Annotated in this window: 53 protein-coding genes and 1 tRNA gene (2 of these 54 running past the window's edge); 38 read left to right on the forward strand and 16 right to left on the reverse strand. The window is 66.3% G+C overall.

Annotation, left to right across the window (positions count from 1 at the left end; genetic code table 11):
• The 4 genes from cobA to K7G82_RS12465 all read right to left on the reverse strand — a co-directional run.
• On the reverse strand, positions 1-187 hold the 5' portion of the coding sequence (cobA, locus tag K7G82_RS12450) for a uroporphyrinogen-III C-methyltransferase (protein ID WP_222990130.1). 602 nt of this gene lie to the left of the window's left edge; only the first 187 of its 789 coding nucleotides appear in the window; the start codon lies at positions 185-187; its stop codon lies off the left edge, out of view.
• A 57-nt stretch (positions 188-244) separates the two neighbouring features.
• Positions 245-736 carry a GlcG/HbpS family heme-binding protein gene (locus K7G82_RS12455; RefSeq protein ID WP_222990131.1) on the reverse strand — a complete coding sequence of 164 codons (492 nt, stop codon included), beginning with the start codon at positions 734-736 and terminating at the stop codon, positions 245-247.
• Positions 737-797: 61 nt separating this feature from the next.
• A complete protein-coding gene (gene astD / locus K7G82_RS12460; protein ID WP_222990132.1) occupies positions 798-2,225 on the reverse strand; it encodes a succinylglutamate-semialdehyde dehydrogenase in 1,428 nt (475 codons plus the stop codon).
• A gap of 51 nt (positions 2,226-2,276) precedes the next feature.
• Positions 2,277-3,680 carry a protein adenylyltransferase SelO family protein gene (locus tag K7G82_RS12465; RefSeq protein WP_222990133.1) on the reverse strand — a complete coding sequence of 468 codons (1,404 nt, stop codon included), beginning with the start codon at positions 3,678-3,680 and terminating at the stop codon, positions 2,277-2,279.
• Positions 3,681-3,717: 37 nt separating this feature from the next.
• Here K7G82_RS12465 and K7G82_RS12470 point away from each other — a divergent pair, with 37 nt between their 5' ends.
• The 3 genes from K7G82_RS12470 to K7G82_RS12480 all read left to right on the forward strand — a co-directional run bounded on the left by K7G82_RS12470 (position 3,718) and on the right by K7G82_RS12480 (position 7,176).
• Positions 3,718-4,578 (forward strand): alpha/beta fold hydrolase, encoded by an 861-nt coding sequence (locus K7G82_RS12470; protein WP_222990134.1) that lies wholly within the window; start codon positions 3,718-3,720, stop codon positions 4,576-4,578.
• A 5-nt stretch (positions 4,579-4,583) separates the two neighbouring features.
• Entirely contained in the window at positions 4,584-5,705 is a 1,122-nt protein-coding gene (locus tag K7G82_RS12475) for a glycosyltransferase family 4 protein (protein ID WP_222990135.1), read from the forward strand.
• Between the two features lie 67 nt (positions 5,706-5,772).
• Entirely contained in the window at positions 5,773-7,176 is a 1,404-nt protein-coding gene (locus K7G82_RS12480; protein ID WP_222990136.1) for an NAD(P)H-dependent flavin oxidoreductase, read from the forward strand.
• Positions 7,177-7,239: 63 nt separating this feature from the next.
• Here the strand turns inward: K7G82_RS12480 and K7G82_RS12485 are convergent, their stop codons facing one another.
• Both K7G82_RS12485 and K7G82_RS12490 read right to left on the reverse strand, forming a co-directional pair.
• Positions 7,240-8,499 carry an ammonium transporter gene (locus K7G82_RS12485; protein WP_222990137.1) on the reverse strand — a complete coding sequence of 420 codons (1,260 nt, stop codon included), beginning with the start codon at positions 8,497-8,499 and terminating at the stop codon, positions 7,240-7,242.
• Positions 8,500-8,577: 78 nt separating this feature from the next.
• On the reverse strand, positions 8,578-9,576 hold the full coding sequence (locus K7G82_RS12490; protein ID WP_222990138.1) for a 2-hydroxyacid dehydrogenase: 999 nt from the start codon (positions 9,574-9,576) through the stop codon (positions 8,578-8,580).
• Between the two features lie 137 nt (positions 9,577-9,713).
• Between K7G82_RS12490 and K7G82_RS12495 the strand changes: the two genes are divergently transcribed.
• The gene (locus K7G82_RS12495; RefSeq protein WP_343228568.1) at positions 9,714-10,169 is read left to right on the forward strand and encodes an SH3 domain-containing protein; all 456 of its coding nucleotides are present in this window, start codon (positions 9,714-9,716) and stop codon (positions 10,167-10,169) included.
• Positions 10,170-10,371: 202 nt separating this feature from the next.
• Here the strand turns inward: K7G82_RS12495 and K7G82_RS12500 are convergent, their stop codons facing one another.
• On the reverse strand, positions 10,372-11,559 hold the full coding sequence (locus tag K7G82_RS12500) for an acetyl-CoA C-acyltransferase (protein ID WP_222990140.1): 1,188 nt from the start codon (positions 11,557-11,559) through the stop codon (positions 10,372-10,374).
• Between the two features lie 34 nt (positions 11,560-11,593).
• Positions 11,594-12,490 carry a LysR family transcriptional regulator gene (locus K7G82_RS12505; protein WP_222990141.1) on the reverse strand — a complete coding sequence of 299 codons (897 nt, stop codon included), beginning with the start codon at positions 12,488-12,490 and terminating at the stop codon, positions 11,594-11,596.
• A gap of 110 nt (positions 12,491-12,600) precedes the next feature.
• Here K7G82_RS12505 and K7G82_RS12510 point away from each other — a divergent pair, with 110 nt between their 5' ends.
• From K7G82_RS12510 to K7G82_RS12555, 10 genes are all read left to right on the forward strand, one after another.
• Positions 12,601-13,758 (forward strand): acyl-CoA dehydrogenase family protein, encoded by a 1,158-nt coding sequence (locus tag K7G82_RS12510; RefSeq protein WP_222990142.1) that lies wholly within the window; start codon positions 12,601-12,603, stop codon positions 13,756-13,758.
• A complete protein-coding gene (locus K7G82_RS12515; RefSeq protein ID WP_222990143.1) occupies positions 13,755-14,027 on the forward strand; it encodes a hypothetical protein in 273 nt (90 codons plus the stop codon). Before K7G82_RS12510 ends, K7G82_RS12515 begins: the two co-directional genes overlap by 4 nt.
• Positions 14,024-15,625, forward strand: a complete 1,602-nt coding sequence (locus tag K7G82_RS12520; protein WP_222990144.1) for a carboxyl transferase domain-containing protein — start codon at positions 14,024-14,026, stop codon at positions 15,623-15,625. The genes K7G82_RS12515 and K7G82_RS12520 overlap by 4 nt, the downstream gene beginning before the upstream one ends.
• A 10-nt stretch (positions 15,626-15,635) precedes the next feature.
• A complete protein-coding gene (locus tag K7G82_RS12525; RefSeq protein ID WP_222990145.1) occupies positions 15,636-16,112 on the forward strand; it encodes a nuclear transport factor 2 family protein in 477 nt (158 codons plus the stop codon).
• Between the two features lies 1 nt (position 16,113).
• Positions 16,114-17,994: an acetyl/propionyl/methylcrotonyl-CoA carboxylase subunit alpha gene (locus K7G82_RS12530; RefSeq protein WP_222990146.1), complete on the forward strand. Its 1,881-nt coding sequence runs from the start codon at positions 16,114-16,116 to the stop codon at positions 17,992-17,994.
• A 2-nt stretch (positions 17,995-17,996) separates the two neighbouring features.
• A complete protein-coding gene (locus K7G82_RS12535) occupies positions 17,997-18,461 on the forward strand; it encodes a GNAT family N-acetyltransferase (protein ID WP_222990147.1) in 465 nt (154 codons plus the stop codon).
• Positions 18,462-18,522: 61 nt separating this feature from the next.
• Positions 18,523-18,975, forward strand: a complete 453-nt coding sequence (locus K7G82_RS12540) for a MaoC family dehydratase (protein WP_222990148.1) — start codon at positions 18,523-18,525, stop codon at positions 18,973-18,975.
• Positions 18,972-19,817 (forward strand): HpcH/HpaI aldolase/citrate lyase family protein, encoded by an 846-nt coding sequence (locus tag K7G82_RS12545; protein ID WP_222990149.1) that lies wholly within the window; start codon positions 18,972-18,974, stop codon positions 19,815-19,817. Before K7G82_RS12540 ends, K7G82_RS12545 begins: the two co-directional genes overlap by 4 nt.
• Before the next feature lie 109 nt (positions 19,818-19,926).
• Positions 19,927-20,682 (forward strand): prepilin peptidase, encoded by a 756-nt coding sequence (locus tag K7G82_RS12550; RefSeq protein WP_222990150.1) that lies wholly within the window; start codon positions 19,927-19,929, stop codon positions 20,680-20,682.
• Between the two features lie 88 nt (positions 20,683-20,770).
• On the forward strand, positions 20,771-22,180 hold the full coding sequence (locus tag K7G82_RS12555) for a coniferyl aldehyde dehydrogenase (RefSeq protein WP_222990151.1): 1,410 nt from the start codon (positions 20,771-20,773) through the stop codon (positions 22,178-22,180).
• A gap of 39 nt (positions 22,181-22,219) precedes the next feature.
• On the opposite strand, the gene K7G82_RS12560 is transcribed toward K7G82_RS12555, so the two are convergent.
• Positions 22,220-22,678, reverse strand: coding sequence for a hypothetical protein (locus K7G82_RS12560; protein ID WP_222990152.1), 459 nt, complete (start codon positions 22,676-22,678; stop codon positions 22,220-22,222).
• A 211-nt stretch (positions 22,679-22,889) separates the two neighbouring features.
• On the opposite strand from K7G82_RS12560, the gene K7G82_RS12565 reads away from it, so the two are divergent.
• The gene (locus K7G82_RS12565; RefSeq protein WP_222990153.1) at positions 22,890-24,077 is read left to right on the forward strand and encodes an AI-2E family transporter; all 1,188 of its coding nucleotides are present in this window, start codon (positions 22,890-22,892) and stop codon (positions 24,075-24,077) included.
• A 52-nt stretch (positions 24,078-24,129) separates the two neighbouring features.
• Positions 24,130-24,206 (forward strand) — tRNA-Asp (locus K7G82_RS12570).
• A 164-nt stretch (positions 24,207-24,370) separates the two neighbouring features.
• On the opposite strand, the gene K7G82_RS12575 is transcribed toward K7G82_RS12570, so the two are convergent.
• The 4 genes from K7G82_RS12575 to K7G82_RS12590 all read right to left on the reverse strand — a co-directional run bounded on the left by K7G82_RS12575 (position 24,371) and on the right by K7G82_RS12590 (position 26,077).
• Positions 24,371-24,583, reverse strand: coding sequence for a DUF2842 domain-containing protein (locus K7G82_RS12575; RefSeq protein ID WP_222990154.1), 213 nt, complete (start codon positions 24,581-24,583; stop codon positions 24,371-24,373).
• Positions 24,580-25,143, reverse strand: coding sequence for a 5-formyltetrahydrofolate cyclo-ligase (locus tag K7G82_RS12580; protein ID WP_222990155.1), 564 nt, complete (start codon positions 25,141-25,143; stop codon positions 24,580-24,582). Before K7G82_RS12580 ends, K7G82_RS12575 begins: the two co-directional genes overlap by 4 nt.
• Before the next feature lie 183 nt (positions 25,144-25,326).
• Positions 25,327-25,695, reverse strand: coding sequence for a cell division protein ZapA (locus tag K7G82_RS12585; protein WP_222990156.1), 369 nt, complete (start codon positions 25,693-25,695; stop codon positions 25,327-25,329).
• A 4-nt stretch (positions 25,696-25,699) separates the two neighbouring features.
• Positions 25,700-26,077: a hypothetical protein gene (locus K7G82_RS12590; protein ID WP_222990157.1), complete on the reverse strand. Its 378-nt coding sequence runs from the start codon at positions 26,075-26,077 to the stop codon at positions 25,700-25,702.
• Here K7G82_RS12590 and tkt point away from each other — a divergent pair.
• The 6 genes from tkt (at position 26,076) to K7G82_RS12620 (ending at position 32,210) form a co-directional block, all read left to right on the forward strand.
• Positions 26,076-28,049 (forward strand): transketolase, encoded by a 1,974-nt coding sequence (tkt, locus tag K7G82_RS12595; protein WP_222990158.1) that lies wholly within the window; start codon positions 26,076-26,078, stop codon positions 28,047-28,049. The genes K7G82_RS12590 and tkt overlap by 2 nt on opposite strands.
• 48 nt (positions 28,050-28,097) lie before the next feature.
• Positions 28,098-29,108 (forward strand): type I glyceraldehyde-3-phosphate dehydrogenase, encoded by a 1,011-nt coding sequence (gene gap, locus K7G82_RS12600; protein ID WP_222990159.1) that lies wholly within the window; start codon positions 28,098-28,100, stop codon positions 29,106-29,108.
• A 2-nt stretch (positions 29,109-29,110) separates the two neighbouring features.
• Positions 29,111-29,578 carry an MOSC domain-containing protein gene (locus K7G82_RS12605; RefSeq protein WP_222990160.1) on the forward strand — a complete coding sequence of 156 codons (468 nt, stop codon included), beginning with the start codon at positions 29,111-29,113 and terminating at the stop codon, positions 29,576-29,578.
• Positions 29,578-30,777 (forward strand): phosphoglycerate kinase, encoded by a 1,200-nt coding sequence (locus K7G82_RS12610; RefSeq protein WP_425517262.1) that lies wholly within the window; start codon positions 29,578-29,580, stop codon positions 30,775-30,777. Before K7G82_RS12605 ends, K7G82_RS12610 begins: the two co-directional genes overlap by 1 nt.
• Positions 30,778-30,909: 132 nt before the next feature.
• Positions 30,910-31,815 (forward strand): fructose bisphosphate aldolase, encoded by a 906-nt coding sequence (locus tag K7G82_RS12615; protein ID WP_222990162.1) that lies wholly within the window; start codon positions 30,910-30,912, stop codon positions 31,813-31,815.
• Between the two features lie 23 nt (positions 31,816-31,838).
• Positions 31,839-32,210, forward strand: a complete 372-nt coding sequence (locus K7G82_RS12620) for a putative quinol monooxygenase (protein WP_343228569.1) — start codon at positions 31,839-31,841, stop codon at positions 32,208-32,210.
• Positions 32,211-32,213: 3 nt separating this feature from the next.
• Here the strand turns inward: K7G82_RS12620 and K7G82_RS12625 are convergent, their stop codons facing one another.
• Positions 32,214-32,588: a hypothetical protein gene (locus K7G82_RS12625; protein WP_222990163.1), complete on the reverse strand. Its 375-nt coding sequence runs from the start codon at positions 32,586-32,588 to the stop codon at positions 32,214-32,216.
• A gap of 86 nt (positions 32,589-32,674) precedes the next feature.
• Between K7G82_RS12625 and thiE the strand changes: the two genes are divergently transcribed.
• On the forward strand, positions 32,675-33,370 hold the full coding sequence (gene thiE, locus K7G82_RS12630) for a thiamine phosphate synthase (protein WP_222990164.1): 696 nt from the start codon (positions 32,675-32,677) through the stop codon (positions 33,368-33,370).
• Positions 33,371-33,403: 33 nt separating this feature from the next.
• Here thiE and K7G82_RS12635 read toward each other — a convergent pair whose 3' ends face one another.
• Positions 33,404-33,664 carry a hypothetical protein gene (locus tag K7G82_RS12635; protein WP_222990165.1) on the reverse strand — a complete coding sequence of 87 codons (261 nt, stop codon included), beginning with the start codon at positions 33,662-33,664 and terminating at the stop codon, positions 33,404-33,406.
• A 105-nt stretch (positions 33,665-33,769) separates the two neighbouring features.
• A complete protein-coding gene (locus K7G82_RS12640) occupies positions 33,770-34,252 on the reverse strand; it encodes a peroxiredoxin (RefSeq protein ID WP_222990166.1) in 483 nt (160 codons plus the stop codon).
• A 94-nt stretch (positions 34,253-34,346) separates the two neighbouring features.
• Between K7G82_RS12640 and K7G82_RS12645 the strand changes: the two genes are divergently transcribed.
• From K7G82_RS12645 to K7G82_RS12715, 15 genes are all read left to right on the forward strand, one after another.
• A complete protein-coding gene (locus tag K7G82_RS12645; protein WP_222990167.1) occupies positions 34,347-34,907 on the forward strand; it encodes a YqgE/AlgH family protein in 561 nt (186 codons plus the stop codon).
• 108 nt (positions 34,908-35,015) lie between these two features.
• Positions 35,016-36,425: an adenosylhomocysteinase gene (gene ahcY, locus K7G82_RS12650; protein ID WP_222990168.1), complete on the forward strand. Its 1,410-nt coding sequence runs from the start codon at positions 35,016-35,018 to the stop codon at positions 36,423-36,425.
• Positions 36,426-36,624: 199 nt separating this feature from the next.
• Positions 36,625-39,747, forward strand: a complete 3,123-nt coding sequence (locus tag K7G82_RS12655; protein WP_246623431.1) for a TonB-dependent receptor domain-containing protein — start codon at positions 36,625-36,627, stop codon at positions 39,745-39,747.
• A 146-nt stretch (positions 39,748-39,893) separates the two neighbouring features.
• Complete coding sequence (locus tag K7G82_RS12660) at positions 39,894-41,711, forward strand: tetratricopeptide repeat-containing sulfotransferase family protein (RefSeq protein ID WP_222990170.1); 1,818 nt, start codon at positions 39,894-39,896, stop codon at positions 41,709-41,711.
• A 100-nt stretch (positions 41,712-41,811) separates the two neighbouring features.
• The gene (locus tag K7G82_RS12665) at positions 41,812-45,039 is read left to right on the forward strand and encodes an amidohydrolase family protein (RefSeq protein WP_222990171.1); all 3,228 of its coding nucleotides are present in this window, start codon (positions 41,812-41,814) and stop codon (positions 45,037-45,039) included.
• Positions 45,040-45,219: 180 nt separating this feature from the next.
• Positions 45,220-47,475, forward strand: a complete 2,256-nt coding sequence (locus K7G82_RS12670) for a PAS domain-containing sensor histidine kinase (RefSeq protein ID WP_222990295.1) — start codon at positions 45,220-45,222, stop codon at positions 47,473-47,475.
• Entirely contained in the window at positions 47,472-47,915 is a 444-nt protein-coding gene (gene tsaE, locus K7G82_RS12675; RefSeq protein ID WP_222990172.1) for a tRNA (adenosine(37)-N6)-threonylcarbamoyltransferase complex ATPase subunit type 1 TsaE, read from the forward strand. Before K7G82_RS12670 ends, tsaE begins: the two co-directional genes overlap by 4 nt.
• Positions 47,912-48,895, forward strand: coding sequence for an aminoglycoside phosphotransferase family protein (locus K7G82_RS12680; protein ID WP_222990296.1), 984 nt, complete (start codon positions 47,912-47,914; stop codon positions 48,893-48,895). Before tsaE ends, K7G82_RS12680 begins: the two co-directional genes overlap by 4 nt.
• Entirely contained in the window at positions 48,892-49,653 is a 762-nt protein-coding gene (locus K7G82_RS12685) for a nucleotidyltransferase family protein (protein ID WP_222990173.1), read from the forward strand. Before K7G82_RS12680 ends, K7G82_RS12685 begins: the two co-directional genes overlap by 4 nt.
• Positions 49,646-52,648 (forward strand): double-strand break repair protein AddB, encoded by a 3,003-nt coding sequence (addB, locus tag K7G82_RS12690; protein ID WP_222990174.1) that lies wholly within the window; start codon positions 49,646-49,648, stop codon positions 52,646-52,648. Before K7G82_RS12685 ends, addB begins: the two co-directional genes overlap by 8 nt.
• On the forward strand, positions 52,649-56,038 hold the full coding sequence (gene addA, locus K7G82_RS12695; protein WP_222990175.1) for a double-strand break repair helicase AddA: 3,390 nt from the start codon (positions 52,649-52,651) through the stop codon (positions 56,036-56,038).
• A 51-nt stretch (positions 56,039-56,089) separates the two neighbouring features.
• Complete coding sequence (trxA, locus tag K7G82_RS12700) at positions 56,090-56,437, forward strand: thioredoxin (protein ID WP_222990176.1); 348 nt, start codon at positions 56,090-56,092, stop codon at positions 56,435-56,437.
• A 38-nt stretch (positions 56,438-56,475) separates the two neighbouring features.
• The gene (locus tag K7G82_RS12705) at positions 56,476-57,018 is read left to right on the forward strand and encodes a GNAT family N-acetyltransferase (RefSeq protein WP_222990177.1); all 543 of its coding nucleotides are present in this window, start codon (positions 56,476-56,478) and stop codon (positions 57,016-57,018) included.
• Between the two features lie 90 nt (positions 57,019-57,108).
• Entirely contained in the window at positions 57,109-57,432 is a 324-nt protein-coding gene (locus tag K7G82_RS12710) for a TrbC/VirB2 family protein (protein ID WP_222990297.1), read from the forward strand.
• Between the two features lie 3 nt (positions 57,433-57,435).
• Positions 57,436-57,671, forward strand: the 5' portion of a protein-coding gene (locus tag K7G82_RS12715) for a VirB3 family type IV secretion system protein (RefSeq protein WP_222990178.1). Its footprint extends 49 nt past the window's final position; the window shows 236 of its 285 coding nt (coding positions 1-236); the start codon lies at positions 57,436-57,438; its stop codon lies off the right edge, out of view.

Raw genomic sequence — 57,671 nt, forward strand, 5'->3', positions numbered from 1 at the left:
CCGAGATCAGCCGCGCGGATGCCGGCGCGAGCGCCAGGATGCGGGGATCGACCAGCCCGTCATGCACGATCACATCGGCGCGCCCGATCGCGCCGGCGGCTTTCACCGTCAGCAATTCGGGGTCGCCGGGTCCGGCGCCGACAAGGATCACCGTCCCGGCGGTTAGGTCACGCACTTTACCGTCCATGGCGGACAGATGGGCGTTCGATGCCGTCGACGCAAAGCAGGGTTTTTTTGGGGGTGGCTAGTTGAGCTTTGCGCTCGCCAGCGCCGCGGCGGCGATCTCACCATCCTCGGCGGAGGTTCCGCCGCTGATGCCGAGCGCGCCGATCACCTGTCCGTTGGACAGGATCGGCACGCCGCCCTCGACGGCGACGACGCCGTCCAGGCTGAGCACGGCGGCGCCATTCTTCGCGACGGAATCGGCGAAGGCCTTGGTCGGGCGGCGGAATCGCGCGGAGGAGCGCGCCTTTTGCTGCGAAACCACGATCGAAGCGGACTGGGTGCCGTCCATCACTTCCAGCAGGATCGGTTCGCCCGAGGGCAGCACGACCGCGAAGGCCATGCGGAAATTGCGCGCCTTTGCTTCGCGATGCGCGGCATCGACGATGGTGCGCGCCTGCGCGAGCGTGACGGCGGGGCCATAGGGGCCGGGAATTTGCTGTGCGGATGCCGCCGGCGCCAGCAAGGCTGCCGCGAGCGCCGCGCCCGCCGCAAGATATCGCCGCTTCACCATCATCACCCCTCCTGATTTTCCGGCGGGATAGGCGCTGAGGTGGAGACAGGCAATGCCCGTGTCAGGACCCGCTGGAGGGATCGCGCAATCCGATGCCGATCGATGCGCGCGCCTGTTCGGTTTCAGACGAAACCACGGGATAGGCGCAATAATCGGCGGCATAATAGGCGCTCGGCCGGTGATTGCCAGACAGGCCGACGCCGCCGAACGGCGCGTTGGAGGGGGCGCCGTTGGTTGGCCGGTTCCAGTTGACCACGCCCGCGCGGATATTGGCCCAGAACCGATCGTAAAGCGCGGGTGCGCCGCCGATCAGCGAAGCGGACAGGCCGTAGCGTGTGTTGTTCGCCTCGATCAGCGCATCCTCGAAACTGGCGACGCGGATGACCTGGAGGATCGGGCCGAACAGCTCGACATCGGGCCGGTCGGAAACATCGGTGACGTCGATGATCGCCGGGGTCAGGAACGGACGGTCGTCGACCGGTCGGTCGAGCCGGCGGAAGGGGCGGCCGCCCTTCATCATCAGGCCGAGAAAGCTCTCCTGAAGCGAATCCGCGGCATGATTGTCGATCACCGGCCCCATGAAGGGCTGGGGCTCGTCATGCGGGCCGCCGACGATCATGCGATCGACCAGCTTGCCGAGTTCGGCGAGCACCGCATCCTGCTTGCCGTCCTCGACGATCAGGCGCCGCGCCGCCGTGCAGCGCTGCCCCGCGCTCAGAAAGGCGGATTGCGCGATCACCACTGCGGCGGCGTGGATGTCGGTGGGGTTCCACAGCACGATCGGATTGTTGCCGCCCAGCTCCAGCGCCAGGATCCGGTCGATCCGTTCGGCATAGAGGCGGCTGAGCGCCAGGCCGGTCGGCGCCGATCCGGTGAAATAGAGCCCGTCGATCCCGTCATGCGCGGCCAGCGCCTTGCCCTCGGCCGGTCCGCCGATCAGCAGGCGCACGGCGCCTTCGGGCACGCCCGCCGCGCGATAGCATTCGACGAGCAGTTCGGCGGTCGCCGGCGTTTTTTCGGATGGCTTGAACACCACTGCGTTGCCGGCGATCAGCGCGGGCACGATATGGCCGTTGGGCAGGTGTGCGGGAAAATTATAGGGGCCGAGCACCGCGACCACGCCATGCGGCTTGTGGCGCACCGCGTTGCGCACGCCCATCGCGCCGTCCAGCCGGCGCTGCGCCGTGCGTTCGTTATAGGCGGCGACGGAGATGTCGACCTTGGCGATCACCGCCTCGACTTCGGTTCGCGCCTCCCAGAGCGGCTTGCCCGTTTCGCGTGCGATCCGATCCGCGAATTCGCTGGCGCGCGACAGCATGACATTGCCGAAACGGCGCATCGTCTCGATCCGCACGGTCAGCGGGCGCGATGCCCATTCGGCCCATGCGCCGCGCGCGATCTCCACTTCGGTATCGACATCGCCGATCGCACCGCGCCACAGGATGGCGCCGGTGGCGGGTTCGAAAGAGACGATTTCCTGCGGATTCATGGGTTACTCTGGCCAGTCAATGCCCTCTCCAGCACCTTTGGACAAGGTAGGTCAAGGCATGGCGCCCATCGCGTCACCCATCCGCCGCACCGCCGCCACCTTGTCGTGCAGCGCGGACCAGTCGTCGGCGTCGGCGATGCGCGACCAGATCGCCTCGACTTCGTCGATATGCATCGAACAGGGCGCGGGATCGGACCAATAGGGGTGATCGAGCACGCGGGCCGGCGCATAGGCGGTGATGCGGTCCCTGAAATCGTCGAAAACCGGATCGGCGTATAAGGTATCGGCGGGAGACGGAGCACGACAGTCGCCTCCAGCCCAGTCGAAGAAGAAACGATCGATTTCGACGGTGCCCGCCATCAGCGCCTGTTCCATCGCGCCGATCAGGGCCTTGTCCTCCGCTTCACCACGCGGCGCCACGCCCAGGCGCCACAGCAGCTGGCGCATCAGCGCGGCCTCGTAATGGCCGGCATAGGGCTCGATCGCGGATACCAGCGCCTCCTGATCGGCGACCAGGCGCAACGCCACGGCAAGCTGGATCACGTCCCAATGGATCGCTTCGGCCTGGCGCCCAAAGGCGTAGAGCCCATGGTGATCGAAATAGGCGGAGATGAAGGCGGGATCGTAGAAGGGCGTGAAACGCCACGGGCCATAGTCGAAGCTTTCGCCGGTGACGTTGATATTGTCGGTGTTGAGCACGCCATGGACGAAACCGGCGGCGATATAGCTGGGCGCCAGCGGCGCCACGGCGCGGACGACATGGCCGAGCAGTCGCGCGGCGCCGTCCTCGCCGGGCGCATCGTTGAAATAGCGATCGAGCGTGTAGTCGATCAGCCGGCGCATCGTTTCGGCATCGCGCAGATGCGCGAGCCGCTGGAAGCTGCCGATCCGGATATGGCCATGGCTCAGCCGCACCATCACCGCCGATCGGGTGGGGGAGGGTTCGTCGCCGCGCTGGAGCGCTTCGCCGGTCTCGATCAGCGAAAAGGTCCGCGACGTCCTGACGCCCAGGGCTTCGAGCATCTCGGTGGCCAGGATCTCGCGCACCCCGCCTTTCAGCGTCAGCCGCCCGTCGCCGAAGCGGCTCCATGGCGTTCGCCCCGATCCCTTGGTGCCCAGGTCCATGAGGCGTCCGTCCGATCCGCGCATCTGCGCGAACAGGAAGCCGCGCCCATCGCCCAGATCGGGATTGTACACGCGGAACTGATGGCCGTGATAGCGCAGCGCGAGCGGTTCGGTCAGGTTGCCCGGCAGCGGTTCGAAGCGGCCGAAATGCGCGATCCAGGCGGCATCGTCCAGGTTGTCCATCCCGATTTCAGCCGCCGCACGGTCGTTGCGATAGCGCAGGATCGTCTTCGGGAAATCGGCCGCCGCCACGGGATCGTACATGGTGTCGCCCAGCGCGAGGATCGCGGGTTCGGGCGTGTAAGGAGTTGCTTGCCGGATACTGTCCATATCGCGATATGGGGGCGAAGACGGGAAGGGCGCAACCATGGCCGCGTATAGTGACGGATATTGGTGGTCGAACGACAATCTGCGCCTGCATTATCGCGATTATGCGGGGGATGCAGAACGCCCGCCGATCCTGTGCGTTCCGGGACTCACGCGCAATGCGCGCGATTTCGAGGGCGTGGCGGAGCGATTGGCGGGGCGCTACCGGGTCATCTGCGTCGAACTGCGCGGGCGCGGCGAGAGCGCCTATGCCAAGGATCCGATGAGCTATGTTCCGCTCACCTATGCCCAGGATCTCGATCGGCTGATCGGCGAACTCGCGCTCGATCGTCTGATCGTCTTCGGCACATCGCTTGGCGGGATCGTCGCGATGCTGCTCGCCGCCACGCACCGCGAACGGCTGGCGGGCGTATTGCTCAACGATGTCGGGCCGGTGATCGAACAGGCGGGGCTCGACCGGATCCGTTCCTATGTCGGGCGCAATTCGGCCTGGCCGACCTGGGTTCATGCCGCGCGCGCGGTGGGTGAACTCAATCGCGACGTCTATCCCGACTATGCGCTGGAACAGTGGCTGCGCATGGCCAAGCAGCTTTATCGCCTCAACCAGCAGGGGCGCATCGTCCCGGATTATGACGCGAAGATCGCCGAGCCGTTCCGCGCACCGGGCGGAGAGGCCGGGGTGGATCTGTGGCCCGCGCTCGACGCGATGGCCGAGATTCCGATGCTGATCGTTCGCGGCGAGCGATCGGACGTGCTGGGCGTTGAGACGCTGGCCCGGATGAAGAAGCGGCTGGCCAACGCCAAGAGCATCATCGTGCCGGGCGTCGGCCATACGCCGACGCTGGAGGAGCCCGTGGCGGTTCGCGCGATCGACCGGTTTCTTGCCGCCATCACCGGTTGACGGCAATGGCGCTCAATATCCTCCACCTCCATTCGAGTTTCGATCTCGGCGGCAAGGAGGCGCGCGCCGTCCGCCTGATGAACGCGTTCGGCAAGCGGGCGCGGCACACGATCCTGAGCGGGGTTCCCGGCGCGCTGGGCGCGCGGGCCGCGATCGATCCGGGCATACGCGCCGATTTCCCGCAGGATGCGCCGTCGCTGACGGGGCGTCCGTCCGTCGCCCGCTATCAGGCGATCGCCCGCTATATGCGCCGCTTCGATCTGGTGTTGAGCTATAATTGGGGAGCGATGGACGGCGTGATGGCGCGCCGCCTGTTCGGGCGCGGCCTGCCGCCGCTGATCCACCATGAGGATGGCTTCAACGAGGATGAGGCGGTGCGGCTTAGGACCGATCGCACGATCTTCCGCCGGATCGCATTGCCCGCCGCGCAGGCGCTGGTGGTGCCGTCGGCGAAGCTGGAGACCATCGCGTTCCGGACATGGAAACAGCCCGACTGGCGCGTGCGGCGGATCTCCAACGGCATCGATGTGCGGCGTTATGCCGGCCAGCGCGATCCCCGCGCCATTCCGGGTTTCGTGCGCCGTCGCGGCGAGGTGATCGTGGGATCGGTCGCCGGGTTGCGCGCGGTCAAGGATCTGCCGCGTCTGGTGAAGGCGGTCGCCGCCCTGCCGGAAACCGTGCGCCTGGTGATCGTGGGAGAGGGGCCGGAACGCGAAGCCATATCGGCCGCCGCCGGTGCCGCCGGAATTTCCGATCGCGTCCACCTGCCGGGATTTCTCGATCGGCCGTGGCGCTATGTGGGATTGTTCGACATTTTCGCGCTTTCGTCGAAGAGCGAGCAATTCCCGATCTCGGCGGTCGAGGCGATGGCCGCCGGCCTGCCTGTGGCCTCCCCGGATGTCGGCGACGTGTTTTCGATGGTTTCGGATGAAAATCGGGCGGTGCTCGCCGAAACCGCGTTCGAAACGGCGCTGCGCCGTTTCGCACTGGACGAAAGCCTCAGGAAACGCGTAGGGGCCGCCAACCGCGCGCGCGCGGTGGGGGAGTATGACGAGCAAGAAATGATCGCGCGCTATGCGGCGCTTTACGGCGGCGCTGTCGGCCGATCGGGCATCCTGACCGGTTAAACCGATTTTTACCGCGCATTCGGCGCGTCTTTCGCTTATATCTGGGACAAATCAAGGGAGTGACGTGTTGTTCAAGGGTCTGAAGCCCATCAGCTACCGCGGGCGCGAGGTCTGGCCGATCATCGAGGGCGGGAAGGGCATTTCGGCGAGCAACCATATGAGCTCCGGCGCCTGGGCCGCGGCCGGCGGCATCGGCACCATCTCGGCGGTCAATGCCGACAGCTACGATCCGACGGGCAAGATCGTGCCGCAGGTCTATCGCAGCCGCACGCGGCGCGAACGCCACGAGGAACTGATCGAATATGCGATCGAGGGCGCTGTAGAGCAGGTGAAGCGCGCATTCGAACTGTCTTCGGGTAAGGGCGCGATCAATATCAACGTGCTGTGGGAAATGGGCGGCGCCCAGCGCATCCTGCACGGCGTGCTCGAACGGACGCGCGGCATGGTGGCCGGCGTCACCTGCGGCGCCGGCATGCCTTACAAATTGTCGGAGATCGCGGCCTCTTACGAGACCAGCTATCTGCCGATCGTCAGCTCCGGCCGCGCTTTCCGCGCGCTGTGGAAGCGCGCCTATCACAAGGCGGCGGAATGGCTGTCGGCGGTGGTCTATGAGGACCCTTGGCTGGCGGGCGGGCATAACGGCCTGTCCAATGCCGAGGATCCGCTGAAGCCGGAGGATCCCTATCCGCGCGTCAAGGCGCTGCGCGACACGATGCGCGAAGGCGGTATTTCGGACGATGTACCGATCGTGATGGCGGGCGGCGTCTGGCATCTGCGCGACTGGAACCACTGGATCGACAATCCCGAGCTTGGGTCGATCGCCTTCCAGTTCGGCACGCGTCCGCTGCTCACGCAGGAAAGCCCGATTCCGGAAGCCTGGAAATCGAAGCTGATGACGCTCGATCCCGGCGATGTGCTGCTCCATCGCTTCTCGCCGACCGGTTTCTATTCCTCGGCGGTGATGACGCCCTTCCTCAGGAATCTGGTGGCGCGTTCGGAACGCCAGATCGCCTTTTCCACCGAAGCGGCGGGCGATCATCAGTTCCAGCTCGATGTCGGCGTCAAGGGCAAGCATATGTGGGTGACGCGCAACGATCTGCTGCGCGCCCGCGAATGGTTCGGGCAGGGCTATCTGGAAGCGCTGAAGACGCCGGACAATACACTCGTCTTCGTGACGCCGGAGGAGCGCGCGATCATCCGCAAGGATCAGGCGGATTGCATGGGCTGCCTAAGCCAATGCTCCTTCTCGTCCTGGATGGACAGTGAGACCAATTCGACCGGCCGGCTGGCCGATCCGCGCAGCTTCTGCATCCAGAAGACGTTGCAGGATATCGCGCATGGCGGCGATCCCAACGACAATCTGATGTTCGCCGGGCATGCCGCCTACAAGTTCAAGCAGGATCCCTTCTATTCGAACGGTTTCGTGCCGACGGTGAAGCAGCTCGTCGATCGTATCCTGACGGGCGACTGAATTTAGCGACCGAATTTCCGGATCATGTCGGGGCCGAGCTTTCGAAGTTCGGCCCCGTTTTTTTTAAGGCTGCGTGTCCGCTTCGGCGCTCGCAGGCTCGGTATCCTCTTGATCGCGCATCGGCACCAGCATCGCGGCCATATAGCCGGTGATCAGCGTGCCGAGCACCGACCAGAGCAGCACGGTGACGATCGCGACGAGCTGCGCCACCAATTGTTGCAGGAAGGGCGCGGCATCTTCGAACACCGGCGCGCCAAGCGCGGGCAGCATCGCGAGCGGCAGCAGCAGCGCGCCGACAAGGCCGCCGACGCCGAAGGTCGCCGCGACCTGGGCGGGGTCGTCGATCCGGAGTTTCGTGATCAGAGGGGCGATGGCGCGGCCAAGCAGGGATGCGGCCAGACCGACCAGGATCGCGCCGATCGGCCCGGTGTAACCCGCGACCGCGGCCGCGCCGGCGAGACCCGCCAGTGCCCCATTGGCGAAACCCGGTGCGTCGAGCTTGCGACGCAGGATCGCGTCCGTGCCGATCCAGACGAGCGCGCCCGCGCCGGCCGCCAGATGTGCATTGACGATGGCGCGCGCGGTGTCGTCGGTCGCGGCGAGCGCCGATCCGCCGGCCAGCGCCAGCAGCGCGACCCAGATCGCCGCGCTGCCCGCCAGCACGAGCACCGGCGACTGCGCGGGCAGGGGAATGCTCCTGCGGAATCCCGGGCGGGTTCCGACCATCCAGGCAGCGGTCAGGGCGGAGACGCCCGCCGACAGATGCAGCGTCAGCCCACCGGCGAAATCGAGCGTGCCGAGCCCGGCCAGCCAGCCGGCACCGACCCAGCGGGAAACGGGCACATAGACGAGCAGCGACCAGGCAAGCGAGAAGCCGAGTATCCAGCCGAAACGGGCGCGCCCGATCAGTGCGCCAGCGATGATGGTGGGTGCGGCGATCGCGAACACCGTCTGGAGCAGCGCGAACGCCGCATCCGAGATGGTCGTGCCTTCGCGGATATCCGCCAGATTGCCGAGAAACAGATTGCCGACGCCGCCGATCCAGGCGGAACCGGGTCCGAAGGCGAGGCTGTAGCCCAGCGCGACCCAGAGCAGCGGTATGGCGGCGGCGATGGCGAGCGGCGACAAGGCGGCATTGGGCGCAGCGCGCTGCTGGGCAAGCCCGGCATGGCGCAAGGCGAAGCCGACGACGATGCCGAGCAGTGCGATCGGTGCGACCGCGAGCACCCAGCCGGTATCGCCGCTGTCCGGCGCGACGGTAAGTTGCGCCGCCGCTGGGGATGCCGTCAGCCCCACCAGGCCGAGTCCGAATATTGCCTTCAAGCCGTTACGCATCGTTCACCCCGATTCCTGCTGGAGGACTGCTAGGCGAAACAGCGTTAAAAAGTCCCGAACTCGCTGTTACGCCCAGCCTTCGAGCACCTGATCGGGTGGGCGATGCCCGTCCGCCCACATCCGGATATTCGCGATCACCTTCTCGCCCGTGGCTTCGCGCGCCTCGATCGTGGCCGACGCCATATGAGGCAGCAGCACGACATTGGCGAGCGCGAGCAGTCGTGGATCGACCGCCGGTTCATGGGCATAAACGTCGAGCCCGGCGCCCGCGATCCGGCCCCATTCGAGCGCGGAGATCAGCGCCTTCTCGTCGACGATCTCGCCGCGCGCGACGTTGATCAGGCAGGCGCTCGGCTTCATCAGCGCGATCCGGTGCGCGTCGATCAGATTGTGGGTTTCGGCATTGTGCGGGCAGTTGATCGAGACGAAGTCCGATGCGGCCAGCAGATCGTCGAGCGATTCGTCGAACGTCGCATCGACTGCGCGTTCGACAACATCGGGCAGGCGGTGCCGGTTGTGATAGCGGATCGACAGGCCGAAGCCGCGCGCGCGCAGCGCGATCGCCTGGCCGATCCGGCCCATGCCGACGATGCCGAGCGTCTTGCCGTGGATGCGGTGCCCGAGCATCGCGGTGGGCGCCCAGCCGGCCCATTGGCCCGAACGAACGGTGCGTTCGCCTTCGACCAGCCGGCGCGGCACCGACAGCAGCAGCGCCATCGCCATGTCCGCCGCGTCCTGCGTGAGCACGCCCGGCGTATTGGTGACGATGATGCCCTTGGCGCGCGCGGCCTTCAGATCGATATGATCGACGCCATTGCCGAAATTGGCGATCAGTTTCAGCCTTGGGCCGGCGGCCGCGATCAGTTCGGCGTCGATCTGATCGGTCAGCGTCGGCACCAGCACATCCGCTTCGGCCATCGCTGCCGCCAGCGCGCCGCGATCCATCGGTTCATCGTTCTGGTTGAGCGTCGTCAGGAACAATTCGGTCATCCGCGCCTCGATCGGCGCGGGAAGGCGGCGGGTAACGGCGACCTTGGGGTGCTCGATGCGCTCGGACGGGGTCATGTGAACCGGCTAGGCGCGCCGGCCGGCTTCCGTCAAGCGCTCCGTCCCATCCTGTGGCGGTAATGCTTGATGGCGCGCGGCGCTTTTGCAAAAAGGGCGATATGAGAATTTCCGGGGGAAAAGCTGGATTGCGCGGCGTGGCAGCGCTTGTCGTGCCGGCGCTGTTCGTGCTTGCGGCGGATGATGCCGCTGCGCAGAAGAAACCGCCTTACTGGGCATCGATCACCGCCGCGAAAGCGCGGATGCGCACCGGACCGGGGCGCAATTTCCCGGCGAGCTGGCTCTATCAGCGCGCGGGGCTGCCGGTGAAGGTGGTCGAGACCTATCCCAACTGGCGCAAGGTCGAGGATCCGGACGGTGTGCAGGGCTGGATGCAGGCCAATCTGCTGAGCGAGGATCGCACGGCAATGGTCACGGGCGAGATCCGCACCCTGCGCGCATCGCCGGACGCCGCCGGCAAGGTGAACTGGCGCGCCGAGCCGGGCGTGATCGGCAAGCTTTCCGAATGTGCGCAGGGCTGGTGCCGGATCGATGTCAACGGCCGCGCGGGCTTTGTCGAGGCGCGCTATCTATGGGGCGCGGACGGGCGCTAAGGAGCGTCTCGTAAAAGCTGACCGCGATACCGTACCCTCACGGTGTCATCCCCGCGCATGCGGGGATCCAGCTTCTTCTTCTTTTTCCTGACGCTTCACGGAATAGCTGGATCCCCGCGTGCGCGGGGATGACAGGTGAAAAGCGTGATTTGTGCCGGGCATTGCATATGGCCCCAGCCTGGCTGGGGCCATATGGACAGGATCAATCGATCAGCTCGACCGCGACAGCGGTGGCTTCGCCGCCGCCGATGCACAAAGCTGCTACACCCTTCTTGCCGCCACGATTCTGAAGGGCGGCGACCAGCGTCGCGATGATGCGCGCGCCCGACGCGCCGATCGGGTGGCCCAGCGCCGTCGCGCCGCCGTTCACATTCACCTTGTCATGCGGGATGCCGAGGTCGCGCATCGCGATCATCGAGACGCAGGCAAAGGCTTCGTTGACTTCGAACAGGTCGACGTCGGCGACGCTCCAGCCTGCCTTGTCGAGCGCCTTGGTGATCGCGCCGACCGGGGCGGTGGTGAACTTGGCTGGCTCATGCGCATGAGCGGCATGGGCGACGATGCGCGCGACGGGCTTGGCGCCCAGCTTGTCGGCGACGCTCTGGCGCGTCATCACCAGCGCGGCGGCGCCGTCGGAGATCGACGAGGCGTTGGCGGCGGTGATCGTGCCGTCCTTGGCGAAGGCGGGCTTGAGCGTCGGGATCTTGGCGGCGTCGCCCTTCAGCGGCTGCTCGTCCTTGTCGATGGTCTCGACGCCCTTGCGGCCCTTGATCTCGACGGCGACGATCTCGCGATCGAACGCGCCGGAGGTCTGCGCCGCCTGGGCGCGGGTGAGCGAGGCGATCGCATAATCGTCCTGCGCCTCGCGCGTGAACTGATATTCGCCCGCCGTCTCCTCGGCGAAGCTGCCCATCGCGCGGCCGGGTTCATAGGCGTCTTCCAGGCCGTCGAGGAACATATGGTCCATCACGCGGTCATGGCCGATCCGCGCGCCGCCGCGATGCTTGGTGAGCAGATAGGGCGCGTTGGTCATGCTCTCCATGCCGCCGGCGATCAGCAGGTCGACCGATCCGGCCGCGAGCGCGTCTGCCGCCATGATCGCGGCCTGCATGCCCGATCCGCACATCTTGTTGACCGTCGTCGCCTCGACCGAATTGGGCAGGCCAGCCTTGAGCGCCGCCTGGCGCGCGGGGGCCTGGCCAAGGCCGGCGGGCAGCACGCAGCCCATATAGATGCGCTCGACCTGATCGCCTGCCACGCCGGCGCGCTCGACCGCCGCTTTCACCGCCGTCGCGCCGAGATCGGTCGCGCTCGCACCGGCAAGGCTACCCTGAAAGCTGCCCATCGGGGTACGCGCATAGGACAGGATGACGACGGGATCGGTGCTCATGTTCAGCTTCCTCGGTTGATATCTTGCAGGCGATCTAGGACGTCGCCTTCGCAACTGCAACATCGTCGACCGTCCGAATATTTTGCCCAAGCGTCCCAAGCGTTTCGGTCAGCGGATGATCCCCGAGCGGGCGGAGCGAGCCGAACAACAGGCCGATCTGCCGCACTGCATCGAAGCCCGCGAGTCGCGGCATCGCGATCCCTTCGCCGCCCAGTGAGGCCGGCGCCACGGTGATGCCGACGCCCGCGCGCACCATCGCCATCGCGCGGTCGTCATTGGCGGAGCGCAGGCTGAAGGGCGGGCGGACGCCGCGTTCGGTGAAATAGCGGCTGGTCTCCGCCAGCATCTCGCACGATCGGCGCGCGATCATCGCTTCGCCGGCAACTTCCTCGGGCGAGACGCTGGCGCGAGTGGCAAGCGGATGGCGGGCGGGCAGGGCGAGGCGGTAATCCTCGGCGAATAGCGGCAGCGCTTCGAACCGGATGTCGCCCGCGCGCACCAGGGTCAGCGCCAGATCGATGCGGCCATCGCCGAGTGCCGCGATCAGGCTGCGTTCGTCGCCTTCGGTGATCTCGATCGGATCGGCGCCGCGATAGCACGACAGGGCGGCCTCGAGCGCGGTTGTAGCTATGCTCAGCAGCACGCCGAGCCGGACGGGCTGGAGCGGCGCGGCGACGCCGGTCACGCTCTGCTCCGCCGCGCGGAATTCGCGCTCGATCGCCCGGGCATGGGTGAGCAGCCGGTTGCCCGCCTCGGTCAACTGCACGCGGCGATTGCTGCGCGCGAACAGCCGGATGCCGAGCCGTTTCTCCAGTTCGGAAATGCCCGCCGACAATGTCGGCTGGGTCACGTTGATCTGGGTCGCGGCGCGGGTGAAGCTGCCGGCATCGACGACGGCGAGGAACTGGCGCAGATGGGTGCGGCTGATCATAGGGTTTTCCTATGCTGGTTGCGCCTCAATTTCAATTTTTACGATAATGCGCATCGGGCTATGAAAGCGTCACCGCCATGGGATAGCCTGCCCGCCAGGAGAGAGACGCGATGACCGCCACCCCCGATTTCGATTTCGCGCTCGGCGAGAATGCCGAGATGATCCGTGAGACCACGCGCCGCTTCGCCGACGACCGCATCGCCCCGCTGGCGGCGGAGATCGACGCCAAGGACTGGTTCCCCAAGGAGCTGTGGCCCGAAATGGGCGCGCTCGGCCTGCACGGCATCACCGTCGAGGAAGAAGAAGGCGGGCTTGGCCTCGGCTATCTCGAACACGTCATCGCGTGCGAGGAGGTCAGCCGCGCATCGGCGTCGATCGGGCTCAGCTATGGCGCGCATTCCAATCTGTGCGTCAACCAGATCCGCCGCTGGGCCAATCCCGAGCAGAAGGCGAAATATCTGCCCAAGCTGATCTCGGGCGAGCATGTCGGCAGCCTGGCGATGTCCGAAGCCGGCGCCGGTTCGGACGTGGTCGGCATGAAGCTGCGTGCCACCCAGTGCGATGGCGGACATATGCTCAACGGCACCAAATTCTGGATCACCAACGCGGCCTATGCGGACACTCTGGTCGTCTATGCCAAGACGGGCGAGGGATCGCGCGGCATCACCGCTTTCCTGATCGAGAAGGACATGCCCGGTTTCTCGATCGGGCAGAAGCTCGACAAGATGGGCATGCGCGGTTCGCCGACGGCCGAGCTGGTCTTCAACGACTGTTTCGTGCCCGACGAGAATATCATGGGGCCGCTCAATGGCGGCGTCGGCGTGTTGATGTCGGGCCTGGATTACGAGCGCGCCGTGCTTTCGGGCATCCAGCTCGGCATCATGCAGGCCTGTCTCGACACCGTCATCCCCTATGTCCGCGAGCGTAAGCAGTTCGGCAAGCCGATCGGCGCGTTCCAGCTCATGCAGGCGAAGGTCGCCGACATGTATGTCGCGCTGCAATCGGCGCGCGCCTATGTCTATGCGGTGGCCCGTTCCTGCGACGAAGGGCGCACGACGCGCTTCGACGCGGCGGGCGCGATCCTGCTGGCCTCGGAAAACGCGGTGAAGGTCAGCCTGGAAGCGATCCAGGCGCTGGGCGGCGCCGGCTATACCAAGGACTGGCCGGTCGAGCGTTACATGAGGGACGCCAAGCTGCTCGATATCGGCGCGGGCACCAACGAGATCCGGCGCATGCTGATCGGTCGTGAGCTGATCGGCGCCGCATGAACGAAACCGTCCTGACCGCGCTGCAATGGTATGGCGCGGCGGCCGGCGTGGTGGCGGCGCTGATCGTGTCGCTCAACATCGGGCGGCGGCCGACGGGATGGGCATTCGTGATTTTCGTGACTTCGTCGCTGGCGCTGATCGGCTGGGGTTTCCTGAATGAGGAAAGCGAGGGGATCGGCGTGCAGAACATCGTCCTGCTCGTCATCAACCTGATCGGCGTCTGGCGGTATCTGATCATGGGCAAGGACCCCAAGGAGGAAAAGGCGTGAGCGCGCCCGTACTGGACAGCAAACTCTCCCCCGACAGCGAGGGATTCCGCGCCAATGCCGCGCATAATCGCGGCCTGGCTGACCAGCTTTATGCCGATGTCGCCAAGGCGGCGCTCGGCGGCAGCGCTTCGTCGCGCGAGCGGCATGTGTCGCGCGGCAAGCTGCTCCCGCGCGATCGGGTGGAGCGACTGCTCGATCCCGGCTCGCCCTTCCTGGAAATCGGCCAGCTCGCCGCGTGCGACATGTATGAAGGCGAGGTGCCGGGCGCCGGCATGATCGCCGGCATCGGCCGCGTGTCCGGCCGCCAGTGCATGATCGTCGCCAATGACGCGACGGTGAAGGGCGGCACCTATTATCCGATGACGGTGAAGAAGCATCTTCGCGCGCAGGAGATCGCGGAGGCCAACCGGCTGCCCTGCATCTATCTGGTCGACAGCGGCGGCGCCAACCTGCCGCACCAGGCCGAGGTGTTCCCCGATCGCGAGCATTTCGGCCGCATCTTCTTCAACCAGGCGAACATGTCCGCGCTGGGCATCCCGCAGATCGCCTGCGTGATGGGAAGCTGCACCGCCGGCGGCGCCTATGTGCCCGCCATGTCCGACGAGACCGTGATCGTCCGCAATCAGGGCACGATCTTCCTCGCCGGCCCGCCGCTGGTTAAGGCGGCGACGGGCGAGGTGATCAGCGCCGAGGATCTGGGCGGTGGCGATCTGCATGGCCGCAAGTCCGGCGTGGTCGATCATGTCGCCGAGAATGACGAACATGCGCTGACGATCGTGCGCGACATCGTCTCGACACTCAATGATCCGCATGATCCCGGCGTGAAGCGGGTCGAGCCGCGTGCGCCCAAATTCGCGCCCGAGGAATTGTACGGCGTCATCCCGCAGGACGTGCGCGCGCCATATGACGTTCACGAGGTGATCGCACGCATCGTCGACGGCAGCGAATTCCACGAATTCAAGGCGCTGTACGGCACCTCGCTGGTCTGCGGCTTCGCGCATATCTGGGGCATTCCGGTCGCGATCCTGGCGAACAACGGCGTGCTGTTCAGCGAATCCGCGGTGAAGGGCGCGCATTTCATCGAACTCGCCTGCCAGCGCCGCATCCCCTTGCTGTTCCTTCAGAACATCTCGGGCTTCATGGTCGGCGGCAAGTACGAGGCCGAAGGCATCGCCAAGCATGGCGCCAAGCTGGTGACGGCGGTGGCGACCGCGACCGTGCCCAAGATCACGGTGCTGATCGGCGGCAGCTTCGGCGCCGGCAATTACGGCATGTGCGGCCGCGCCTATAGCCCGCGTTTCCTGTTCACCTGGCCCAACAGCCGCATCTCCGTGATGGGCGGCGAACAGGCGGCCTCGGTGCTCGCGACCGTGCACCGCGATGCCGATAAATGGACACCGGAAGAGGCGGAAGCGTTCAAGGCGCCGGTGCGCCAGCGCTATGAGGACGAGGGCAATCCCTGGCACGCGACCGCGCGGCTGTGGGACGATGGCATCATCGATCCGGCACAGACCCGCGATGTGCTGGGCCTGGCGTTCTCCGCGACGCTCGAGGCGCCGATCGCCGATCGCCCGGCCTTTGGCGTGTTCCGGATGTGAGGATCCAGACATGACCCCAATCCTTCCGCTTCTGCTGCTCGCCGCCGCCCAGTCCGAGAAACTGCCGCCCGCCAATCCGATTCCGCTCGACCGCAGCGACGAGGTTGCGGTGATGGTGCCGGTCAACGGCATCTTCGCCGGGCTGACGGCGCATGACGGGCAGGCGATCCTGACGCATGTCCGTCCTGAGGGGATGGCGACCGTCGCGATCGAAAAGCCTGATGGCGGCCGCGCCATCCGCCGGATGAGCTGGGCCGATTTCGCCGGCGGCATCAAGCCGGGGCCACAGCATCTGGAAGAGCGCATGACCAATCCCGCGATCGACATCGACGGCGATATCGCGATGGTCTGGGGCCGCTATGTCCTGCTGGTCGACGGCAAGCCGCACCATTGCGGTGTCAATCATTTCGATATGCTTCGCGAAAACGGCCAGTGGAAGGTGCTGAACGTCACCTGGTCGCAGCGCACAACCGGTTGCGAGGACTGACGTGATCCAATCCCTGCTCATCGCCAATCGCGGCGAGATCGCATGCCGCATCATGCGCACCGCGCGCCGCCTCGGCATCCGCACCGTCGCGGTCTATTCGGACGCCGATGCGAAGGCGCTCCATGTCCGCGAGGCGGACGAGGCCGTGCATATCGGCCCGCCGCCGGCGCGTGAATCCTATCTGGTCGGCGAGAAGATCATCGCGGCGGCCAAGGCGACCGGCGCCGAGGCGATCCATCCCGGCTATGGCTTCCTCTCCGAGAATGCCGAATTCGCGCAGGCGGTGATCGATGCCGGGCTGGTCTGGGTCGGCCCAAGGCCGTCGAGCATCGTCGCGATGGGGCTGAAGGATGCCGCGAAGGAACGGATGATCGCGGCCGGCGTGCCCGTCACGCCCGGTTATCTCGGCGAGGATCAGGATCCCGATCGCCTGAAGGCGGAGGCCGATGCGATCGGCTATCCCGTGCTGATCAAGGCGGTCGCCGGCGGCGGTGGCAAGGGTATGCGGCGCGTGGACGCGGCGGCCGACTTCGCCGACGCGCTGCTGTCGTGCAAGCGCGAGGCGGCATCGTCCTTCGGCGACGATCGCGTGCTGATCGAGAAATATATCCTGAGCCCGCGCCATATCGAGGTGCAGGTGTTCGGCGACACGCATGGCGACGTCGTCCATCTGTTCGAGCGCGACTGCTCGTTGCAGCGCCGGCACCAGAAGGTGATCGAGGAAGCGCCGGCGCCCGGCATGGACGAAGCCACCCGCGAGGCGATCTGCGCCGCGGCGGTCAGGGCCGCAAAGGCGGTCGATTATGTCGGCGCGGGCACGATCGAGTTCATCGCCGACGCCAGCGAAGGCCTGCGCGCCGACCGCATCTGGTTCATGGAGATGAACACGCGGCTCCAGGTCGAGCATCCGGTGACCGAGGAGATCACCGGTCAGGATCTGGTCGAATGGCAGCTCCGCGTCGCCAGCGGCGAGCCGTTGCCAAAACGCCAGGACGAACTGTCGATCGACGGCTGGGCGATGGAAGCGCGGCTTTATGCGGAAGATCCGACGACCGGATTCCTTCCGTCGACGGGCCCGCTGACGCGCTTCTCGCTCGATGCCTTTCATTCGGGCGCACGCATCGACACCGGCGTGATCGAGGGGGACGAGATCAGTCCCTTCTATGATCCGATGATCGCGAAGATCATCTTCCATGGACAGACGCGCGATGAGGCTGCGGAGGGCGTTGCCGACGAACTGCTCAATCTTTCGGTCTGGCCCGTCCGCACCAATGCGGCGTTTCTGGTCAAGCTGCTGCGCGACGACGCGTTTCTCTCCGGAAATGTGCAGACCGGTTATATCGGTGACAATCTCGAGCGGTTGACGGCGATCGATCCGCCGAACGACGGCGTTTTGAACAGCGCGGCCGAAGCCCTTTTTCCGGCTGAAGGCACGTCCGTCTGGATGCGGCGCTCCGGTTTCAGGTTGAACCGCGCGGCCGATACGCGGCTGCGGCTGGCCGATGAATCGGGTGCACTGGTCGAATTCGAGGCGGGCCCCGGTTACGATCGCGTGTTCACCGATGTGATCGGCGGTGTCGCGATCCATCCGATGCAGGGCAAGACCTATCTTTTCCGTCGCTACGAGCCGCGCGGTTCCGCGGGCGGGGCAGGGGCATCGGACGGCGCGATCCTTTCGCCGATGCCCGGTCGGATCATCGCCGTCGATGTCGCGGCCGGCGATGCGGTGACCAAGGGCCAGAAGCTCGTCACGCTCGAAGCGATGAAGATGGAGCATTCGCTGACCGCGCCGTTCGACGGCACCGTCGCCGAGCTCAATGCCGAGACGGGCGGACAGGTGTCGGAAGGCGCGTTGCTTGTCCGGATCGACAAGGCGGAATAGCCATGGCCGGGGCGCTTCTGATCCGGGAAGCGGTCCGGGACGATCTGCCAGAGATCGTGGCCCTGCTGGCCGACGATCAGAACGGTGCCTTGCGTGAAGATGCGCGGCTGCCACTTGATCCCGGCTATCTCTCCGCCTTCGATGCGATCGTGGCACTGCCCAATCAGGAGCTGATCGTCGCCGAGCGCGACGGGCAGATCATCGGCACGATGCAGCTCAGCTATCTGCCCGGTCTCTCCTATCGCGGGCGCTGGCGCGGCCAGATCGAGGCGGTTCGCATCGCCACCATTTTGCGTGGACAGGGGCTGGGCAGCGTGATGATCGCTTGGGCGGTCGAACGCTGCCGGACGCGCGGTTGCGGCATGGTCCAGCTCACATCGATGCGGAACAGGCCCGATGCGCACCGCTTCTACGAGCGGCTGGGCTGGGAGCGGAGCCATTATGGCTTCAAGCTGGTGCTCGACTAAGGATTGAACGAGGCGCGCCTGAAATCTACGGACGCGCCGGACAGACTGAGGACTGACAGCAATGGCCGGACGATATTTCGACGAATGGATGGTGGGCGATCGGATCGAGCACGAGATCCGCCGCACCGTCACCGAGACCGACAATCTGCTCTTCTCGACGATGACGCACAATCCGCAGCCGCTGCACCTGGACGTGGAGGCCGCCAAGGCCAGCCCGTTCGGCCAGATCCTCGTCAATGGCACCTTCACCTTCGCGCTGATGGTCGGCCTGTCGGTGGGCGACACCACGCTCGGCACGCTCGTCGCCAATCTCGGCTATGACAAGGTGACGATGCCCAAGCCGGTCTTCATCGGCGACACGATGCGCGCGACCTCGCTGGTCGAGGAAGTCCGTGGCAGCCGTTCGCACGCCGATGCCGGCATCGTCACCTTCCTGCACGAACTCATCAACCAGCGTGATGAAGTCGTCTGCCGCTGCCTGCGTGCCGCGCTGCTGCGGAAGAAGCCGGCATGAGGCTGCGTTCGCTGTTGTTCGTGCCCGGCGACCGGCCGGAGCGCATGGAGAAGGCGCTTGGCCTGGGCGCCGACGCATTGATCCTCGATCTGGAAGATGCGGTGGCGGCAACGCGCAAGGACGAAGCGCGCGCGGCCATTCGCGCCTTTCTCGGCCGAGACCGGACCGTGCCTTTGTTCGTGCGGATCAATCCGCTCGATTCGGGGATGGCCGATGACGATCTCGCCGCCGTGCTGCCCGGCAAGCCGGACGGCATCATGCTGCCCAAGGCGGAAGGGGCGGCATCGCTCAAGGAACTGGATTCGAAGCTCGACTGGGCGGGCGCGGAAGGATGCGGCATTCTGCCGATCGCCAGCGAGACGGCGGCCGCCATCTTCCAGATGGGCACCTATGGCGGCGTCACGACGCGGCTGGCGGGCCTGACCTGGGGTGCGGAGGATCTGCCCGCCGCGATCGGCGCGTCGACCTCGCGTGAGGAGGATGGCAGCTATACGCCGCCCTATCAGCTTGCGCGCTCGCTTACCCTGTTCGGCGCGGCTGCGGCCGGCGTCGCCCCGATCGAGACCGTCTATCCCGCTTTCCGCGATCTGGAAGGGCTGGCGGCCTATGCGGCGCGCGCGCGGCGCGATGGCTTCACCGGCATGATGGCGATCCACCCGACGCAGATTCCGGTGATCAACGCCGCGTTCACCCCCAGCGAGGCGGAAGTGGCGCATGCCCGTGCCGTGATCGCGGCCTTCGCCGAGAATCCCGATGCCGGCGCCCTGTCGCTCGACGGCAAGATGATCGACCGGCCGCATCTGAAGCAGGCGGAGCGGATCGTCGCGCAGGCGGGCGGGTAGCCGATGCAAATACGATGTCGCTCCAGCGAAAGCTGGAGCCCATGCGATAGCGAGGGTGTGAAGATCGTATGGATTCCAGCTTTCGCTGGAATGACGGAAAGGGCCTAAGATGCCCGCCGAATGGCTGCCGCTCGCCGGCTTCGCGCTCGGCGCGATCTTCGGCAGCTTCATCGCGGTGCTCGTCACCCGCTGGCCGCGCGGCGAGACCACGGGTGGCCGCTCCGCCTGCGATAGCTGCGGGCGTGTGCTTGGTCCCGCGGAGCTGGTGCCGCTGCTCAGCTTCCTCGTCCAGCGCGGGCGCTGCCGGGGCTGTGGCGCGCGGATCGACGGGCGGCTGGTCGCGATCGAGATCGCAGCGGCATTGATCGGCGCCAGCGCGCTGTTCGTCTCGCCCGATCTTGTCGGCCTTTCGGGCGCGATCTTCGGCTGGATCCTGCTCGCGCTCGCGGTGCTCGATGTCGAGCATTTCTGGCTGCCGGACCGGTTGACGCTGCCGCTGATGGCGATCGGCCTGATCGTCGCGGCGCTGGTCCAGCCCGATCATCTCCATGGCCGGATCATCGGCGCGGTCGTCGGCTATCTTGGTCTGTCGCTCGTCGGCTGGGGTTATCGCAAGTTGCGCGGTCGTGAAGGGCTGGGCGGGGGGGATCCGAAGCTGCTCGCGGGCATCGGTGCATGGCTGGGCTGGCAGGCGCTGCCCTTCGTGCTGCTGCTGGCCTCTCTTGCTGGCCTTGCGACCGCGCTCGGCCAAGGCGCCCGGCAGGGCGGCTTGCGGGCGACGACGCGGATCGCCTTCGGCGCGATGCTCGCGGTCGCGTCCTGGCCACTCTGGCTGTTGTGGCAGGGCGCTGCCCCGCTATTCTGATCGCGCGCCGAACCCGGGCTTCGCATGAGAGTCGACAAGCGCACCGATCCGCGCCAGTCTCAGTTCCAAATTGAAACGGGAGTGGGAGATGCAGGCTGTTCTGGATGCGCAACGCGCGGCGTTCATGGCCGAACTTCCGGTGCCGATCGCGAGCCGCAAGGATCGGCTGAAACGCTGCGTCGCGCTGCTCGTCGACAACAGCGATGCGCTGTGCGACGCGCTCTCCGACGATTTCGGACATCGCAGCCGCGAGCAATCGCAAATCACCGATATCGTCGCGTCGATCCGCGCGCTCAAACATGCGATCGGTCATGTCGATCGCTGGGCGCGGCCGGAACGGCGCAAGCTGGATTTCCCGCTGGGCCTGCTCGGTGCGCGCGCGCATGTCGAATATCAGCCCAAGGGCGTGGTCGGCGTGATCTCTCCATGGAATTTTCCGGTGCAACTGACGATGGGGCCGATCGGCGGCGCTTTCGCCGCGGGCAATCGGGTGATGGTGAAATCGTCCGAATATACGCCGGGCGTCGCCGCGCTGCTGGAGGAGATCGCGCCGCGCTATTTCGACGCGACCGAGCTCGCCTTTTTCTCGGGCGGGCCGGAGGTGGGCAAGGCCTTTTCCGCATTGCCCTTCGATCACCTGATCTTCACCGGCGCCACGGCGATCGGCCGCCATATCCTTCATGCCGCGGCGGATAATCTGACGCCCGTCACGCTGGAACTGGGCGGCAAGTCGCCGACCATCATCGGGCGCGGCGCGAATATCGGCCAGGCATCCGAACGCATCGCGCTCGGCAAGATGCTCAATGCCGGCCAGATCTGCCTGGCGCCCGATTATCTGCTCGTGCCTGAGGAGAACGAGGCGGCGATGGTGGAAGGCGTCAGGGCCGCCGCATCGGCGCTCTATCCCACGCTGCTTGCCAATCCTGACTATACGTCGGTGGTGAACGGCCGGCACGTGACCCGGCTGAAGGCGCATCTCGACGATGCCCGCGCCAAGGGGGCGGAGGTGATCGAGGTCAATCCCGCGGGCGAGGATTTCGCGTCGTCCAATGGGCAGAAGATGCCGCTCCATATCGTGCGCAACGTCAGCGACGAGATGACGGTGATGCAGGAGGAGATTTTCGGGCCGATCCTGCCGGTGAAAACCTATCGCGCGGTCGGTGAGGCGATCGACTATGTCAACGCGCACGATCGGCCGCTCGGTCTCTATTATTTCGGCAGTGACGCCGCCGAGGAGCGCATGGTGCTCGATCGCACCATATCGGGTGGGGCGACCGTCAACGACGTGATCTTCCATGTCTCGATGGAGGATCTGCCCTTTGGCGGCATCGGCCCGTCGGGCATGGGCAGCTATCACGGCCAGGACGGTTTCCGTACCTTCAGCCACGCCAAGAGCGTCTATCGCCAGCCGAAGATCGATGTCGCGAAGCTCGCCGGGATCAAGCCGCCCTATGGCAAGGCCACCAGGGCCGCGATCGCGCGCGATCTGAAGAAGTAAGGCGGCTCTCGGGGAGCGACGGCCTTTATTGCCGTTGATTCAGCGCACGACCCCGCGGAACATCAGTCGTCCGGCAGGGCCGGCGGCGGGATTGAGCGTCCAGCGGACATGGGTGACGTCCTCGGGGCGGGCGCTGCGGACGGTGCCGTCGCGCTCCGTCACCTTCAGCCGGGCGAGCGGGCCCCAGTTCCGGCCGCCGTCGATCGAGACCACCGCACCGGGATCCGACGTTCCCTGATAAGCCACGGCCGCCGGCATCGGATTGGTGACGACGAAATCGCCCACCGAGCGCGCGCCGGCGCTGCGATAATTGAGCATGAAGACGAGGCGGTCGCCCGAAGCCATGCGGCCGGGCGGTTCAAGCACGATACGGTTGCGGCCCTGGCCTGTTGCCGACGTCTTTTCCACGAACACCATGCTGGTGAGCGCCACCGGATCGGCCGCAAGCGCGGTGCCGGGAACGATCAGGCCAAGGGCAAACAGAAAAGGCGTCTTCATGCGGTCTCCGTCGGACGAAACTCTTCCGGTGGACGGCGCGCGTGCGGATGCGGCGGGCGGCGTGCCCGAGGCTGTCCGGTCAGACGTTGAAATCCCCCGTGGGGCGAACCCCGCAGACGGGATCGCAGAAAATGGAAAACAAAGGATTAACCCTATTGTCGTCCCGAGTTCGCTGATGACAGCATCGAAAGGCGGGATTAGGTTTCGTCGCATGGAGAATAGCGGAAAAAACCCCAAAAATGGGGATGCCGACGCGTCGCATGGCCATATCCATCGCGTCGACTGGCATCGCGACCGGCTGCTTGCCGCGCTGACGCTGATCGCCGGCATCGGCCTGCTGCTGGGGCTGCCCTTCGCATTGCGCGCGGGCGCGGAATTCTTCCTGCCCGTCACCGCATCGCTGGTGATCGCCATCGCGATGGTACCGGGGCTCGAATGGTTGCAGCGGCGCGGCCTGCCGTCGTCGCTCGCGGCCTTGCTTTGCGTGCTGCTGTTCCTGGTCGCCGCGAATCTCGTGCTCGTCTCGATCATCGTGCCCGCGGCGGAGTGGTTCCGCGTGCTCCCCGAGCGAATCGGCCTGATCCAGGCCAATCTGGCGCCGGTGATCGATTTCTATGCGAATCTGCAGCGCTTCATCGACGACAGCATCGCGATGCTCGCCAGCGGCCCGGTGGCGGCGGCGCAGACGGTGGCGGTGACGGCGCCGCGCTCCTTGCTCGATCTGGTCGCGACCTCGGCGCCCTATGCGCTGATCCAGATGTTCTTCGCACTGCTGCTCATCTATTTCTTCCTCGCCGGCTGGACGCGCCTGCGCGAGCAGACGATCACCAGCCGCGGCAGTTTCGACGGCGCGCTGGCGACGGCGCGCGTCATCCAGAATCTCGTCGATGCGACCTCTGCCTATCTGGGCACGATCACCGCGATCAACCTTGTGCTGGGGCTGTGCGTGGCGGCGGCGCTCTATCTGATCGGCATGCCGTCTCCGCTGATGTGGGGCGGCATCGTCGCGATCCTGAACTACATTCCCTATCTCGGCCCGATTCTCGCCGCGCTGCTGCTTGCCATGGGCGGGCTGATGACCTTTTCGGATCTGTGGTGGGCGCTGCTGCCTGCGTTCATCCAGGTCGTGCTGCATCTGGTCGAGGCCAATGTGGTGACGCCGATGGTCGTCGGGCGGCGGCTGACGATCAATCCTTTGCTGATTCTGATCTCGCTCAGCTTCTGGGGATGGGTGTGGGGCACGCCGGGCGCATTGCTGGCGGTGCCGCTGCTGATCATCATCAAGACGGTGATGGCCGCCGCCGGGCGCCCGGATATCGCCGGTTTCCTGTTCGAGGAAGGCACGCTGACGCACGCCGACGAGGAGGTTCAGGAGGCTTATCAAAAAACCTCTGATTGAGGCGCTTGACAGTCCCCCAAGCCTCGCCTAGTTGCCACGCCTCACCGCGCAAGCGGGTGTAGCTCAGTTGGTTAGAGCGCCGGCCTGTCACGCCGGAGGTCGCGGGTTCGAGCCCCGTCACTCGCGCCATTTTCGGCGCGGAAGAGCAGGTCGATCGATCGGATCGGCCGCCCCTCCAGAAGCATTCGGAAAGAGAGATCATCCCCGCCCGGGGACACCCTCACGCATGCCGATGCGACCGTCCGGCGTGTGACGGATCGTCGAGCGTGATTCGTCGAATCAGTCCGGCCGGTTCAGTCTCGCCAGCGCCCGAGTTCCATCCAGCGCAGCATCCGGCGCATCGGGAAGATCCACAGCCAGGCAAGGCCCATGACCACGAAGGCGATTCCCTGCGCCCAGACGGGTAGGGCGGCCGCCTCGACCACGGTCACCGCGATCACGCACCACAGTCCGACGATCAGCAGGATCAGCAGCATTCCCACGGGCTTGCGCCAGCTTGGCGTCATGACTTCGGTCCAATCCATTCGTTTTCGGTGACGATCGCGTGGAGCGGCACATCCCATGGATCGGCCGGGATTGCATCCATTTCCTGGCATGCCCAGGCGATGCCGATTCGGCGAGCGCCGGGCGAATCGGTGAAATAGCGATCGTAGAAGCCGGCGCCCTGGCCGATTCGGCGCAATTCCCGGTCGAATCCGACGAGCGGGGTGAGAATCAGGTCGGGCATTGCCGTCATGTCGCTGTCCGGCTGCGCCAGCCCGGCCCAGCCGGCCTTGAGGGGGGCTCCCGGGTGCCACGGCGCGAAGCGCATCGCTGCGTTGCGCGCGGTGACGACGGGAAGCGCGGTGGAGACGCCCAGCGATGCGGCGCGCGCCAATGCGGCATGGATCGGAAATTCGCCGCCCAGCGCGACATAGCCGGCCACGCAGCGCGCCTTGCGCATCTCCGCTTCCAGCCTGACGGCAACCGCTTCCGCCGCGCGCAGGCGGTTTGCGTCGTCCAGTGCGGTGACATGGGCGTCGCGGCGGTGCCGCAGTTCGGCGCGAATCGCTTTTTTATCGATCATGTGGGGAAGGGCGGTTGGCGGGACCACCATGGCCGTTTGCCGGAATATCCTCTGACGCCCGATACGTCAGGTGGGGACCATATAAGACAGACCTGGATCTGCTCAGGGACAGCCCCCATGGATGATGAATAGCCTCAGGGATGTTCGAAGGCTCGTACCGGGCAGTGCCCGCCATGTCCCAATCTAGGGATTGGCGTGGCCGCCCTCAAGCCTTTCCGCCAGACTTTCGAGTCGGGCGGCGAGCTTTTCGATGATCGGCGCGAAATCGGGCTGATAAGCGGCGGGCTTCGCGGGTTCGGCGGCATGCGTCGGCTGGGGCGGGGGGGGCGCTACCGGGGCTGGCGCCGCGGTCTTGCGTTCGTTCAGCTCGTCGGCCAGCAGCAGCGCCGCGAACAGCAATTGCCGTGTCTCGTTCACGCCGCCGACCGCGCGTTCCGCGTCCTGCGCCTTCGCGTCGACAAGGTCCGCGATGCGGCGAAGATGATCTTCCCCGCCGTCGCGGCAATGCACGGAGTAGTCGCGCCCTCCGATCTGGATCGATACCTCGGCCATCCCCTCAGCCTTTCGCGATGATTCCGTCGAGTGCGGTGATCGCGGCTTCCACGCGCGTCTTCAGCCGGTCGTGCCTTTCCTGCAGCGAACGATGGACATTCTCGTCCACGCCATTCGCTTCGACGGCGGGTGGCACGGGGGTGGCGGCGGCCGCTTCGACCCGCGCCAGCGCCCGTTCCATCCGTCCTATTGCGAGGATAAGCCGGTCTTCTGACATTCCGTGTGAAATACCACGGCTGCGCGCGGGAGCAAGTGTGGCAGAAACATGACAGGCGCCGGGCACCCGCAGGTTGACGCCCCGGCGCGCAGCGGACAAAGGAACCGCGCGGCGCGACTCGGCGTCCGCGCCACCGGCCTTATCGGTCCCATCGGGGAAAATCATGACTGTCTCGCCTCGCGATCTCGCCAACGCCATCCGGGCGCTGTCGATGGATGCCGTGCAGGCGGCGAATTCCGGGCACCCCGGCATGCCGATGGGCATGGCGGACGTCGCGACCGTGCTGTTCACCCGCTATCTGAAGTTCGATCCGCAGGCACCCAAATGGGCGGACCGCGACCGGTTCGTGCTGTCGGCGGGGCATGGCTCGATGCTGGCCTATTCGCTGCTGCACCTGACCGGCTATGCGCGCCCGACGCTCGACGACATCCGCAATTTCCGCCAGATCGGCAGCCCTTGCGCCGGTCATCCGGAGAATTTCGAGCTCGCCGGGATCGAGACGACCACCGGTCCGCTCGGCCAGGGACTCGCGACTGCCGTCGGCATGGCGCTGGCTGAACGGCACCTCAATGCCGGTTTCGGCGGCAACCTGGTCGATCACCACACCTGGGTGATCGCCGGCGACGGTTGTCTGATGGAAGGCATCAACCACGAAGCCGTCGGGCTGGCCGGTCATCTCGGCCTCGGCCGCCTGATCGTGCTTTGGGACGATAACCGCATCACGATCGACGGCGCGGTGAGCCTGTCGTCGAGCGAGGACGTTCAGGCGCGTTACGATGCGTCGGGCTGGCACACGGTTTCGTGCGACGGGCACGATATGGACGATATCGCGCGCGCCTTCGACGAAGCGCTCGCCGATCCGCGCCCCTCGCTCGTGCGTTGCCGCACGATCATCGGCAAGGGCGCGCCCAACAAGCAGGGCACCTCTGCCACGCATGGCAGCCCGCTGGGCGCGGACGAGGTCGCGGCCACGCGTGAGGCGCTGGGCTGGCAATGGCCGCCCTTCGAGGTGCCGCAGGACATTCGCGACGAATGGCTGAAGGCCGGCAATCGTGGCGCCGAGGCACGCGCCGCCTGGGAGGGCCGGCTGGCCGGCCATGCCGACCGTGCCGAGTTCGAGCGCCGCATGGCGGGCATCCTGCCCGAAGGCGCCGGGATCAAGAACTATATCGACGGCCTGATCGCCGATCCCAAGACCGTCGCGACGCGCAAGGCGTCCGAAATGGCGCTTGAGGCGATCAACGCCGTGGTGCCGGAAACGATCGGCGGTTCGGCGGACCTCACCGGATCCAACAACACCAAGACCAAGTCGACCGGTCCGCTGACGCGCGACGATTATTCGGGCCGCTATGTCTATTACGGCATTCGCGAGTTCGGCATGGCCGCCGCGATGAACGGCATGGCGCTGCATGGCGGCGTCATCCCCTATGGCGGCACCTTCCTGGTCTTTTCCGATTATTGCCGCCCTGCGATCCGTCTCTCGGCGCTCCAGCAGATCCGTGTCGTCTATGTGATGACGCATGATTCGATCGGCCTGGGCGAGGACGGCCCGACCCACCAGCCGGTCGAGCATGTCATGTCGCTGCGGCTCATCCCCAATCTCGACGTCTATCGCCCCTGTGACGTGGTCGAGACGGCGGAATGCTGGGCGCTGTCGCTCGAAAAGGCCGATGGTCCGTCGCTGCTGGCGCTGACCCGTCAGAACCTGCCGCAGCTTCGCACCGACGCACGTGAGAATTACAGCGCGAAGGGCGCCTATCGCCTCGTCGCGGCGGAGGCTGAACGCCGCGTGGTGCTGATCGCCAGCGGTTCGGAAGTCGAGATCGCGGTCGCGGTGCGCGCGGCGCTGGAAGCTGAAGGCATCGGCGCCGACGTCGTCTCCATGCCCTGCTGGTCGCGTTTCGACGCGCAGCCGGCCGACTATCGCCGCGATGTACTGCCCGAAGGCGTGCTGCGCGTGTCGATCGAGGCGGGCTCGACCATGGGCTGGGAACGCTACACGGGAATTGACGGGCTGCGCTTCGGCATGGAGGGGTATGGCGCCTCCGCGCCTGCGGACGTGCTGTACGACCATTTCGGGCTGACCGCGCCCAAGATTACGCCGCAGATCCTGGCGGCGCTCAACGACCGGGCATGACGCTCGCCGGCCCTTTGCGGCCGGCCGGTCTTCAACGAGGAGTATGACATGGCAGTCAAGGTTGCGATCAACGGTTTCGGACGCATCGGACGCCTGGTGGCACGCGCGATCCTGGAGCGTGGCGGCAGCGAGCTGGAACTGGTTGCGATCAACGATCTGGCGGATGCGAAGGCGAATGCGCAGCTTTTCAAGCGCGATTCGGTCCATGGCCCCTATCCGGGCACCGTCGAGGTGGACGGCAACGACATCGTGGTCGACGGCAAGCGCATCCGCGTCACTGCCGAGCGTGATCCCGCGAACCTGCCGCACGCCGATCTGGGCGTCGATATCGCGCTGGAATGCACCGGTTTCTTCACCGATCGCGAGAGCGCGCAGAAGCATCTCGATGCCGGCGCGAAGCGCGTGCTGATCTCGGCGCCCGCCAAGGGCGTCGACCTGACCGTCGTCTACGGCGTCAACAACGACAAGCTGACCGCCGAGCACACCATCGTCTCGAATGCGTCGTGCACCACCAACTGCCTGGCGCCCGTCGCCAAGGTGCTCAACGATTCGATCGGTATCGAGCGCGGTCTGATGACCACGATCCACGCCTATACCAACGATCAGAAGATCCTCGATCAGATCCACAGCGATCCGCGCCGCGCGCGTGCGGCCGCCATGTCGATGATCCCGACCACCACCGGCGCTGCGCGCGCGGTGGGTGAGGTTCTGCCCGAACTGAAGGGCAAGCTGGACGGGTCTTCGGTCCGCGTGCCCACGCCCAACGTCTCGCTGGTCGACCTGACCTTCACGCCGACCCGCGACACCACGCGCGACGAGGTGAACGCGATCCTCAAGGCGGCGTCGGAAAGCGGCCCGCTCAAGGGCATTCTCGCCTTCACCGACGAGCCCCTGGTGTCGATCGACCTCAACCACAATCCGGCGAGCTCGACCGTCGACAGCCTCGAGACCGCGGTGATCGAAGGCAAGCTGGTTCGTGTCGTCTCCTGGTACGACAATGAATGGGGCTTCTCCAACCGCATGGTCGACACCGCCACCGCGATGGCGGCGCTGATCTGACGATGGCGGGCCGCCTGCTGGGCATTGCGCGCCACGGGCGGCCGCGTGGACCGATCGAGACGGTGGAGCATCTCCACGTCTCGATCGATGGCGGTCTGGACGGCGATTTCCGTGGGGCCGTCAAGCCCGGCGGCAAGGGCAGGCGGCAAGTGTCGCTGATCCGCAAGGCCGACTGGACGGCGGCGACCGCCGAGATCGGCGTCGAGATCGACTGGTGGGCGCGCCGCGCCAATCTGCTGGTCGATGGCATCGATCTGTTCGAAACCGAAGGCACGATCGTGTGCATCGGCGACGATCTGAAGCTGCTGATCACGCAGGAATGCGATCCGTGCAGCCGCATGGACGAGATATCGCAGGGCTTGAAAACGGCATTGACGCCGGGCTGGCGCGGTGGTGCGCTGGCACGCGTGATCGCCCCCGGGGACATCCGGGTCGGCGATCCAATCGAAATCGAAATCGGAGACACATGATGGCGGCGTATCGGACGATGGACGAGATGGGCGACATCGCCGGCAAGCGCGTGCTAGTGCGTGAGGATCTGAACGTGCCCGTGGCCGATGGTCGCGTGACCGACGACACCCGGATGCGCGCGACCTTGCCCACCATCACCGAACTGGCGGATCGTGGCGCGATCGTCCTGATCCTGGCGCATTTCGGCCGGCCCAAGGGGCAGATTCACCCGACCATGTCGCTGGCGCTGCTGACGCGCGCCTATGCCGGGGTGCTTGGCCGCGAAGTGCGCTTCATCCCCGATTGCCAGGGCGAGATCGCGCAGTCCGCCGTGGCGGGCATGAATCCGGGCGAGATCGCCATCCTCGAAAATACGCGCTTCCATGCCGGCGAGGAGAAGAACGATCCCGCGCTGGTCGCGGAAATGGCCGCGCTCGGCGACTTCTACGTCAATGACGCCTTTTCCGCGGCCCACCGCGCCCATGCCTCCACCGAGGGGCTGGCGCGTGTCTTGCCCGCCTTTGCCGGTCGCCAGATGGAGGCCGAACTCGCGGCGCTCGAAAAGGCGCTGGGCAATCCCGAGCATCCGGTGGCGGCCGTGGTCGGCGGTGCCAAGGTTTCGACCAAGCTCGACGTGCTGCGCCATCTGGTCGCCAAGGTCGATCACCTGATCATCGGTGGCGGCATGGCCAATACCTTCCTGGCCGCGCGCGGCGTCGATGTCGGCAAGTCGCTGTGCGAGCACGACCTGACGGGCACGGCCGAAGAGATCCTCGACGCGGCGGACAAGGCGAACTGCACCGTCCATCTGCCTTATGACGTCGTCGTCGCCACCCAGTTCGCGCCCAATCCGCCGACGCGCACCGTCAATGTCCACGAAGTCGCCGCCGACGAGATGATCCTCGATGTCGGTCCCGCCGCGGTCGAGGCGTTGGCGGACGTGCTCAAGACCTGCCGGACGCTGGTGTGGAACGGGCCGATGGGCGCCTTCGAAACTCCGCCCTTCGATACCGCGACCGTCGCGCTGGCGCGCACCGCCGCCGCGCTCACCAAGGAAGGATCGCTGGTATCGGTCGCGGGTGGCGGCGATACCGTGGCCGCGCTCAACCATGCCGGTGTCGCCGGCGATTTCACCTTCGTCTCGACTGCCGGAGGCGCTTTCCTCGAATGGATGGAAGGCAAGGTGCTGCCGGGCGTCGCCGCGCTTTCGCCGCGTTGAGACTCTCTTCAGGCGTTCGCGGTTACGACGAATGCCGGTGCCGGCGCGACCGCTCGTCGCGCGATCGTTGCCCATGCCGATTCGCGCGGCTATCAGCCGCGTCAGACTCATTTGCTCGCTAAGGGAGAATTCATGCAGACCTCCGAAATGACCGCCCGGATCGCAGAGGGGCAGGGCTTCATCGCCGCGCTCGACCAGAGCGGCGGATCGACCCCGAAGGCTCTGAAGGGCTATGGCGTCGAAGAGGGGGCATGGTCGAACGACGAAGAAATGTTCGGCCTGATCCATGCGATGCGCAGCCGCATCATTACGTCGCCCTGCTTCAGCGGCGAGAAGGTGCTGGGCGCGATCCTGTTCGAGCGGACGATGGACGGGCAGGTTGACGGCAAGCCGACGCCACAGGCGCTGATCGAGCGCGGCGTGGTGCCCTTCATCAAGATCGACAAGGGGCTTGAGGACGAACAGAACGGCGTCCAGCTCATGAAGCCGATGCCCGAGCTCGACGCGCTGCTGGCGCGCGCGAAGGCGCTGGGCGTGTTCGGCACCAAGGAGCGTTCGGTGATCAACCTCGGCAATCGCGAGGGGATCGCCGCGATCGTGGCGCAGCAGTTCGAAGTGGGCCAGCAAGTGCTCGCCGCCGGGCTGGTGCCGATGATCGAGCCCGAAGTGAACATCAAGAGCGCGGAGCGCGCCGAGGCCGACCAGATCCTGCTCGAGGAGATTCTGAAGGCGCTGGACGCGATGCCGGGCGACGACAAGGTCATGCTCAAGCTTTCGATCCCGGCCAAGGCGGGGCTGTTCGACGCACTGGTCGATCATCCGCGCGTGCTGCGCGTCGTGGCGCTGTCGGGCGGCTTCGCGCGCCCCGAGGCGTGCGCCGAGCTTGCCAAGAATCGCGGCATGATCGCGAGCTTCAGCCGCGCGCTGCTCGAGGATCTTCGTCACCAGATGAGCGACGACGAATTCAACGGTTCGCTGGGCGGCGCGATCGACGAGATCCATCGCGCATCGACCGAAAAGTCGCTCGTGGCCGCTTAAAGCCGGTGATCGCGCGGCGCCCCGTGCTCGCTGGCATTGCGCTGGCGATGCTCGGCGGCGCCGCAATCGCGAAGGAGAGTGGTGCGATGGAGGAAGCGCTTTACGGCCTGATCGGCAAGATGAAGGCGCAACCGGGCAAACGCGCCGAACTCATCGCACTGCTGACCCAGGGCACGTCGGACATGCCCGGCTGCATCGCCTATATCGTCGCCGAGGATGCGAAGGACGAGGACGGCATATGGATCAGCGAGGTGTGGCGCACCAGGCAGCACCATGCGGACTCCTTGAAATTGCCCGCAGTGCAGGAGTCGATCGCCAAGGGGCGTCCCCTGATCGCCGCTTTTGAAAGCTTCGTCGAAACCCGGCCGGTCGGTGGCGTCGGGATCGACGGCTGATCTTCAGAATCCGCCGTCGAATTTGAAGCGGAAACGATAATCGCGCGGTTTGATCCGCCCGATCATCTTGTCGGGCGCGACCGATACGAGCGTGAGCGCGCCGTCCGCGACCCGCACGGGCTTGCCGGGGATCAGGTCGAACGTGCGCTTCCACCGGCCGCCGGTCACCGTCGCGCGCAGCACCACGCGCCCGGCCCATATGCAATCGGCATTGGCGGGACAGCGGCTGTCCTCGATCACGCGATCGGGGCGAACCGTGATGCCGTCGACATAGACCCGCTGGCCAAGCCGCGCCGGGCCCTCATGGGGGCGGGCCGACGCGCTCGTCGCGCAGACGGCGAGCAATGACAGGGCGGACAGACGAGCCAGTCTCTTCATGACCCGGTGTCTGGCATGATGGGCATGAGCCGTGGCTGAACGCGATACGGCTTCCGCAAAGCGCGCTGGCGCGATAGGGCGGGAACATGGATGAAAATGACGATCTGCTCGGCCCGCTCGATCCCGGTTTCGCCGGCCGTTTCGAACGCGACACGCGCCGCCCCGCCTGCCAGCTCTATCTGATTTCGCCGCTCGATGTCGGGGGCGATTTCACGCAGCGGCTTGCGCGCGCGCTCGATGCCGGTCCGGTCGCGGCTTTCCAGTTCCGCGTGAAGAATGTCGATCAGCACGCGTCCGCCCGCCTTGCCGAGCCGCTTCAGCGCATCTGCAGCGATCGCGACGTCGCCTTCATTGTCAATGACAGCGTCAGCCTCGCCAAGAGACTGGGGGCCGATGGCGTGCATCTGGGGCAGGGCGATGGCGATGCGCGCGATGCGCGTGCAGAACTCGGCCCGTCTGCGCAGATCGGCGTGACCTGTCATGACAGTCGGCACCTGGCGATGGACGCGGGCGAAGCGGGGGCGGACTATGTCGCTTTCGGTGCCTTCTATCCCACTGAAACGAAGGCAACGCGGCATCGTCCCGATCCGTCGATCCTGAGCTGGTGGACGACGGTGTTCGAACTGCCCTGCGTCGCGATCGGCGGCATCACGCCCGCCAATGCGCCGCCGCTGATCGCGGCCGGCGCCGATTTCCTGGCTGTGAGCGGCGCGGTGTGGAATGCCGCCGACGGCGAGGCTGCGGCGATCGGCGCATTCCAGGCGGTGCTTGGCACCGCATAGGGCGCCGGGGGCGAAGCCCCGGCGTCGATATGCTTATTTGCTCGATTTGGCCGAAGCCGGCGCGCTGCCATTGCCGCGCTGGTTGAGCTTGGTCACGCCATAAGCGGTGGCGGCGGCTGTCGCCACCACGCCTGCGCCGACCGCGGCGGCTGTCCACGGGTTTTCGCGCGCGGCGTTCACCGCGCTGTCGAGATATTCCCGGCCCTTTTCCAGGGCCGCATCGAATTGCGAATGGCTGGGGGCGGCGCTGCCGGTCGCCGAAGTGTCGATCGTGCCGCTTTCGATTGTCGCCATGACGTGTCTCCATCTGGAATTGCACGTCGCGAACGCTTGGGAGCGGTAAAAATGTCCCTGCCGCGCGCCGGATTGTTGCCCGCGCGCGGCAGAAACAATTATCGGTCAGAGTTGGCCGAGCATGTGCTCCGCCGAGCTCACCCGATATTCGCCGGGAGCCTCGACGTTCAGTTCCTCGACGACGCCGTCATTGACGATCATCGAGAAGCGCTGGCCGCGATGGCCAAGGCCGAACTTGGTTCCGTCCATTTCCAGGCCAACGGCGCGGGCGAAATCGCCATTGCCGTCGGCCAGCATCGTCACGGTGCCGTCGGCGCCGACGGACTTGCTCCAGGCGCCCATCACGAACGCGTCGTTGACCGCGGTGCAGGCGATCGCATCGACGCCCTTGGTCTTCAGTTCTTCGGCCTTTTCGACATAGCTGGGCAGGTGGCGGGCCGAGCAGGTGGGGGTGAAGGCGCCGGGCACCGAGAACAGCGCGACCTTGCGACCCTTGAAGAAGCCGTTGGTGTCGACCTGCTCAAGGCCCTGCTCGCCGGGTACGGTGAAGCTGACGTCGGGAAGCGTGTCGCCGGGCTTGATCGTCATGGCATGTTCTCCTTGGTATTTGGGTTCCGAAAACCGGGCGGAGCGTTGAGTGTCCGCATTGGCCGGCCGCCGCCAGCGCTCTATAGAGTGCGGCATGGATATGCCAGCCTATCTCTCCGGCCAGCTTCTGCTGGCGCTTCCCGGCATCGGTGATCCGCGATTCGAGCGGGCGGCGATCGCGATGTGCGCGCATGACGAGAATGGCGCGCTGGGAATCGGGCTCGGCGCACTGGTCGACGGATTGGGTTTCCACGATCTCCTCCGCCAGTTCGAGATCGAGCCCGGCGTGGCGGAGGACCGGCCGATCCATGTCGGCGGTCCGGTCGAGCCCCGGCGCGGCTTCGTCCTGCACAGTCCGGACTGGGGCGGCCAGGACAGCGTGGACGTCGCCGGCCGATGGGCTCTGTCCGGCACGATCGACGTGTTGCGGGCGATCGCGGCAGGCACGGGGCCGCGCCACTGGGTGGCGGCGCTCGGCTATGCCGGCTGGTCGCCCGGTCAGCTCGATGAGGAAATGACGCGGCACGGCTGGTTCGCGGTGCCCGCGAACGACGAACTGCTGTTCGACCTTGCAGCCGGCCAGCGCTGGAATGCGGGCTATGCCTCGGCCGGCGTCGATGCCAGTCTGCTATCCCCGATCAGCGGACAGGCATGATATAAAGACATCTTTATATTTGCCTTTGGCGGCGGCGGCGGCTATCTGGCCGGCGATCGGTCGCCCGCTTTTTGGCGTGCGCGATCCCATGCCATCAGGAGATTTTTCGTGGCCACCGCACCCGTTGCCGATTTCAACGATTATGTCGTGAAGGACATCTCGCTCGCCGATTACGGCCGCGCGGAAATCAACATCGCCGAAACCGAGATGCCCGGCCTGATGGCGCTGCGCAGCGAATATGGCGCCGCCCAGCCACTGAAGGGCGCGCGCATCACCGGTTCGCTCCACATGACGATCCAGACCGCCGTGCTGATCGAGACGCTGACCGCGCTCGGCGCCGACGTTCGCTGGGCCACGTGCAACATCTTCTCGACGCAGGACCATGCCGCCGCCGCGATCGCCGCGTCGGGCGTGCCCGTCTTCGCGATCAAGGGCGAGAGCCTGGCCGAATATTGGGACTATGTCGGCTCGATCTTCGACTGGGGCGACGAGACCGCCAACATGATCCTCGACGATGGCGGCGACGCCACCATGTTCGCGCTCTGGGGCGCGCGCATCGAGGCGGGGGCGACCTTGCCCGAGCCCGAGAATGACGAGGAAGTCGAATTCCAGCGCGCGCTGAAGGCGTTCGTCGCGAAGAAGCCGGGCTACCTGACCGAGACGGTCAAGGCGATCAAGGGCGTCTCGGAAGAGACGACGACCGGCGTCCACCGTCTTTACGCCATCGCCAAGAAGGGCGAGCTGCCGTTCCCCGCGATCAACGTGAACGACAGCGTCACCAAGTCGAAGTTCGACAATCTCTATGGCTGCAAGGAATCGCTCGTCGACGCGATCCGCCGCGGCACCGACGTGATGCTGGCCGGCAAGGTCGCCTGCGTCGCCGGCTTCGGCGATGTCGGCAAGGGCTCGGCCGCGTCGCTGCGCAATGGCGGCGCGCGCGTGCTGGTGACCGAGATCGATCCGATCTGCGCGCTCCAGGCCGCGATGGAAGGCTATGAGGTCGTGACGATGGAGGAAGCGGTCGCCCGCGCCGACATCTTCTGCACCGCCACGGGCAATGCCGATGTGATCACCGCCGATCACATGAAAGGCATGAAGAACATGGCGATCGTCTGCAACATCGGCCACTTCGACAGCGAGATCCAGATCTCCGCACTGTCGAACTACAAGTGGACCGAAGTGAAGCCGCAGGTCGACCTGGTCGAATTCCCCGACGGCAAGCAGATCATCATCCTGTCCAAGGGCCGCTTGGTGAATCTGGGCAATGCGACCGGCCATCCCAGCTTCGTGATGTCGTCGAGCTTCACCAACCAGGTGCTCGCGCAGATCGAACTGTGGAGCAATTCGGCAGCCTATCAGAACGAGGTCTATGTCCTGCCCAAGCATCTCGACGAAAAGGTCGCGATGCTCCACCTGGAAAAGCTGGGCGTGAAGCTGACCACGCTGACCAGGAAGCAGGCCGACTATATCGGCGTGCCGGTCGAAGGTCCGTTCAAGCCGGATCATTACCGCTACTGATGCCGGTTTCCGCCGCAAGCGGCGGAAATCCTCGCATGATGGATCCTGCATGTCCCGTATGGCGAGAGCCGTGCGGGACATGCTTTGTTGCAATTCAGCAACATGACTCTCCGATTGCGCGCGGAGAGTCATTTTGTTGTTGGCGAAGGCAAATGGAGGATTAGTCTTTTCCTGTCCTTGTCTGGGAAGGATGGAAAATATGCTTCGCACTTATCAGCTTTCGCTGACTGCGTCGGCTATTGCAATTGCGCTTGTTGCTAAGCCGGTTCTTGCGCAGGACTCGAATCAACCACTTCCGCAAACAGATCAGCAGGAAACGAGCGACGAGAAAGTCATCGTCGTCACCGGTTCCCGCATTCGTCGTTCGAATTTCGATACGCCGGCGCCGGTGGCCGTCGTCACGCGCGATGAGCGCATCCTCGCCGGATCGACATCCACGGCGGACGCGATTCAGAGTTCGACGGTCACTTCGGGTACTTCGCAGATCAACGGATCCTTCCTGGGCTTCGTTTCCGAAGGTGGCCCGGCCGCGAACACGATCGGCCTTCGCGGCCTCAGTTCCTCGCGCACGCTTGTGCTGCTCAACGGCCGCCGGCTGGCGCCCGCGGGAGCGGGGCCGCAGCTTGTTTCGGCCGATCTGAACGTGTTGCCGAGTACCATCGTCGATCGGGTCGAGGTGCTGAAGGAAGGTGCGTCGGCGGTTTACGGTTCCGATGCCATTGCCGGTGTCGTGAATATCATCACCGATGCCAGGTTCGACGGCCTGACCCTCGACGCCTTCACCAACCAGCCCGTCCAGCATGGCGGCGGCGGCCGGAATTACCGCCTGTCCGCGACGGCCGGCAAGGTGTTCGATCGCGGGCATATCACCGCCGCATTCGAATATCGGGAGACGACCGGCCTGCGCGTGGGCGATCGCAAGGCATTCGCCTGCCCGCGCGATCTCTATTTCAGCCCGACCACGGGCGCGGAAGTGGGGCAGAAGGATCCTGCGACCGGACAGCTTCAATGTTTCCCGTATACGACGGGCGGTGGCGTGGGCATCGCCAGCGGCTACGGCATCGCGCAAAGCTTCACCGTGCCGGCCAGCCGCATCACTTATCTGAATGACAACATCAACACGATCGGCGCGGTCAACGGGATCGATCGCGTCGGCCCGAGTCAGACCCAGTTGCGGGATCATGTGCTGTCGCCGATCCGCACCTATACCGGCTATCTCAATGCCGCGCATGAACTGGGTATATTGGGCGATGCCGAAATCTATGGCGAAGCGCTGTTCACACGTCGCGAGTCCTATCAGGACAATACCTATCAGCTGAATCTCAGCGGCGGGGGGCTTTCGCCGGACAACCAGATCTATGGCGGCAGCTATTACGGTACACCGATTTCGGTCTATGGTTATCCGACCAGTCCGTTCTTCCCGAATTCGCTGGCAGCCGCCGGCTACAACATCTTCACGCCGTTCATCGTCCCCAGCCGGACAACGCGCAGTTCCCAGCGCGTCGATTTCGCCCGCGGCAATGTTGGCATCAGGGGCGATATCGGACTGGGGGATTGGCGCTACGACGCGAATTTCCAGTATTCGCACACCCGGGCGCGGTACAGCGTGCAGCAGATCGACGTGACCCGGCTGAACAATGCGCTTCAGACGGTCGTCGCGCCGGCCGGCACGCCGGCCAATCTGATCACGACCGCCGAACCGGGGCAGGCCGGGGCCGGCACCGCCTATACATGCGCATCGAACGTCAGAAATGGTGCGCTCGTCGCCGGGGCGAACTGCGTGCCGCTCAATCTCTACAGCGCGTCGATTCTCATGAAGGGCCAGATTCCGGACAATGTGTTCGATTATCTCTGGACCGATCATGTCGGGCGGACGACATTCAAGCAGAAGACCTTCTCGCTGAACTTCGACGGCACCTTGTTCGAATTGCCGGCGGGCAAGGTCGGTGCGGCGATCGGTTATGAGCATCGCTACGATTACATCAACGATCGTCCGTCCGCCGCTGCGCTCGCCGGCACGCTGTACAACTACAGTTCCGCAGGCAACACGCGCGGCAGCGACATCGTCAATGAAGTCTATGGCGAGCTCAACATCCCGCTGCTGAAGGATACGCCCTTCTTCTACCGTCTCGAACTGGCGGCGTCCGGCCGGTACACCCATTACCGGTCATATGGTGCCGAAACCACCTATCGCTTCAATGCGAACTGGTCGCCGATCGAGGAGGTCCGGTTCCGCGGCAGCTACGGCACCTCGTTCCGCGCGCCGAACCTGTACGAGCAATATGTCGCGGATCAGACCGGATTTTACGGCGGCAATGTTGATCCGTGCAGCGGCTTCGGCGATCTGGAATCATCATCGACCGTCTACAAGAACTGCTTGGCGGTCCTCACGCCTATCCTCGGTTCCGATGATCCGACGACGCCTGAAGTCGAGGGCGCACCGGCCTTCATCGCCACGTCCGGCCCGACGGTCACCACCAAGGGCGGGGCGGGGCTGTTGAAGGCGGAACGTTCGCGGTCCTGGGGCGGCGGCGTGGTGCTGACCGCGCCGCGCACCGTCGCGGATCTCCAGCTTGCGATCGATTATTTCGACGTGCTGGTGCGCGACGAGGTGACCGTGCTCAACAACCTTGTCCTGACACGCTGCTACGAAGCTGACGATTTCGGGCCGAACAACCAATATTGCTCGCTGATCAGTCCACGCTTGCCCGCAAGCGATCCGCAGCGCGGCAATCTCGACGCGTTCGATAATCCGTATCTCAACGTGGCGCAGCAACGCGTGCGCGGCATCGATTTCGATCTGCGCTATGCGACCGATCTGTTCGGCGGCAAGTTCGTGGCGCATGCGCAGGCGACGCGGATGATCGACCAGATCTTCCAGTTGTTCGCGACCGACGATCCCGAGGATTATAACGGCACGCTCGGGGTTCAGGGCGCGGGCGCGGGGCCGAAATGGGTCGCCTCTCTCGACCTTCGATACACCTTGCCGTCCGAAAAGATCGTCCTGCGCTATGGCCTTGAATATGTCGGGCCGCAGGATTCGAACGACGACGAACTGGCGGTCGCGCCTTTCCTGGGACAGGTGGTAACCGATCTCCGTGCAGAGGCCTATTGGGAACACAGCCTGTCCGTCCAGTTCCGCTGGGAAGATGTGGGGCAGGTGACCCTGGGCGTGACCAATTTGTTCAACACGAAACCGCCGCGGATCAGCTCCTACCCGACATCGGCGGGGCAGTTCACGCGGATCGGCAATTACTTCAACTCCAGCAACTACGATATTCTGGGACGGCAGCTCTATCTGAACGTCACGCGTAGTTTCTGATCGACTGTTCTGGCCGGATGACTTGCGGGCGCCGCTGCTGCGGCGCCCGTCTTGTTTGAAAGCATGCCGGATCCGCATGAAATGCTTCCACCCTGGGCGATCAGGCTCTAGGCTTTCTCAAGCTGTTGAATTTCGCGGAGAGGGATGTGGCGGGGGCGCGCCGACAGACCGTCGTTAATGCCGATCTGGCGCTAAGGGAGATCGTCGCGTCGATCGATCGCGATGCCGGCCGGGCGTCGGCTCGGGCGCGCGCTCTGATCCGTGATCATCCCGATCTTGCCGTCGCCCATCGCGTGCTCGCCGCCGCGCTTCGGCGGCTGGGCAATGTGCGCGAGGCGGAGAGCGCGGAACTCAGGGCGATCGCGATCGGCTTGCGTCATCCCGCCGTGGTGGCCGCCGAACGCGCGATCGCCGATGAGCGCTTCGAAGAGGCCGAGCGGTCGATTCGGCCCTATCTGCGCGAGAATCCAGAGGATGCCGGCGGTGCGCTGATCCTGGGGACGATCGCGGAAAAATGCGGCGCGACGAAGGAGGCGGAGAATCTCTACCGGCGCGCCTTCATGCTGGCGCCCGCCTATCTCGAAGCCCGGATCGCGCTGTTCAAGCTGCTCAACCAGGCCGGTCGCCAGGATGAAGCGGCGATCATTCTCGATGACGTGCTCGCGCGCGATCCCAACCATCTGCCCGCGCTGTCGCTGAAGGGCAACCTGCTGCTCCAGTCGCGGCGGATGGACGAGGCGCAGACCGTTTATCGCCGGCTGGTCCGCGCGCATCCGGACGATGGTCGCGGCTGGATGGGGCATGCCTTCGTCCTGAAGACGATCGGACGGATCGACGAGGCGATCGCCGCCTATCGCAAGGCGGTCGATCTGGAGCCGCAGCGTGGCAACGCCTGGTTCGGGCTCGCCAACCTGAAGACGGTGAAGTTCGATCGCGCGGATATCGATCGGATGAAGGCGGCGCTCGATCACGACGATCAGGATGATGACGATCGGCTGCATCTTCACTTCGCGCTGGGCAAGGCGCTGCACGATCATGGCGACTTCGACGAAGCCTTCGCGCAATATGCGCTTGGCAGCGAGCTTCGCCGCCAGAAGACGCCCTATGATCCGAAGGTGCTGCACGCCAATGTGCTGAAGGCGGAGGCCGTCTTCACCCCCGAATTCTTCACCGCGCGCGCGGACGCCGGCTTTCCCGCGCGCGATCCGATCTTCATCGTCAGCCTGCCGCGATCGGGATCCACATTGGTCGAACAGATATTGGCCAGCCATCCGGCGATCGAGGGCACCGAGGAATTGTTCGACTTGGAGCGGATCGCGCGCGAGCTGGCGCCCGACGCGCCGGCGGGCAGCTATCTCGACCGGATCGCCGATCTCTCGCACGCGGCGCTCCACGAGCGCGGCCGGCATTATATCGAGGCGACACGGCGCCATCGGCAGAGCGATCGCGCGCTTTTCACCGACAAGATGCCGAGCAACTGGGTTTTCACCGGGCTGATCCATGCGATCCTGCCCAATGCGAAGATCATCGATGTGCGTCGCGATCCGCTGGGCTGCGGCTTCGCCAATTTCTCCCAGCATTATAATTGGGGGATCAATTTCTCGTATGACCTGACCGATATCGGCCGTTATTATGCCGATTATGTCCGCATGATGGATCATTTCGATCATGTGCTTCCGGGCAGGATCCACCGCGTGATGTACGAGGATCTGGTCGACGATCTCGAAACCGAGGTCCGGCGCTTGCTCGACTATCTGGAGCTTCCGTTCGACGACGCCTGTCTGCGCTTTTTCGAGAACCGGCGCGCCGTCCACACGCCCAGTTCGGAACAGGTGCGCCGGCCGATCAACAGCGATGGCCTTCATACCTGGCGTAATTACGAAAAATGGCTTGAACCGTTAAAGCAGGCGCTGGGGCCGGCGCTGCACGGCTATCGTTCACGACCCTCGAAACCCGCCGACTGATCGTCCGCCATTGATCGCCGACATGTTTTCATGGAGACGATCATAAGATGATCGCACGGTCCGACCGATCTTCTTTCCGAACCTCCCTGGGATGACTTCCATGCGCTATCTTCCTGTTCTGCTGGCCGCGACGGCGCTGTCGGCGCCGATCGCCTCTCCGGCCCAGTCCGCCGCCACCCCGCAGGAGCCGGCGAAGAAATGGGACGTCGCCAATCCGCCGGGGCTCAAGGTCCGCCAGATCCCGATCGACGTGACCGAGGGCACGTGGATGGACGTCGATGTCAGCCCGGACGGCAAGACCATCGTCTTCGACCTGCTCGGCGATATCTACACCATGCCGATCACGGGTGGCACGCCCACGCGGGTCGCGGAAGGCTTGCCGTACGAGATGCACCCGCGTTTCTCGCCCGATGGCCGGCGCATCGCCTTCACGTCGGATCGGGGCGGTGGCGACAATATCTGGATCATGAATGTCGACGGCTCCGACAAGCGCCAGCTGACCAAGGAGGATTTCCGCCTGCTCAGCCAGCCGAGCTGGAGCCCGGACGGGCGTTTCATCGCCGCGCGCAAGCATTTCACCACCGGCCGTTCGCTCGGCACCGGTGAAGTCTGGCTCTATCATGTCTCGGGTGGCAACGGCGTGCTGCTGGTCAAGCGGCCCAATGAGCAGCATCAGAAGGAACTGGGCGAGCCGATCTATTCGCGCGATGGCCGCTACGTCTATTATGCCCGCAACACCACGCCGGGCCCGATCTTCGAATATGCGCAGAATTCGAATGCGCAGCTTTTCGCGATCGAGCGTTACGAACTGGAAACCGGCGAGGTCGAAACCGTCGTCTCGGGCGCAGGCGGATCGGTGCGACCGACGCCGTCGCCCGACGGCAAGTCGATCGCGTTCGTCCGCCGCGAACGTGCGCGTTCGAAGCTCTACGTCAAGGATCTGACCACAGGCGCCGAGCGCAAGATCTATGACGCGCTGGACCAGGATGTGCAGGAAACCTGGGCGGTCCATGGCGTCTATCCCAACATGGCGTGGACGCCCGATTCCGGGTCCCTGGTGTTCTGGGCGGGGGGCAAGATCCGGCGCGTGAACGCCGATGGCGGCGATGCGCGCGAAATTCCCTTCCACGTCACGGATACGCGCAGCCTGATCGATCCGCCGCGCCCGCCGGTCGCGGTCGCGCCCGACAGCGTCGTGACGAAGATGCCGCGCTATGCCGCGGTGTCGCCCGATGGCCGTCAGGTCGTGTTCGAAACGCTCGGCAAGCTGTGGGTGAAGGACATGGCGACGGGCCAGCCGCGCCGCCTGACGCGGAGCGAGCCGGGCGAACGGGAATTGTGGCCGTCCTGGTCGCGTGACGGCAAGGCCATCGTGTTCGTCGCCTGGACCGATGCGGGCCTCGGCCAGATCCGCACTGTCGCGCCCGCCGGAGGTGCGGTGAAGACGGTGGTGGCACAGGGCGGCCATTATGCGCGTCCGCGTTTTTCGCCGAGCGGCCGCACCATTGCGTTCGAGAAGAATGACGGCGGCCAGCTCACCTCGCCGCGCGGGGAGACCGATCCGGGCATCTACCGCGTCGCCGCCGCGGGCGGCGCGCCGGTGCGCGTGTCGCGCGGCGCCAGCGGGCCGCAGTTCGGGCGCGATGACGATCGGTTGTTCATGACCGAAGTGTCGCAGGGCAAGCGTCAGCTCGTCTCGACCGATATGGAGGGCGGCAACAGGCGCGTCCATGCCACCGGCGAGCTCGTCAACGCCTATGAAGTTTCGCCCGATGGCCGCTATTTCGCGTTCCGCGAGAACTACGAGGCCTTCGTCACGCCGATGATGCCCGGCACGCAGGATGTCGGCACCAGCGCCAAGGGCGGCGCGCTGCCGGTAACGCGCGTCAGCGGCGACGGCGCCGATTACTTGAACTGGAGCAATGGCGGCGAGCAGCTTCACTGGAGCCTGGGGCCGACGCTGTTCACCGCGCGCACCGATGCGCTCTTCGCTTCTGCGCCGCCTGCCGCCGATGCCAAGCCGCCGAAGTTCGAACCGCCCAAGGCCGGCGTCTCATTGTCGATGACCGTTCCCGCCGCGCGACCGTCGGGCAGCGTCGCGATCACCGGCGCGCGCATCGTCACCATGCGCGACGATACCGGTGGCATCATCGACGACGGCGTGATCGTGATCGAGCGCGACCGCATCGCCGCGATCGGCGCACGCGGGCAGGTTCAGATCCCGGCCGGCGCCAGGCTGGTCGACGCGGCGGGCAAGACGATCATTCCGGGGCTCGTCGATGCGCATGCGCATGGCCCCTATGGCGAGGATGAGCTGACCCCGCAGCAGAACTGGTCGAGCCTGGTCAATCTGGCGCTGGGCGTCACCACCTCGCATGATCCGTCGAGCGACGCCGCTTTGGTGTTCCCTGCATCGGAGATGCAGCGTGCCGGCCTGCTCGTCGCGCCGCGCACCTTCTCGACCGCCGATGTAATCTATGGCGCGAAGAGCCCGACCGGTTATGCCCAGATCGACAGCCTGGACGACGCGCGCGCACATGTCCGCCGGCTGAAGGCGCAGGGCGCGCACAGCGTGAAAAACTACAACCAGCCGCGCCGCGACCAGCGCCAGCAGGTCGTCGCGGCCGCGCTGGAGGAGAATATGCGTTCGGTGGCGGAGGGCGGGTCGCTCTTCGGCTTCGACATGGCGCTGATCGCCGACGGCAACACGACGCTGGAGCACAATATCCCGCAGGCGGTGCTCTACGAGGATGTGCTGAGCTATTTCTCGCAATCCAAGGTCGGCTACACGCCCACTCTGGTCGTCACCTATGGCGGGCCGGCGGGCGATCCCTATTGGCGCGCGCATACCGACAACTGGAAACATCCGTTGCTCACGCGGCACGTGCCGCCCAATTATCTGGCGGCGGGCAGCGCGCGGCGGACGCTCGCGCCCGAGGAGGATTATGTCGACGACGACAACGCCCGTGAGGCCCGCAAGCTGGCGGCGCGGGGCGTGCCGGTCGCGATCGGCGCGCATGGCCAGGAACCCGGCATCGCCGCGCATTGGGAACTCTGGTCTTTCGTGCGCGGTGGCATGACGCCGGTCGAGGCGCTGAAGGCGGGCACGATCGGTTCGGCGCGCTCGCTCGGCTATGATCGCGACGTCGGGTCGCTCGAAGCCGGCAAGCTCGCCGATCTCGTCATCCTCGACGCCGATCCGACCCGGGATATCCGCAACAGCGACAAGATATCGAAGGTGATGATCGGCGGACGGCTCTATGATGCCGCCACGATGAACGAGGATGTGACCGGCACCGCGAAACGGCTGCCCTATTTCTGGGAATGACCATGGAAGTGCCGGATTGCAGCGCCGCGCGGTTGTTCTAAGAACAAGCGTGATGACATCGTCTGACCATCCCATGCAGGAACGGCCTTGAGCGAGGGCGGCTTCGTGCCCGTCATTGCCGGCATCGTGCTGGCGGTGTGGCTCGGCATCGCCGCATGGGCGGTGGTGACGGGGCTGGCGATGCGTCGCCGCGCGCGCCATGCCGGCATCCAGGCGAACCGGCTGCAGCAATTGCTCGATTCCGCACCGGCGTTGCCGATGATGGTGCGGCCCGACGGCCGGATCGAGGCACCGGAGCGACTGGCCGACTGGCTGGGTCTTGCCCGCATCCCCAATTTTCTCGCCGATCTGACGACGCCCGAGGGCGGCTTGAGCGACGAGGATTCCGCTGGACTGGTGCGCGACGTCGCGGTCGCGCAGAAATCGGCGCGCGGTTTCGTGCGCGCGGTGCGCGCGCGGGGATCCTCGCGGACCCTGCTGGTGCGCGGCGCCGTAGCCGCGGCGGATCTCTCCGCGCCGGGCGGCGTGATCCTGTGGTTCTTCGACGCGACCGAAAGCCAGGCCGAGATCGGCCGGCTGGGCAATGAGGCGGCACGGCTCGCCAAGGCGTTCGAGGCGCTTTCCGGGCTGATCGAGGCCTCGCCCTTTCCGATGTGGTATCGCGGGCCCGATCTCCGGCTGACGCTCGTCAACAGCGCCTATGTGAAGGCGGTGGAGGGGATGAGCGCCAATGATGTGATCGAGCGCGGACTGGAGCTGGTGGAGGCGAGCGGTGGGCGCACGCCCTTCGCCATGGCCGCGCAGGCGCGCGACAAGAACGAGGTGCTGACGCGCACCGTGCCCGCCACGATCGGCGGGGCGCGTCGGACGATGCGTGTGGTCGATGTGCCGCTGGGCGATGCCGGGGTCGCGGGCTATGCGATCGATATCGAGGAGACCGAACAGGTGCGCGGCGCCTTTCGCCGCTTCCGCGACGCGCAGCGCAACATGCTCGATCTGCTGTCCGCCGGCGTTGCGCAGTTCGGGCCCGATCGTGCGCTGGTCTTCTGCAATCAGCCCTTTCAGCGCATCTTCGCGATGAAGGCCGAATGGCTGGCCGACCGCCCCGAATTCGATCGCATCATCGAACGCATGCGCGAGGCGGACCGTATTCCGGAAAGCCGCGATTTCCCAAGCTGGAAGGCCGAGCGCCGCGCCTGGTTCACCTCCACCGAAGGCGCCAGCGAGGAAAGCTGGCTGCTCCCCGGCGGCACCCATCTGCGCGTTGTCGCCCAGCCTTTGCCCGATGGCGGGCTGTTGCTGATCTTCGAGGATCGCACCGAACAGGTGCAGCTCGAAAGCGCGCGCGACACCTTGCTGCGTGTGCGCACCGCGACTTTCAACAATCTGTTCGAGGCGATCGGCGTGTTCGCCGCCGATGGCCGCCTCAACCTGTGGAACAAGCGTTTCCGCGAGATCTGGGATTTCGAGGAGGAGTTCCTCGCCACCCATCCGCGCATCGACGTGCTCGCCGATGTTGCGGCCGAACGGCTCGCCAATCCCAAGCGCGCCGGGCTCATCCGCGAACTCGTCCGCACCGCGACCGCCGAACGGCGGCAGCGCAGCGGGCGCGTGTCGCTGTCCGACGGCCGGCATTTCGAGTTCGCGGCGGTCCCGTTGCCCGACGGCAACGCGCTGTTCACGATGCTCGACATTTCGGACAGCCGGAAAGCCGAACAGGCCCTGCGCGACCGGGCGGAAGCGCTCGAACAGGCCGATCGCGTCAAGACCGCGTTCGTCGCCAATATGAGCTATGAGCTGCGCACGCCGCTCACCTCGATCGGCGGTTTCGCCGAGATGCTCAAGGAAGGCTATGCTGGCGAGCTCGGCGACCAGGCCAAGGACTATGTCTCCGCCATTCTCGATTCGGTCGCGCGGCTGAGCGTGCTGATCGATGGCGTGCTCGATCTGACCCAGAGCGAGGCGGGGGCGCTGGCGCTCGATCTCGCGCCGGTCAATCTGATCGCGGTGACGCAGCAGGCGGCGGACGAGGTGCGACCGGCGATGGCGGCCAAGAAGATGGATTTCGCGATCGAGATCGATCCCGCGCTCGGCGGCATCAAGGGCGATGCGCGGCGTCTGCGTCAGGCGATCGGGCATTTGCTCGGCCATGCGCTGGCGAACACGCCGGGCGGCGGGCGCATCCTGCTCCATGGCGGCGGCGATGCGAAGGTCGCGCGCATCGTCGTATCGGACGACGGACCGGGGATGACGCCGCGCGAACAGGCGCGCGCCTTCGATCCCTTCAGTCGCGCCGAACTGACGCGCGATGGTGATGACACGCTGGGCATGGGCCTGCCGCTGGCGCGCCAGTTCGTCGAGGCGCATGGCGGCAAGGTCTCGCTCTATTCCGAACCGGGCAGCGGCACGATGACGACGATCGAGCTGCCGCGATGATCGCGCTGGCCGACGAGGCGGCGACGCTTGCCCTTGGCGCGGCGCTGGCGCGCGTTGCGCGGCCGGGCGACGTGATCGCGCTGTCGGGCGATCTGGGCGCGGGCAAGACCACGCTCGCGCGCGGGCTGCTCGCGGCGCTGGGGCTGGAGGAGGAGGCGCCGAGCCCGACCTTCGCGATCGTCCAGCCCTATGATGTGCCGGAGACGCGTTTTCCCGTCACGCATGTCGATCTTTACCGGATCGACGATCCCGAGGATGTCGAGGAACTCGGGCTCGACGATCTGCTCCAGGATTCGCTGCTCATCATCGAATGGCCGGAACGCGCCGGGCGCTTGTGGCCGCAGACGCTGCAACTCGCCTTGTCGCGCACGGCGGATGGCGCGCGCGTCTTGACAGCCACCGTGCCCGCGTCTTGGGAGAGCCGATGGCCGCCGATATGATTCCGCCCGAGGCAGCACCCGCCTTTCTCGACGCGCATGGCTGGGGAGGGGCGGAGATCCGCCCGCTTGCCGGCGATGCGTCTTTCCGACGCTATTTTCGCGTGCACGCTCCCGGGCGGCAGGCGGTGCTGATGGATGCGCCGCCCCCGCATGAGGATCCGCGCCCCTTCATCAAGGTGGCCGAGCATCTGTGCGGGCTGGGCTTTCGCGCACCCGAAATCCTGGCGCGCGACCTGGAAACCGGCCTGGTGCTGATCGAGGATTTCGGCGACGCGCGCATGCGCGAGGTGATCGATGCCGCGCCCGAGGCGGAGCACCGCATCTATGCCGATACGATGCGGCTGCTCGCCCGGCTCCATCGCCATCCCGCGATGGATGTGCCTGCCTATGACCGCGCCCATTATCTGCGCGAGGCGCGGCTGGTCACCGAATGGTATTGCCCGGCGATCGGTATCGCCGCCGATCAGGCCGGCTATGATGCGGCCTGGGATGCGGTGATGGCCGATCTCTACCACGATCATCGCGTGACCGTGCTGCGCGACTATCATGCCGAGAACATCATGCTGATCGAAGGGGTGGAGGGGCTCGACGGGCTCGGGTTGCTCGATTTCCAGGACGCGCTGGCGGGCCATCCCGCCTATGACGTCGTCTCGATGCTGCAGGATGCGCGCCGCGACGTCGCCGAACCGCTCGAAGCGCAGATGCTTGCGCTCTATAAATACGAGGCGGGCGCGGAGGGCGACTTCGACACCGCCTATGCGCTGCTCGGCGCACAGCGCAACGCCAAGATCGTCGGCATTTTCACCCGGCTGTGGCAGCGCGACGGCAAGCCGCGCTATCTCGATTATCTGCCGCGCGTCTGGGGCTATCTGGAGCGCGATCTGGCGCATCCTGCATTGGCTCCGGTGCGCGACTGGTTCGACGCCAATATCCCGCCCGAGAAGCGCGGCGGCGCGCTGATGGAGATGGCGGCGCGATGACGGTCAAGAAAACGCTTTCGCTGCGGCCCGACACCGCGGCCCCACGGCTGGACACCGCGATGGTGATGGCGGCCGGCCTCGGCAAGCGCATGCGCCCGCTGACGGCGACGCGGCCCAAGCCGCTGGTCGAGGTCGCGGGGCGCTCGCTGCTCGATCGCACCTTCGATCGGCTGCGCTCCGCCGGGGTCAGCCGCGCCGTCGTCAATGTCCATTATCTGGCCGATGCGCTCGAAGCGCATCTGCGCAACAAGGTGACCGATATCGAGATCGCCGTCTCCGACGAGCGCGGACAGTTGATGGAAACCGGCGGCGGATTGGTGAAGGCGCTGCCGCAGATCCCCCAGGATCCCTTTCTCTGCGTCAACAGCGACAATCTCTGGATCGACGGGCCGACCGATGCGATCCGGCTGCTCGAACAGCGCTGGAACGCGGACGAGATGGATGCGCTGCTGCTGCTCGTGCCGCTGGCGCGCGCCAATTGCCATGGCGGGCAGGGCGATTTCCATATGGATCCCGACGGACGGATCACCAGCCGGCGCAAGCGCGGCAAGGTGGCGCCCTTCGTCTATACCGGCGTCCAGATCGTCTCGCACCGGCTGCTGCGCGATCCGCCCGAAGGGGCGTTCTCGACCATGGTCTTCTGGGAACGCGCGATCGCGGAGGGGCGGCTCTACGGGCTGGTCCATCAGGGACTCTGGTTCGATGTCGGCACGCCGGGCGCGGTGAAGAAGACGGAGGCGATGCTCGCCGATGGGTGAGCGCACCCGGCCCGCCGTCTTCACCATCCCGCATCACCGGGCCTTTGCCGACGCGCTGGCCGAAGGATTGCTGCGCACCCATGGCGAAAGCCCGCTGGGGCTGGCCCAGGGCATCGTGCTCGTTCCCAATAATCGCGCCGCGCGCGCCGTGACCGAGGCGTTCGTTCGCCGCTCCGAAGGCGGATTGCTGCTGCCCCGGCTGGTGCCCATCGGCGACGATGCGCTTGATGAGCGGCTGGGCAGCGCGCTCGATCCGATCGGCAGCGGCGATCCGGTGCCGCCCGCTATGGAACCGATGCGGCGGCTGATGATGCTGGCGCGACTTGTCCAGCGCGAACGGTCGCGGATCGGCGAGCCGGTGGACGCGGCGGAAGCGCTGCGGCTTGCGGCCGATCTCGCGCGCACGCTTGACCAGATGCTGGTTGAGGATGTCGCCCCCTCGCGGTTGCGTACGCTCGACGTCGCGGGCGAGCTTTCGGCGCATTGGCAGAAATCACTGGCGCTGCTCACCGTCATTCTCGACCAATGGCCCGATGCGCTGGCGCGGATCGGGCGGATCGACCTGGCTGATCGCCGCAACCGCCTGCTTCGGAAAGTCGCGGCGCGCTGGCGGGATGCGCCGCCGCCCGGCTTCGTCGTCGCGGCCGGCCTTACCAATCCACCGCCCGCCGCCGCCGAATTGCTGCGCGTGATCGCCCGCATGGAACGCGGCATGGTCGTGCTGCCGGGGCTCAGCCTGGCGGACGAGATGCCCGATGCCGAATGGGATGCGCTGGGGCCGTTCGATCCCGATCCCGTCACCGGCTTCCGGCGCCGCTCGATCGAGACGCATCCGCAATTCCATCTGAAGCTGCTGCTCGATCGCATGGCGCTGGCGCGCGGCGAGGTCGATATCTGGCGCTGGGGCGGCGGGCATGACGCGCGCGCGCCGCGCAGCAAGGCGATCGCCAATGCGCTGACCCCGGCCGAATATTCGGACAAATGGGGCGATCCCGAAACCGTGCGCAATCTGGCGGGCATCCGTGCGCTGGAAGCCGCGACGCCGGCGGAGGAAGCGCAGGCGATCGCGATCATGCTGCGCGAGGCGCTCGAAACGCCCGCGCGCACCGCCGCCCTGGTCACGCCCGATCGCGCGCTCGCCACCCGTGTCTCCGCGCATCTGCGGCGCTGGGGGATCGAAGCCGATGACTCGGCAGGCCAGCCCCTGTCGGTGAAGCCGGAGGGGGCGCTGCTGCTGGCGATCGTCGAGGCGGCGGCGGAGCGGTTCGCGCCGGTGCCGCTGCTTGCGCTGCTCAAGCATCCCCTGGTGCGCAGCGGGGAAGGGCGGCTGGCCTGGCTCGATCATGTCCGCGTGCTCGACGTTGCGCTGCGTGGTCCACGCCCGCCCGCCGGGCTGTCAGGGATCGACGATTTCCTGGCCGGCGGCACCGATCGCGAACAGCGCGTGCGCAAGCGTGCGCTGCCTGGCTGGATCGAGATCCGCGATCTGCTTGCACCGCTCGAGACCGGCTTCGCCGCGGCATCGAGTCTGTCGGCGGCGGTCGAGGCCGTGCGTGAGGCGGCGACGCGGCTGGCGGGCGAGGCCGCCTGGTCGGGCAGCGCGGGGCGCGAGGCCGCCGATCTGCTCGCCGATCTGGAGGCGCATGCGCCCGACGGACCCGATGGCGTGCGTATCGACGCCATCTCCGCGCTGTTGCGGCGGATGATGGACGAGATCGCGGTGCGGCCGCCCCAGGGCGGGCATCCGCGCATCTCGATCTGGGGTGCCATCGAAGCGCGGCTGCAACAGCCCGATCTGATGATCCTGGGCGGGCTCAACGAAGGCGTCTGGCCGGGCCTGCCCAGCCCCGATCCCTGGCTGGCGCCGCGCGCGCGGCACGAGCTGAAACTGCCCAGTCTCGAACGGCGGATCGGCATCGCCGCGCACGATCTGGCGGGGGCGCTCGGCGCGCCGCAGGTGGTGGTGACGCGCGCGCGGCGGGACGCCTCCGCGCCGACCATCGCCTCGCGCTTCTGGCTGCGCATGGAGGCGATGTCGGGAGAGATGACGCGGATCGACGATGCCGGTGCCTGGGCCCGCGCGCTCGACAAGCCCGATGATTTCAATCCCGCCGAACAGCCGGCACCCGCACCGCCGGTCGGCGACCGCCCGACCGCCTTGAGCGTCACCCAGGTCGACCGGCTGAAGGCGGACCCTTACGCCTTTTACGCGCTCAAGATGCTCAACCTGCGCGCGCTTGATCCGATCGACGCCGATCCGAGCGCGGCGTGGCGCGGCACCGCGATCCATGCGGTGCTGGAGGATTGGGCGAAACAGGGCTGGGCGCCCGGCCGGCTGTTGCCGATCGCGGAGGCGCTGTTCGCGCGCGCCGAGGTTCATCCGCTGCTGCGCGCGCTCTGGCAGCCGCGCGTGATGGAAGCGCTCGACTGGATCGGGCGCGAGATCGAGGCGGGGCGCGCCGAAGGCCGCGAACCCTGGAAGGCGGAAGCCTGGGGCAAGGCGGAGATCGCGGGCATCGCGCTCGACGGCCGTGCCGACCGCATCGACCGCTTGCCCGATGGCGGCTTCGCCGTCATCGACTACAAGACCGGCAAGCCGCCGTCGGACACAGCGGTCGCGGAAGGGTTCGCGATGCAGCTCGGCCTGCTCGGCCTGCTCGCCGAGCGTGGCGGTTTCGAAGGCGTGTCCGGCGCCGCCGGGGCGTTCGAATATTGGTCCTTGGCCAAGGATCGCGGCCAGTTCGGATCGCGCCGCTCGCCGGTTCATCCCGAAGCCAAGGGCGGCAAGGTCGCGACCGGCGATTTCACCGCACTCGCCGAACGCAGCTTCGCCGCTGCTGCCGCGCGCTGGCTGACCGGCGACGAACCCTTCACTGCCAAGCTGCATCCCGAATATGCGCCCTATGGCGATTACGACCAGTTGATGCGGCTCGACGAATGGTATGGCCGCGAGCGGGCGCCTGTTCAGGTCGCCGCGCAAGAGGGGGAAGGCTAGATGGCTGCGCCCGTCGCGCTTCGCGGCAATCAGCGGCTCGCATCCGAACCGCGCGAGAATGTCTGGCTGTCGGCTTCCGCAGGTACCGGCAAGACGCAGGTGCTGTCTGCGCGCGTCATGCGGCTGCTGCTGAGCGGCGCCGATCCGTCCTCGATCCTCTGCCTCACCTTCACCAAGGCGGGGGCGACCGAGATGGCGGACCGCATCCATGCCCGGCTCGCATCCTGGGTGCGGATGAAGGGGCCGGAACTGTTCGCGGAACTGGAGGCGCTGGGCGAGCAGGGTACGCCCGAATTGATGGCGACCGCGCGCAAGCTGTTCGCGCGCGTGCTCGACGCCAGCGGCGCCGGGCTGCGCATCCAGACCATCCACAGCTTCTGTCAGACCCTGCTCTCGGGCTTTCCGGTCGAAGCGGGCCTCATCCCCGGCTTCCGCGCGATGGAAGCGCGCGAGGAAGCCGCGCTCGCGCGTCAGACCATGGCGGACATGCTCGTTGCGGCGGAAGCTCGGGGCGAGACCGCGCTGACCGATGCGCTGCGCGCCCTGAGCCTGAGGCTGGGCGAGGGCGGCGCCGAGAGCTTCCTTGCCAATTGCGCGCGCGCGCCCGACGCGATGGAGGCGCTGGGCGAGGATATCGGCCGGGCGGTGCGCGCCGCGCTCGATGTGCCGGATGGCGATGTCGAGGCGATGATCGCCGACGAATGCGGCGGGTTCGATGATGAATTGGCCTTCATCGCCGAGGCGAATGCCGGCTGGGCGACCAAGGGCGGGCAGGGCCGTGCCGCGACGATCCGCGAATGGCTGGCGCTCGATACCGCCGAACGGGCGAAGCGATTGGGCGAACTCCATCTGGTCTGGGCCAAGGTCGATGGCGATCCGCGATCGTTCAAGTCCGGACAGGCGCCGCAGGTGCCGGGTTATGAGGATGCCGCGATGGCGCTGCATGCCCGCTGCGCCGAACTGCTCGGCCTGCGCGCGCGCGCGGGTCTGGCCGCGCTGCTCGCACAGGGGCTGGATGCTGGGCGGAGCTATGCGCGCGCCTATGCGGAGGCGAAGCGCGCTGCCGGCGTCGTCGATTTCGACGATCTCATCCGGCGCACCGTCGCGCTGCTTGCCCAGTCGCGCATGGCGGAATGGATCCGTTTCAAGCTCGACCAGGCGACCGACCATATCCTGGTCGATGAGGCGCAGGACACCAATCTCGCGCAATGGACGATCATCCGCGCGCTGGCCGAGGAATTCTTCGCCGAGGACGCCGACGATGCGGCGAAGATCCGGACGATCTTCTCGGTCGGCGACTTCAAACAGGCGATCTTCGGCTTCCAGGGCACCGATCCCGTCTATTTTCGCGCTGCGCAGGGCTTTTTCTCCGGGCGCGCGGCGGAAGCGGGGCGGGAGGTGCATGATCTGTCGCTGACCGAATCCTTCCGCTCGACCGCGCCGGTGCTCGCGCTGGTCGATCGGGTGCTCGCCGAACTTGGCGAAGGCGCGCTCAGCGGCATGATCGATCTGGAGCCGCATCGCAGCGCGGTGGCCGGGCCGGGGCGCGTCACCTTGTGGGGGCCGGTCTCGCCCGAAACCGCCGCAGATGGCGATATCGACGGCGAGGAAAGCTGGCTTTCGGATTCGACGCGGCGGTTCGCGACCTTGCTCGCCCGCCAGATCAAGGCCTGGCTCGATGCGGGGCTGTGGATCAACAATCGCGGCCGGCCCAAGCGGCTCGAACCGCAGGATATCTTGATCTTGGTGCGCCGGCGCAGCGAACTCGCTTCGCTGATCGTCGCGCGGCTGCATGCGGAGGGTGTGCCCGTCGCCGGCGTCGACCGGCTGCGGCTCAATGCGCCGCTCGCCGTCCGCGATCTGCTCGCGGCGGTGCGCTTCGCGACCCAGCCGCACGACGATCTCAATCTCGCCGGGCTGCTGGTATCGCCGTTGATCGGCTGGTCGCAGGACGATCTCTACGCGGCCGCGCGCGGACGTGAGGGTCCGCTCTGGGCGCATCTCGGCGATCACCAGCCCGCCGAACTGCGTGAGATGCTGCGCCGCGCCGATTTCACGACGCCCTATCGTTTCCTCGAGGAGATCCTGTCCGGTCCGCTCGACGGGCGGCGGAAATTGCTGCGCCGGCTGGGGCAGGAAGCGCGCGACCCGATCGAGGAGCTGATGAACGCCGCGCTCGGCTTCGAGCGCGATGCGACGCCGACGCTTCAGGCCTTTCTCGACCGGTTCGAGCGTGAGACGGAAGATATCAAGCGCGACCCTTCGCAGCCGCTCGACGCCGTGCGCGTGATGACCGCGCATGGCGCCAAGGGATTGCAGGCGCCGCTCGTCATCCTGGCCGACGCGACGGTCGATCCGGCGCTGAGCCCGCGCGGCAAGCTCGACTGGCCCGTTGTTGATGGCGCCGATCCCGTGCCCGTCTTCCGGCCGCGCAAGGACGAACTGACCGGCAGCCTCTCTGATGCGGCGGCGCTCGCTGATGCGCGCGAGATGGAGGAGCATTGGCGGCTGCTTTATGTCGCGCTCACCCGCGCCGAGGAATGGCTGGTGGTGGGCGGCGCGCTCGGGCCGCGCAGCAAGGGCGTCGCTCCCGAGAAAAGCTGGCACGCGGCGGTCGAACGCGCGATGGCCGCGCTCGACGTCGAAGCGGTGGAGGAGGCACCTTGGGGACAGGTGCGTCATTTCGCCGATGGTCAGGCGGCGGCCGGGCAGGAGCGCGCCAGGCCAGTTGCGGCCGATCCCGAATTGCCCGGCTGGCTCCGCCGGCCCGCGCCGATCGAGGCGCGTCCGCCGCGTCCGCTGGCGCCGTCCTCGCTGGGTGATGACGATGCGTCGAGCCCGCCGCCGACGATCGGCATGCGCGCCGCCGCTGAACGCGGCCGCCATCTCCACGCATTGTTCGAGCGGCTGCCCGAAGTTCCGCCTGCCGAACGCGCGGCGAGCGCGCTGCGCTGGCTGGAGCACAGCGCGGGCGTGGACGATCCCGGCGAGCGCGGCGCGATCGTCGAGTCCGCACTGGCGGTGATCGAACGCCATGCCGACCTGTTCGCGCCCGGCGCGCTGGGCGAGGCACCGATCGCCGCCGTGGTCGGCGGCGATGTGATCGCGGGCACGGTCGATCGGCTGATCGTCGGCGACGAGGCCGTCCGCCTGGTCGATTTCAAGACGGGCCGGCGCGTGCCCGCGTCCGCCGAGGCAGCGCCCGTTCATCATCTGCGCCAGATGTCCGCCTATGCCGAGGCGCTGCGCGTGATCTTTCCCGGACGGCGGATCGAGGCCGCCTTGCTCTATACGGCCGGCCCGACGCTGATCCCGCTCGATCCGGCCTTGCTTGCGCGCCACAAGCCCGGCTTGTCGCCCATGGAGCAAAGCTTGGGTCAAGGCCGTTGAGCGAACGCCACACTGTTCCTAGATAGGGACCCGACAGAAGGAGTTAGGCAAATGGCCACCAAAGCGATCAGCGATTCGAGCTTCCACGACGACGTCATTGCCGCCGACCGGCCGGTGCTGGTCGATTTCTGGGCGGAATGGTGCGGCCCCTGCAAGATGATCGGCCCGTCGCTCGAGGAGATTTCGGAAGAACTGGGCGAGAAGGTGACGATCGCCAAGATCAACATCGACGACAATCCCGACGCCCCGGCGCGTTACGGCGTGCGCGGCATCCCGACGATGATCCTGTTCAAGAATGGCGAGCCCGCCGCCACCAAGGTCGGCGCGGCGCCCAAGAGCGCGCTCAAGGGCTGGCTGGAAGGCGAACTGCTTTCCGGCGGCGATCGCCAGGCATCGTGACGAACCGTCCCGCATCGCGGGAATGATATCGTCTCGCGATGATTGAATCGTCGTCCGCCCTGCTTGCCGGCGCCGTGCCTAAGGCATTGCGCCGGCAGGATGTGTCGCTTCGTCTGGAAACGGCGGACGATCTGCCGTTCCTGCGGCGTCTCTACGGCGATCATCGCGCCGAGGAACTGGCGCGGGCCAATTGGCCGATCGAAGCGCGCGAGCGTTTTCTCGACAGCCAGTTCGATCATCAACGGACCCATTTCACCACGCAGTTTCCGGACTGCGACTATATGATCGTGCTGCGCGGCCGATCCGCGGCTTCGGCCCGGCCGGTCGGCAGGCTCTATCTCGATCGCGCCGCCACCGTCTGGCATCTTGTCGATATTTCGCTCGATCCCGCGATCCGGGGCAAAGGGATCGGCGCGGCGCTGATCGCCTGGATCAAGGCATCCGCGCCCGCCATCGAGCTCCATGTGGCGCGCGACAATCCGCGCGCGGAGGCGCTGTATCGGCGGCTGGGTTTCGTCGAGCATATGTCGACATCGGCGACGCACAAGCGCATGGGGTGGCGGCCACCGACGGGCGCCTGATTGGGGCAGGCACGCCCGGGCTTGGCAAGGTCCGGGTGAGCGCGCACTGTGGCCGATGGGCGAATCGCGGAAGATGGGGGATGCCGCTTGTTGCTTCGTAAATTCAGGGCGTTGACGGCGTGGATGGCGGCGGCCTGCTGCCTGTGGTCGGGCCAGGCCTTCGCGCAGGATTCGCTGGCCGATCCCGCCGGATCGGGCGTGCTCGTCGCCGCGGTCAACTGGCTGCAGGGCACCTTGCTCGGCACCGTCGCGACCGTCGTCGCCGTGATCGCGGTCGCCTCGGTCGGTTTCCTGATGCTCACCGGGCGGATCAACTGGCGTTATGGCGCGACGGTGATCCTCGGCTGTTTCATCCTGTTCGGCGCGGCGAGCATCGTCGCGGGCATCCAGTCCACCGCCAGCCTGGCCAATTGATCCATGAACGGCCTGGATCACGATCCGGTATTCGTGGCCCTCACCCGGCCCCAGATGTTCGCGGGCGTCACCTATAGCTATTTCGTGCTCAACGCGGTGCTCGCCACCGAAATGCTGCTGATCTTCCGTTCGCTCTGGGCGCTCGCCCTGGCGCTGGTCGTGCATCTTGTCGGCGTTCTGCTTTGCCTGCGCGAACCGCGTTTCCTCGATCTCTGGCTCGTGCGGGTCAGGAACTGCCC

The organism is Sphingomonas colocasiae (assembly GCF_019880585.1).
GTDB lineage: Bacteria > Pseudomonadota > Alphaproteobacteria > Sphingomonadales > Sphingomonadaceae > Sphingobium_A > Sphingobium_A colocasiae.

Coding starts and splice junctions, on each gene's coding strand:
- K7G82_RS12635 (WP_222990165.1), bottom strand. CDS start 33,664: ATGGCGACAATCGAAAGCGGCACGATCGACACTTCGGCGACCGGCAGC.
- K7G82_RS12540 (WP_222990148.1), top strand. CDS start 18,523: ATGGCCGGACGATATTTCGACGAATGGATGGTGGGCGATCGGATCGAG.
- K7G82_RS12685 (WP_222990173.1), top strand. CDS start 48,892: ATGACGGTCAAGAAAACGCTTTCGCTGCGGCCCGACACCGCGGCCCCA.
- K7G82_RS12610 (WP_425517262.1), top strand. CDS start 29,578: ATGGCGGCGTATCGGACGATGGACGAGATGGGCGACATCGCCGGCAAG.
- K7G82_RS12555 (WP_222990151.1), top strand. CDS start 20,771: ATGCAGGCTGTTCTGGATGCGCAACGCGCGGCGTTCATGGCCGAACTT.
- K7G82_RS12505 (WP_222990141.1), bottom strand. CDS start 12,490: ATGATCAGCCGCACCCATCTGCGCCAGTTCCTCGCCGTCGTCGATGCC.
- K7G82_RS12535 (WP_222990147.1), top strand. CDS start 17,997: ATGGCCGGGGCGCTTCTGATCCGGGAAGCGGTCCGGGACGATCTGCCA.
- K7G82_RS12670 (WP_222990295.1), top strand. CDS start 45,220: ATGCGTCGCCGCGCGCGCCATGCCGGCATCCAGGCGAACCGGCTGCAG.
- K7G82_RS12615 (WP_222990162.1), top strand. CDS start 30,910: ATGCAGACCTCCGAAATGACCGCCCGGATCGCAGAGGGGCAGGGCTTC.
- K7G82_RS12560 (WP_222990152.1), bottom strand. CDS start 22,678: ATGAAGACGCCTTTTCTGTTTGCCCTTGGCCTGATCGTTCCCGGCACC.
- K7G82_RS12640 (WP_222990166.1), bottom strand. CDS start 34,252: ATGACGATCAAGCCCGGCGACACGCTTCCCGACGTCAGCTTCACCGTA.
- K7G82_RS12500 (WP_222990140.1), bottom strand. CDS start 11,559: ATGAGCACCGATCCCGTCGTCATCCTGTCCTATGCGCGTACCCCGATG.
- addB (WP_222990174.1), top strand. CDS start 49,646: ATGGGTGAGCGCACCCGGCCCGCCGTCTTCACCATCCCGCATCACCGG.
- K7G82_RS12465 (WP_222990133.1), bottom strand. CDS start 3,680: ATGGACAGTATCCGGCAAGCAACTCCTTACACGCCCGAACCCGCGATC.
- K7G82_RS12645 (WP_222990167.1), top strand. CDS start 34,347: ATGGATATGCCAGCCTATCTCTCCGGCCAGCTTCTGCTGGCGCTTCCC.
- addA (WP_222990175.1), top strand. CDS start 52,649: ATGGCTGCGCCCGTCGCGCTTCGCGGCAATCAGCGGCTCGCATCCGAA.
- K7G82_RS12575 (WP_222990154.1), bottom strand. CDS start 24,583: ATGACGCCAAGCTGGCGCAAGCCCGTGGGAATGCTGCTGATCCTGCTG.
- gap (WP_222990159.1), top strand. CDS start 28,098: ATGGCAGTCAAGGTTGCGATCAACGGTTTCGGACGCATCGGACGCCTG.
- K7G82_RS12510 (WP_222990142.1), top strand. CDS start 12,601: ATGACCGCCACCCCCGATTTCGATTTCGCGCTCGGCGAGAATGCCGAG.
- K7G82_RS12455 (WP_222990131.1), bottom strand. CDS start 736: ATGGTGAAGCGGCGATATCTTGCGGCGGGCGCGGCGCTCGCGGCAGCC.
- K7G82_RS12525 (WP_222990145.1), top strand. CDS start 15,636: ATGACCCCAATCCTTCCGCTTCTGCTGCTCGCCGCCGCCCAGTCCGAG.
- K7G82_RS12490 (WP_222990138.1), bottom strand. CDS start 9,576: ATGACCCCGTCCGAGCGCATCGAGCACCCCAAGGTCGCCGTTACCCGC.
- K7G82_RS12475 (WP_222990135.1), top strand. CDS start 4,584: ATGGCGCTCAATATCCTCCACCTCCATTCGAGTTTCGATCTCGGCGGC.
- K7G82_RS12625 (WP_222990163.1), bottom strand. CDS start 32,588: ATGAAGAGACTGGCTCGTCTGTCCGCCCTGTCATTGCTCGCCGTCTGC.
- K7G82_RS12515 (WP_222990143.1), top strand. CDS start 13,755: ATGAACGAAACCGTCCTGACCGCGCTGCAATGGTATGGCGCGGCGGCC.
- thiE (WP_222990164.1), top strand. CDS start 32,675: ATGGATGAAAATGACGATCTGCTCGGCCCGCTCGATCCCGGTTTCGCC.
- K7G82_RS12665 (WP_222990171.1), top strand. CDS start 41,812: ATGCGCTATCTTCCTGTTCTGCTGGCCGCGACGGCGCTGTCGGCGCCG.
- astD (WP_222990132.1), bottom strand. CDS start 2,225: ATGAATCCGCAGGAAATCGTCTCTTTCGAACCCGCCACCGGCGCCATC.
- K7G82_RS12590 (WP_222990157.1), bottom strand. CDS start 26,077: ATGATTTTCCCCGATGGGACCGATAAGGCCGGTGGCGCGGACGCCGAG.
- K7G82_RS12470 (WP_222990134.1), top strand. CDS start 3,718: ATGGCCGCGTATAGTGACGGATATTGGTGGTCGAACGACAATCTGCGC.
- K7G82_RS12585 (WP_222990156.1), bottom strand. CDS start 25,695: ATGGCCGAGGTATCGATCCAGATCGGAGGGCGCGACTACTCCGTGCAT.
- K7G82_RS12680 (WP_222990296.1), top strand. CDS start 47,912: ATGATTCCGCCCGAGGCAGCACCCGCCTTTCTCGACGCGCATGGCTGG.
- K7G82_RS12545 (WP_222990149.1), top strand. CDS start 18,972: ATGAGGCTGCGTTCGCTGTTGTTCGTGCCCGGCGACCGGCCGGAGCGC.
- tsaE (WP_222990172.1), top strand. CDS start 47,472: ATGATCGCGCTGGCCGACGAGGCGGCGACGCTTGCCCTTGGCGCGGCG.
- K7G82_RS12705 (WP_222990177.1), top strand. CDS start 56,476: ATGATTGAATCGTCGTCCGCCCTGCTTGCCGGCGCCGTGCCTAAGGCA.
- K7G82_RS12655 (WP_246623431.1), top strand. CDS start 36,625: ATGCTTCGCACTTATCAGCTTTCGCTGACTGCGTCGGCTATTGCAATT.
- K7G82_RS12565 (WP_222990153.1), top strand. CDS start 22,890: ATGGAGAATAGCGGAAAAAACCCCAAAAATGGGGATGCCGACGCGTCG.
- tkt (WP_222990158.1), top strand. CDS start 26,076: ATGACTGTCTCGCCTCGCGATCTCGCCAACGCCATCCGGGCGCTGTCG.
- trxA (WP_222990176.1), top strand. CDS start 56,090: ATGGCCACCAAAGCGATCAGCGATTCGAGCTTCCACGACGACGTCATT.
- K7G82_RS12580 (WP_222990155.1), bottom strand. CDS start 25,143: ATGATCGATAAAAAAGCGATTCGCGCCGAACTGCGGCACCGCCGCGAC.
- K7G82_RS12550 (WP_222990150.1), top strand. CDS start 19,927: ATGCCCGCCGAATGGCTGCCGCTCGCCGGCTTCGCGCTCGGCGCGATC.
- K7G82_RS12605 (WP_222990160.1), top strand. CDS start 29,111: ATGGCGGGCCGCCTGCTGGGCATTGCGCGCCACGGGCGGCCGCGTGGA.